A 53,449-nucleotide genomic window follows, 5' to 3' on the forward strand; every position below is an offset into this window, starting at 1 on the left:
GTCGATCCCGCACGTCTTCAGGCGATGGCCGAGGCGCGCGATTGCGAAGTCGAGGTGGTCGCCGCACCTGGCGCACTGGTGCGGCGCGGGGGCGTGCTGGCGCGCATCAGCCTGCCGACCTGCGACGACCGTGCGCAGGATGATTTTCGATCCGCCTTCACGATCGGAGATTCGCGCTCATACGATCAGGATCCCCGCTTCGGCCTGATCGTGCTGGGCGAGATCGCAGCCAAGGCCCTGTCGCCCGGCGTGAACGATCCTGGAACCGCGATTCAGGTCATATCCAGCGGCGTACGCCTTCTCGACATCTGGGCAGGCGATGCGGCGGTGGAAAAGCAGACGCCTGTTCGCGACCGGCTGTTCGTGCCGGGCATCGTCGACGCCGACCTTCTGGACGACGTGTTCGGCCCCGTAGCGCGCTACGGGGCGGGCGACCTGGCGGTTTCCATCAGACTGCAAAAAGGCCTCAGGGCGCTTGCAACGATACCGGCGCTGAGGCCGGCCATCGAAACCCTCACGCAGGAGGCGCTGGAAAGATGCCGCGCGGTCCTGCCGATCCCTGCCGATGTCTCACGGGTCGAGGCCGCGGCTGAAGGCCGCTGAATGGGTCGGCTATGGACGAGGTCGCACGCCGTGTGCGATTAAGGCCTTGCCTAGACGCCTTCGTCGCGTCATGCGGCGCCCCTTCGCCACAGCCTCCTAGCGAGTTCATGAGTTCATCCGCAGCCGCCGTCTCCCCCGGGCTCGTCCTGGCGCGCGACGTGTCGAAGACCTTCGGATCGCGAAAGGCGCTGGACGGCGTCTCGATTTCCGTGGCCTCCGGCGAAATGGTCGCCCTGATCGGTCCGTCCGGTTCGGGCAAGTCCACCCTGCTCCGCTCCATCACCGGCCTGCAGTCGATCGATGCGGGCAAGGGCACGATCCAGGTGTTCGGCGAGACGGTGCAGAAGGACGGCCGGGTCACCGGCTCCGTGCGCAAGGCGCGCGGCAAGCTGGGCATGATCTTCCAGCAGTTCAATCTGGTCGGCCGGCTCAGCCTGTTCTCCAACGTCATGCTGGGCGCGCTCGGGCGCCTGCCCGCGTGGAAGGGTCTGCTGGGGGCCTGGCCCCAGGCGGACAAGGACAAGGCCATGGCGGCCCTGCACCGCGTCGGGGTGTCCGACTACGCCGCCCAGCGCGCCAACACCCTTTCCGGCGGCCAGCAGCAACGCGGCGCCATCGCCCGCGCCATCGTGCAGGGCGCCAAGGCCATCTTGGCCGACGAACCCGTCGCCTCGCTGGACCCGGTGTCCGCGCGCAAGGTGATGGAACTGCTGGTCGAGCTGAACAAGCGCGACGGGATGGGCGTGATCGTCACCCTGCACCAGGTCGACTACGCCATCCGCTACTGCGACCGCGTCATCGCCCTGCAGGGCGGCAAGATCGTCTATGACGGTCCGTCAACGGCGCTGGACCAACAACGTCTGATCGAAATCTACGGTCCCGAATTCGAGGACGCGTTCTGGGAGACCAAGGCATGAGCCTGTCCCGTTTTTCCCCCACACGTCGTCTGATGGCGGCTGCCGGCGCGGCCGTCATGATCATGGGCCTGGCGGCCTGTGGCGGCGGTGACGACAAGAAGGCCGGCGGCGCGCCGACCGAGATCACCTTCTCGATCCTGTCGGCCGAGGGCCAGGCCTCGTCCGGCCCGATGTGGCAGCCGCTGCTGGACGACATGTCCAAGGCCATCGGCGTGCCGGTCAAACCCTATTTCGGCTCGAACTATACGGTTCTGGTCGAGGCCATGCGCGGCAACCACACCCAGGTCGGCTGGTTCTCGGCCAAGCCCGAGGTCGAGGCCATCGACCGCGCCAAGGCCGAGGTCATCGCCCGCACCGTCAACCGCGAAGGTCTGGACAGCTATCAGTCGACCCTGATCGTCAAGAAGGGCTCGGGCATCACGCTGGATAAGGTCATGGCGTGCGGCAAGCAGTACAACTTCGGCATCGGCGACGCCCAGTCGACGTCGGGCACCCTGGCCCCGCTGACCTTCCTGTTCAATCCGCGCGGCGTCGTCCCGGCCCAGTGCTTCAAAACCGTGCGCTCGGCCAACCACCAGGCCAACGCCTTTGGCGTCGCCACCGGCGTGATCGAAGTGGCCACGTCCAACAGCGTCAACACCGTCTTCATGCGCCGCGAGAACCCGCAACTGGCCGGCCAGATCGAGGAAATCTGGACCTCGCCCCCCATCCCCGAGAGCGGCATCGTCGTGCGCGAGGATTTGGACCCGGCGCTGAAGGAAAAAATCCGCAGCTTCTTCCTGACCTATGGCCAAGGCGAAGGCGCCGAGGCCGAGCGTCAGCGCAAGGTTCTGGCCGACTTGGAATATTCCCGCTTCGCCGCCGCCGACGACAGCTATCTGGACCCGATCCGCGAGATGATCGCCGACCAGAAGCTGGGCGATGCGCGCGCCAAGGGCGACACGACCGCCGCTGCCGCCGCCGAGCGCGAGCTTCAACGCCTGCGCAGCCTGCGTGAGGTCCGGCCTTGACCGCAGTCACGTCCCCCGCCCTCTCCATCCCTGAGGCGCCCAAGAAATCCACCCTGGCGTGGGCGGCCGACATCCTGGTGTGGGGCGGCGTGGCAGCCGTCCTGCTCTACAGCATCGACGCCGTCGATCTGCGCAACATCTCGCGCCTGTTCTCCGACAACGAGAGCACCCAGTTGTTCGTGCACGACCTGCTGCGGCCCGATTTCGGCGACTGGAAGATGTTCGTCGCCAAGATGTGGGAGACGGTGCAGATCGCCCTGTGGGGCACCTTCCTGGCCGTCTTCCTGGGCGTTCCGCTGGGTCTGGCCGCCGCGCGCAACATCGCACCCGTCTGGATCGTGACGCCGGTGCGCTGGGTGATGAACCTGCTGCGTTCGGTGCCCGATCTGGTCATCGGCCTGCTGTTCGTGACCGCCGTGGGCCTGGGGCCGCTGGCCGGCGTCCTGGCCATCACCCTGAACACGGCCGGCGTGCTGGCCAAGCTGTTTTCCGAAGCCGTCGAGTCGATCGACAAGGGCCCCGTCGAGGGCGTGCGCGCCACCGGCGCCGGCAAGCTGCACGAGATCGTATGGGGCGTGTTGCCTCAGGTCGCGCCGCTGTGGACTTCGTTCGCCCTGTATCGCTTCGAATCCAACAGCCGTTCAGCGACGGTGCTCGGCCTGATCGGCGCGGGCGGCATCGGTCAGGTGCTGTTCGACAGCATGAACGCCTTCGACTTCCGGGCCGTGTCAGCCATCGTGATCGTCGTGGTCGTCGCCGTGACCCTGATCGACACCCTGTCGCAGGTCATGCGTCGCCGCCTGCTGTAGCGGCGACAGTCCCGTTCGCGGGACTGTCATAATCCTCTGCTCTAAGCATCCCGAAATCGATGCTCAGGGAGAGCCCAGGATGATCCGCACACTGAAACTGGCGGCTTCGGCCGCCGCCCTTCTGGCCTTGGCCGCCTGCGGCGATAGCGGCGGCGGGTCGGCCTCCGGCACGCGCGCCGGGATCTGGGCGGCCGGCTCGTCCACCGTCTTCCCCTTCGCCACGCGCGTCGCCGAGACCTTCGCCCGCGCCTCCAACGGCGCGGCGCCCCGCGTCGAATCGCTGGGCACCGGCGGCGGCATTCAGGCCTTCTGCCAGGGCGTCGGCCCGACCACCCCGGACATCGCCAACGCTTCGCGTCAGATGAAGCAGTCCGAGTTCGATCTGTGCGCCAAGAACGGCGTCACCGACATCGTCGAGATCAAGATCGGCTTCGACGGCATCGTCATCGCCACGGCCCGCAATGGCAACGGCTTCAACTTCGAACTGAACGACCTGTACGAAGGCTTGGCCAAGGAAGTTCCGGGCCCGAACGGGACCTTCGTCGCCAACCCGGCCAAGATCTGGAACCAGGTCAACGCCGGCCTGCCGAACCAGCGCATCCAGGTCTATGGCCCGCCGCCCACCTCGGGCACGCGCGACGCCTTCCTGGAGCTGGGCATGACGCCGGGCGCCAAGCTGGTGCCGGCCGTCAAGGCGATCGAAGGCGACAAGGACCGGTTCGAGGGCATCGCCCACACCCTGCGCGAGGACGGCGCCTGGATCGACTCGGGCGAGAACGACAACGCCATCGTCCAGACCCTGACCCGCACGCCGGGCTCGCTGGGCGTGTTCGGCTATTCCTTCCTGGAACAGAACCTGGACACGGTGAAGGCCGAAACCATCGACGGCGTGTCGCCCACCGCCGACACCATCGCCAGCGGTGAATACCCGCTGTCGCGCAGCCTCTACATCTATGTGAAGAAGGCTCACATCGGCGTCATTCCGGGCCTGCAGCAGTTCGTGCAGGAGTTCCTGTCGGAAGGTTCGGCCGGCAAGGGCGGCTATCTGGCCGACCGCGGCCTGATCCCGCTGCCGGAAGATCAACTGCTGGCCCAGCGCGCGACCATCGCCGCCATGACCCCCATGACGCGCCCCGCCAAGTAAGGCGGAACCCGACGGCCGTCCCGCCCCTTCTTTCGCCGGTCCGCACCGGCTAGAAGGGGCGGGATAGCTGTCAGGAAATATTGATGACCACCACGCCCGCGCGCCTGCGCAAGGCCGTATTGCCCGTCGCGGGCCTCGGCACCCGCGTCCTCCCCGGCACCAAGACCACGCCCAAGGAACTGCTGAACGTCGTTGATCGACCGATCCTGTCCTACATCGTCGAAGAGGCGCGCGAAGCCGGGATCGAGCACATCGTCTTCGTCACCGGCCGCTCCAAGGGCGCCATCGAGGACTATTTCGATCACCAGATCGAGCTGGAAGCCCAGCTGCTGGCCAAGGGCAAGATCGAAATCCTCGAGATGATGAACGCCGAACTGGCGTCCGCCGGCGAGATGAGCTTCACCCGCCAGATGCAGCCCAAGGGCCTGGGCCACGCGGTCTGGTGCGCGCGCGACATTATCGGCCATGAGCCGTTCGCCGTCATCCTGCCCGACGTGATCGTGGATTCGCAGCCGGGCGCCCTGAAACAACTGGCCGAGGTCTATGCCGAGACCGGCGGCAACATCATCGGGGTTGAGTCCGTCCCCGAAGAACAAACCCACAAATACGGCATCGTCGATCCGGTAAGCCGCGACGGCTCGCGTATCGTCATGAAGGGAATGGTCGAAAAGCCCGTCGCCGGAACGGCGCCGTCCAACCTGTCGATCTCGGGACGCTACATCCTGCAGCCGGAAATCTTCGACCTGCTGGCGACGCAGGAAAGCGGCGCAGGCGGCGAGATTCAGCTGACAGACGCCATGGCGCGGTTGATGCAGCACCAGGCCTTCACCGCCGTCGAATATGTGGGCGTGACCCACGACTGCGGCGACAAGATCGGCCTGCTGAAGGCCAATGTCGCCCTGGCCCTGAAACGCCCCGACCTGGGCGAGGCCGCGCGCGCAGTGATCTCGGGCCTGCTGTAGACAAGATGGAGAGGCGTTGAGCGCGCCTCTTCACCCTGCTAACCCTCCGCCAAATCATCAGGAGACGAACCATGGCCACTTCCGAAGGCTGGGACATGCCGACAGGCGACCTCATGAAGGGCAAGAAGGGCCTGATCATGGGCGTGGCGAACTCCAGCTCCATCGCATGGGGCATCGCCTCGCAGCTGGCGGCCCAGGGCGCGGAACTGGCCTTCACCTATATGGGCGAGAGCCTGGAGCGCCGCGTGCGCCCCCTGGCCGAGAGCGTCGGCGCCAAGCTGTTGATCCCGGCCGACGTCACCGACGACGCCTCGATGGACGCCGCCTTCGCCGAGCTGGAAAAGACCTTCGGCACGATCGACTTCGTCGTCCATTCGGTGGCCTTCGCCAACAAGGACGAGTTGAAGGGCAGCTTTGTGGACAACACCACGCGCGACAGCTTCCTTCTGGCCATGAACATCTCGGCCTTCAGCTTCGTGGACGTGTCCAAGCGCGCGGCCAAGCTGATGCCGAACGGCGGCAGCCTGATCACCCTGACCTATCTGGGGTCCGAGCGGGTCATCCCGAACTACAACACCATGGGCGTGGCCAAGGCCGCGCTGGAGGCGGCGACCCGCTATATCGCGCGCGACCTGGGACCCAAGAACATCCGCGTCAACGCCATCTCGGCCGGGGCCATGCGCACCTTGTCGCTGGCCGGCATCTCGGGCGGGCGCGGCCTGCACTCCAAGTCGGCGCAGTTCTCGCTGATCAAGGAAGAGACCTCGATGGAGGGCGTCGCCGGCGCGGCCCTGTGGCTGTGCTCGGACCTCGGGCGTTCCACCACGGGCGAGGTCGTCCACGTCGACGCGGGCTTCCACGCCGTGGGCCTGCCGGACGACATGGAAGGTTGATCGGGGAGGCCTGATCAGGCCCTTCCAGCCTTCACGGTGACGGTTTAAGGCCGGGGCATGACTGCTCCGGCCTTTTCCATGCGCGCCCTGCCCGCTTCCGCCTTCTCGTCCGCCGCCGTGGCGACGGTGATCGGGTTCGGCGGCACGGTCGCCCTGGTCGTGCAGGCGGGACAGGCGTTGGGCGCGGACGCCGGTCAGATCGGGTCGATGGTGACGGCCCTGTGCCTGGGCATCGGCGTGCCGGGCGCCCTGCTGAGCTGGCGGTTGAGGATCCCCGTCGTCTTGGCCTGGTCGACGCCGGGGGCGGCCCTGCTGGCGGCCTCGACCCTGGGCCTGTTATGGCCGACAGCCATCGGCGCCTTCGTCTTCGCCGCCCTGCTGATGATCCTGACCGGCCTGATCCCGACGTTGGGGCGGCTGGCGGCGCGGATACCGGCGGCCATCGCCTCGGCCATGCTGGCGGGGGTGCTGCTGCCCTTCGTGCTGCGGCTGTTCAAGGTCGTGCCGGACGAGACGGTGCTGGTCGTCGGCCTGATCGCCCTGTTCCTGATCTTTCGGCGCCTGTGGCCGGTCTGGACCCTGCCGACCATATTGGCGGCGGCCTTTGCCGTGCTGGCGATGCGGGGACAGTTGGCCCTGCCCGCCGGGACGGGCCTGTTCGGCCATCTGGAGTCGGTGGTTCCCGTGTTCGACTGGAAGGCGGCCGTCAGCCTGGGCTTTCCGTTGTTTCTGGTAACGCTGGCGGCGCAGAACCTGCCGGGGCTGGTCGTGTTGCAGAGCGCGGGCTATCCACCTCCCGCCAACCGTCTGATCCTGTCCACCGGCGTCGCCAGCCTGTTGATCGCTCCGTTCGGCGGACATGGGGTCAATCTGGCGGCCATCACGGCGGCGATCTGCACCGGGCCTGACGCCCATCCCGATCCCGCGCGACGTTGGGTCGTTGGCGTGATCTATGGCGGCTTCTATCTGATCGTGGCCCTGTTCGCCGCGCCACTGGCCGGGCTGTTTATCGCCATGCCACCGGCCGTGCTGGCGGCTGTGACGGGCCTGGCTTTGGTCGCGCCGCTGACGGGCGCGCTGCAAGGGATGATGTCTGAGACGGCGTCACGAGACGCCGCCGTGCTGACGTTCGCCGCGACGGCTTCAGGTCTGGCAATGTTCGGAGTGGGGTCGGCCTTCTGGGGCCTAGTCGTCGGCTTTGCGGCCTTGGCCGCCGGACGCTGGATCAGACCGCAGGCCTGACCCAGCACCTCTCTTTTTAGCCTATCGCGCTTCGCGCTGCCTGAGGCGCGTTAGTCGCGCAGCGACGCCGGCACCTGACCGCCGTTTTCGGCCAGCTTCTTCCAGACCGCCTTGGACAAGGCGATGTTCTGTTCGGCGGAGCCGTGCTCGCCGGCATGGACGTTCAGCTCTTCCGCCAGTTCCTTGCGAGCCGCCAAGCTGGAATCCAGGTCCAGCAACTTCAACAGATCGACGATCGACGTGCGCCAGTTGCCGCCGCCGCCCTTGGATGCCGCCAGATCGCTGAGCACCGCCTCGACATCGACGGGCGGCAGGGCCGGAGCGGCGGTCGGGGCAGCAGTTGCGGGCGTCGGCGTGACACCAGCGGTCGGCGTAGGCGCCGGTGCGGGGGCCGCTTTCGGCTTGTGGCCCGTGATCTTGTTCCAAATCGAAGAGAAGATACCCATCGGTCGCGCTCCTGTTTGTGTCGTCAGATAATGCCCGCCGGGCACGACGGTTCAGTGACGCGCCGGAATCTCCAATCCGCTTTGAACGGCGGGACGCGCCAAACCCCGTTCCAGCCAGGCGGCGACGCGCGGGAAGTCCGCAAATCCAACGATCTCGCCCGCCTCGTAGAAGCCGATCAGGTTGCGGACCCAGCCCAGGGTGGCGACATCGGCGATGGAGTAGTCTCCGACAATCCAGTCCCGGTCTTCAAGCTGCGTCTCCAGCACGCCCAGCAGGCGGCGGCTTTCGGCGACGTAGCGGTCGCGCGGGCGCTTGTCCTCGTAATCCTTGCCGGCGAAGCGGTGGAAGAAGCCCAACTGACCGAACATCGGGCCGATGGCGCCCATCTGGAACATGACCCATTGGATCGTCTCGTAGCGGGTCGCCGGATCGGCCGAGAGCAGCTTGCCGGTCTTTTCCGCCAGATAGATCAGGATGGCGCCGGATTCGAACAGGGCCAGCGGCTGGCCGCCCGGACCGTTCGGGTCGAGGATGGCGGGGATCTTGCCGTTGGGGTTCAACGACAGATATTCCGGCCCCCAGGTCTCGTTGGCCATGATGTCGATCAGGTGCGGCTCATAGGCCAGGCCGATCTCCTCCAGCATGATCGAAACCTTCACCCCATTGGGCGTGGGCAGCGAATAGAGCTGGAGCCGGTCGGGATGCTGGGCCGGCCAGCGCTGGGTGATCGGGAAGGCGGACAGGTCGGTCATGCGTTCAGCCTCGACTTGGTGATGAACATCCATGTCGGGGTCGCGCGCGAGGTTCGCAACTGTCATCGGCACGATTTGATCGCGGGCTTGTGTCTGGAACCGTACCGCAGACGATGCCAGCTTGGCCGTGACCGATCACAGGTCGTAGGAATGGAGACGCCCGATGGCGCACAAGTTCGAAGTCTATCAGGACAAGGCTGGCGAATACCGGGTCCGCTTCAAATACAATTCCGAAATCATCTTTTCGACCGAAGGCTATTCCGACAAGTCGGGCGCCAAGCGCGCGATCGAGTCGATCAAGAAGCACGTCGGCGACGCCCCGGTCGAAGACGCCTAGTCGGGCTCGCGCTCGCCCACCTCGGTCGGCGGCACGGCCAGAAGCCAGCCGTCGGCCAGGTGCAGTTCGGGCGTCGCTTCCTTGGTGAAGGGCAGATACCAGGTCGGGCCGCCCGTCGCGGGGACGATTTCCAGCATGTCGTCGGCGCCGAAATTCTGGACCGACTTGACCGTGCCCAGGACGGCGCCTGCCGTGTCGCGGACCTCGACGCCCAACAGGTCGGCAAGATAGAATTCGTCCTCGTCCGGCTCAGGGAAGCGGTCGCGAGGGACGTGCAGCTTCAGGCCGCGTAGGGCGTCGGCCTGTTCCTTGGTCGTGATCTCCTTGGCCCGGCCGACGACGCCGGCCTTGTCGGGCCGCGTCGAGGTCAGGGTCAGGGCCACCGTGCCGTCGGCACGCAGCAGCGGGCCATAGGCGGTCAGGGCCAGGGGATCGGCGGTGAAGGCGGTCACCCGCACCTCGCCCCGCACGCCGAAAGCGCCGCCGATCTGGCCGACGAGGATCAATCTGCTGTCCGTGGTCATGGTCGTCCTTAGCGCATGAAAAAGGCGGCGTCGAAAGACGCCGCCTCGATCATCGTCAAACCGAAAGGCTTAGGCTTCGGTCTTTTCTTCGGTCGCTTCTTCAGCAGCCGGAGCCTCTTCGGCGGCGGCTTCAGCAGCAGGCGCTTCTTCAGCCGGAGCTTCTTCGACAGCCGGAGCAGCGGCAGCGGCGGCGGCTTCTTCCTTGGCGCGGGCGGCGGCTTCAGCGGCCTCGACCTTGGCGGCGGCTTCGGCTTCCAGGCGGTCGGCTTCGCGCTGGGCGCGTTCAGCGGCGCGCTCTTGCGCCTTCTTGCCGGGCTGGGCCTTGTTCGGGTTGTTCGACTGGGTCCACTTGACCTTCTGGCCCAGGGTCTCGTCCTGCGACAGGAAGCGCGCGACGCGGTCGGTCGGCTGGGCGCCCTTGCCGAGCCATTCGGCGATACGCTCGACCTTCAGGGCGACGCGCGGGGTGGCGCCGTCCTTGGGCAGCATCGGGTTGTAGCTGCCGACCTTCTCGATGAACTTGCCGTCGCGGGGCGAGTGCGAGTCGGCGACGACGATGTGATAGTAGGGGCGCTTCTTGGCGCCGCCGCGGGCCAGACGAATCTTCAGCATTTTCAGGTCTCTTTCTAGGAAGTCGTTATTTCTTGGGAGGGAAGCCCGGAAGGCCAGGCAGCCCCCCCGGAAGTTGTCCGCCACCCAATCCGGCGAGCCGGTCCTGGATGGCTTTCAGGTCGTCGGCGCTGGCTTCCGGCGTCTTGCCGCCGCCCAGGGCCTTCAATCGGTTCAGATCTGGGCCGCCGCCCCCCATTCCGGGGATGCCGCCGCCGCCGAGGCCGCCCAGCATGGCGGCCATCTGCTGCATCTTCTTGGGTCCGCCGCGCGCCATCGACTTGACCACATCGGCCATCTGACGGTGCTGCTTCAGAACCCGGTTCACGTCCTGGACGTCCACGCCGGCGCCGGCGGCGATACGCTTCTTGCGGCTGGCGTTCAGCAGGTCCGGCTTCTTGCGCTCGGCCTTGGTCATCGAGGAGATGATGGCTTCCTGGCGCAGAATCATGCGGTCGTCGATGCCGCTCTCGGCCATCTGACCCTTCATCTTGGCCACGCCGGGCAGCATGCCCATGATGCCCTGAAGACCGCCCATCCGCTTCATCTGCTGAAGCTGGCCGGCGAGGTCGTCCAGGTCGAACTGACCCTTGGCCAGTTTCCGGGCCATCTTCTCGGCCTTGGCCTGATCCAGGTCCTGGCTGGCCTTTTCGACCAGGGCGACGATATCGCCCTGGCCCAGGATGCGGCCGGCGACGCGGCGGGCGTCGAACACGTCCAGGGCGTCGACCTTTTCGCCGGCGCCCAGATATTTGATCGGCAAGCCGGTGACGGCCCGCATCGACAGCATGGCGCCGCCGCGACCGTCGCCGTCGGCGCGGGTCAGGACGAGGCCGGTCAGGGGCAGCCGCGCGTGGAAGGCGGCGGCGGTGCGCACCGCGTCCTGGCCGGTCAGGCTGTCGGCGACCAGCAGGGTTTCGATGGGCTGAGAGATCGCGGCGACCTCGGCCACCTCGTTCATCAGCCCTTCGTCCAGGGTGATGCGGCCGGCGGTGTCGAGGATCAGGACATCGAAGCCCTGAAGCTTGGCCGATTGCAGCGCCCGGCGCGTGATCTGGACCGCGCTCTCGCCCGCCACGATGGGCAGGACGGCGACGTCGATCTGTTTGCCCAGCTGGGCCAGCTGTTCCATCGCGGCCGGACGACGCGTGTCCAGCGAGGCCATCATGACCTTCTTGCGATCGAACTTGGTCAGACGCAGCGCCAACTTGGCCGAGGTCGTGGTCTTGCCCGAGCCCTGCAGGCCGGCCATCAGCACCACGGCGGGCGGACTGGCGTTGGTGTTCAGCGGGACCGGCTCTTCGCCGCCCAGCATCTCGATCAGGCCGTCATAGACGATCTTGACCACCTGATCGGCGGGGCGGACCGAACGGATGACCTCTTCGCCCGTCGCGCGCTCGGTGGCGAAGGCGATGAATTCCTTGACGACGGGCAGGGCGACGTCGGCCTCAAGCAGGGCCACGCGCACTTCGCGCATCGCCTCGGCGACGTCCTTTTCGGACAGGGCGCCGCGCCCGGTGATCCGGTCGAAGACGCCTGTCAGCCGCTCGTTCAGAGCCTCGAACATTCACTACCTCGTGGCGACGGGTGAAACGGCTCCATACGACAACGGCCCCCGGCGACGATCACGTCGGCGGAGGGTTCTCGCCCACCTCGTTCTCTCCTGCGAGAGCTGTCGTGTGGGTGGAGACGCAGGTTCACTTGCGTCGGAAGCGGCGGCTTATGGAGGAAAACAAGGTGGAAGGCAACCGGAGCGAGTCGGTCACGCTTTAATCCTGATCTTCGTCACGGCATTTAGCGGATTGTCATCATCGTGCTAAGAGCCCCGCCCTTTATAGGGGCGGCGATGTCGCCAAAGTTTTTGACTTCAGGAGAAGCACGCATGAGCAAGGTGCTGGTTATCGGCGCAGGCGGCGTCAGTTCGGTGGCCGTCCACAAGATGGCGATGAATGCGGACATCTTCTCGCATATCACCCTGGCGAGCCGCACCAAGTCCAAGTGTGACGCAATCGCCGCCTCCGTGAAGTCGCGCTTTGGCGTCACCATCGACACCGCCGCCATCGACGCCGACGACGTCGCGGCGACCACCGCCCTGATCAAACAGGTTCAGCCCGAACTGGTCGTCAACCTGGCCCTCCCCTACCAGGACCTGGCGATCATGGACGCCTGCCTGGCCGCCGGCGTGAACTATCTCGACACCGCCAACTACGAGCCGCGCGACGAGGCCAAGTTCGAATACAAGTGGCAGTGGGCCTATCAGGAGCGGTTCGAGAAAGCCGGTCTGATGGCGCTGCTGGGCTCGGGCTTCGATCCCGGCGTGACCTCGGTCTTCGCCACCTACACCAAGAAGCACCTGCTGGATTCCATCGAGACGCTGGACATCCTGGACTGCAACGGCGGCGACACGGGCCTGCCGTTCGCGACCAACTTCAACCCCGAGATCAACCTGCGCGAAGTGACCGCCCCGTCGCGTCACTGGGCCGACGGCCAGTGGGTCGAGGGCCCGGCGCTGAGCCACAAACAGGTCTTCGACTTCGAGGGCGTGGGTCAGAAGAACATGTACCTCATGTATCATGAGGAGCTGGAATCGCTGGCGAAATTCTACCCCGAGATCAAGTGCATCCGCTTCTGGATGACGTTCGGCGACAGCTATCTGAAGCACCTCGAAGTGCTGGAAAACATCGGCATGACCTCGATCGAGCCGATGATGTTCCAGGGCCGCGAGATCATCCCGATCGAGTTCCTGAAGGCCCTGCTGCCCGAACCGTCGTCGCTGGGTCCGATCACCAAGGGCAAGACCAATATCGGCACCATCGCCACGGGCGTGAAGGACGGGGTCAAGAAGACGGTCTACGTCAACAACATCTGCGATCACCAGGAAGCCTATGCCGAGACCGGCAACCAGGCCGTCAGCTACACCACCGGCGTGCCGGCCATGATCGGTGCGGCCCTGATGCTGACCGGCCAGTGGAAGGGCGCGGGCGTGTTCAACATGGAACAGCTGGATCCCGATCCCTTCATGGACATGCTGAACAAGCACGGCCTGCCGTGGAAGGTTCAGGACCTGGACGCCCCTCTCGACTTCTAAGGCTCAGACCATGGCTATGCAGACACAAGCCGGCGAACCGGGCGCCTTCGCCCGGTTCGATCTGAACCGCGTTCCGTCGCCCGCCTTCGTGGTCGACGAGGCGGCGGTGCGTCGTAACCTGTCGATCCTCAAGGACGTGGGCGCGCGTGGAAACGCGAGGGTTCTGCTGGCCCTGAAGGCCTTTTCCATGTGGTCGCTGGCCGATGTCGTCGGGGAATACCTCGACGGCGTCTGCGCCTCGGGCCTGTGGGAGGCGCGGCTGGCGCGGGAGTTCTACAGGGGGCACCTGACCACATATTCGCCGGCCTACAAGCCAGCGGACCTGCCAGAGATCCTGCGTCTGTCGGACACGGTGATCTTCAACGCCCCGGACCAGATCGCCCGGTTCGCCGACATGATCGCCACGGCGCGCGGCGAGGGCGAGACGTTCGACATCGGCCTGAGGCTGAACCCCGAGCATTCCGAGGCCGAGGTCGCCAAATACGATCCCTGCCAGTTCGGCTCGCGCCTGGGGTTTCCGGTGTCGCAGCTGAAACCGGAACATCTGGACAGCGTGGACGGCCTGCACATCCACGCCCTGTGCGAACAGGGGTTCGAGCCGCTGGAGCGGATCTGGGCGGCGGTAGAGCCGACGTTGGCGCCCCTGCTGGCCGATCTGAAGTGGATCAACTTGGGCGGCGGGCACCATGTCACGCGGGCCGATTACAGACGCGACGATCTGGCGGCCTTCCTGCGCCGGCTGGGCGAGACGCACGCGCTTGAGGTCTATATCGAGCCGGGCGAGGCCGAGGTGCCGAGGAAGATGGCACGGTCGATGCCTGCCTGCTCCATCAGCGCCAGCACGTCGCGCGCATACACATCCGGCATGTAGGTCATCGGATCGGGCGCACGATCCGATCGGCCGCGCCCCCGCACATCCACCGCCAGCACCCTCCGCCCGCTCTGGGCCAGCAGCGGCGCGATGGCTTCGAAATCGGCGCTGTTGCGGGTCAGGCCATGAATGGCGATGACCGGCGGACGCGCGACGCCGGGACCGGGCGCATAATCACGCGCGAACAGGCTGAGGCCATCCGGCGAGGTCCAGCGCCGTTCTACGAATGGATGTTGCGCGCTCATTGGCGATCTCCTCCGATTTTCGATCAGAGTAATTCACCAGGCGAGGAAATGCGACGGCCGGTTTTAGAGGCCGACCACGTCGCGCACGAAGGCGTCCAGATCGCCGCCCTCGAACAGGAACCCCGCCACGCCTGCCCGTTCGCCAGCCTGCAGATCGCGCTTCTGGTCGCCGATGATGAAGGACCGCGCCGGGTCCAGATCGTGCTCGGCGATCGCGCGCAGCAACATGCCGGGATTGGGCTTGCGGTCGGGATGATCGGGATGGCGATAACGCGCCTCGACCGCCTCGGGGTGGAAGGGGGCGGCATAGACGGCGTCGATGATCGCGCCGTTATCGGCCAACCGGGCGACCAGCAAGTCATTGAAGGCCTCCATCTGCGCTTCGCTGAACAGACCTCGCGCCACGCCCGACTGGTTGGTGACGATGACGGTGCGATAGCCGCCCTGGTTCATGCGTCGCACAGCCGCCGCCGCGCCGGGGATCAGCTTCAAATCCTCGGGCCGATGCGGATAGCCGCTGTCCTCGATCAGCACCCCATCGCGGTCCAGAAAGGCGGCAGGAACGCCCGTCATGACTTGCGCGCCAGTATTTCGGTGAAGGCCGTCATCAGGTGATAGAGGCTTGAGGCGGGCACAAACTCATCACGCGAAAGTCCGTCCGCATCGTAGCTGTCCACCCACAAACCAGGGACGGTGGTCGCCAAATGGGTGTCGAACGTCGCGTCGATCAGATCGACCGCGCCCGCGTCGTCGAACAGCAGGGCCGAACGGATCGCCTCGGTCTGGCACCACAGGCGCCGTCCTGCATCGATGGGGGCGCTTGAAGCATCCATCTCGCGGATCATGAAACCGCCCTTGATACCTTGGGCGACGGCGCGACGGTGCAGCCCTTCGGCCGCCTCGGCCGTATCCAGTCCCGCGACCTTGGCCTGGCTCAGCAGCCAGGCCCATTCCTCGAAATGACCCGGTTCTAGGATGTGGCCTGTGCCAGGATCCAGCGCCCAGTCCTGCGTGAAATACTCGTGGACGGCGCCATTGATCAGGAAACGGGTTCGGCACAGATCCAGCGACACACGAGCGGCCACCTCGAAAGCGGGATCGGGCGCGGTCGCCTGCCAGGCCAGCATGGCTTCTAGCAGATGCATATGCGGGTTCTGTCGGCGCGGCAGGCGCGGCGGCAAGGCCTCCTGCCAACCGCCGCGAGGGGCGGCCATCATCTCCTCGATCTTCGCCAGCGTCTCCAGCGCCAGCGGTCGCGCACGCGGATCGCCCAGCACCCGGTGCGCCGCGGCCAGCGAGAAGAGGACGAAGGCCATGTCATAGAGGTCGGGCGTTTCATCCAGCACCGCCCCCGTATCATCGGTGGCGGCGACCCAAAGGCCGTCCTCGCGACGGCACGTCGCGATCATGCCATCCAACCCGGCCTGCGCCACCGCGCGACCCCGTTCCCAGCCCAGGGCGGCGGCTTCGCAGAAGACATAGATCTGGCGCGCCTGCACTCGAGTTCGACGGCGCGCGCCCGTGACAGGCCACCCGTTGAAATCCATCTGCTCGAAGAAGCGACCCTGCGCGTCCACGCCCCGTTCGCCCCACAAAGGCAGGGCATGATCAAACAGCCAGCTTGAAACCTTGGTTTGGGCGGGGGCGAGCGTGGTCATGGCGTCGGCTTAAGGCGCAACCCGGCGGGCGCCAAGAGCATGAAGCGGTAGCAAAGGGCAACGCGATGTGACGCCGCGCGATTTGGCCCCCGCGCGCGATCTTGCTAGGACGACCCGACATTCGCGGCCCATCTCTATTTGGGCCGCCGCCCGATCCCCCGTGGAGAGCGTCCCTCATGATCCCCTTCATCGACCTTCAGGCCCAGCGCCTGCGTCTTGCCGGCAAGATCGAGGCCGCCGTTCAGGAGGCCGTCGTCGGCGGCGCCTGGGTCATGGGCCCGCAGGTCCTTCAGTTCGAAGCCGACCTCGCCGCCTTCGGCCAGGCCAAGCACGCCCTGGGCTGCGCCAACGGCACCGACGCCCTGGCCCTGCCGCTGATGGCCTGGGGCATCGGGCGCGGCGACGCGGTTTTCGTGCCCAGTTTCACCTTCGCCGCCACCGCCGAGGTCGTGCCGTGGTTCGACGCCGAGCCGGTTTTCGTCGACGTGGACGAGAACACCTACAATATCGACCCGGCCGCGCTGGAACGCGCCATTGAGGGGATCAAGGCCGAGGGCCGCCTGACGCCGCGCGTGGTCATCGCCGTCGATCTGTTCGGCCAGCCGGCCGACTATCCTGCGATCAAGACCATCTGCGACAAGCATGGGCTGAAGCTGATCTCGGATTCGGCGCAAGGGTTCGGCTGCACCATCGATGGCGAGCATCCGCTGAAATGGGCCGACATCACCACCACCAGCTTTTTCCCGGCCAAGCCGCTGGGCTGCTACGGCGACGGCGGGGCGGTGCTGACCAATGACGACGAGCTGGCCCAGCTGATCGATTCCGTCCGCGTCCACGGCAAGGCCGTGGCCGTGGACCTGAAGGACCGCACCTTCGACCACGACCCCAAATATCTGAACATGCGCATCGGCCTGAACAGCCGTCTGGACACCATCCAGGCCGCCGTTCTGATCGAGAAGCTGAAGGTCTTTGGCCAGGAGATCGAATGGCGCAACACAGCAGCCGCTCGCTACAACGAAGGCTTGCGTCCCCATGTCGCCAAGGTGCCGGACGTGCCGGCCGGAAACATCTCCAACTGGGCCCAATATACGATCGAGCACCCGGATCGCGACGGCCTGGCCGCCCATCTGAAGGCCAACGACGTGCCGACCGCCGTCTATTATCCCATCCCGCTACACCTGCAGCCGGCGTATGAGCATTTCCCGCGCGGGGTCGGCGGCCTGCCGGTCACCGAACGTCTGAAGGATGTAGTCATCAGCCTGCCGATGCACGCCGATTTGGACGCCGCGACGCAAGACCGCGTCATCGCCGCCGTCGCCAGCTACAAGGGTTGAACCTGATGCCGAACACTCCCGCCCTCAAGATCGGCGTCGCCGGCGTCGGCGTCATGGGCCGCAACCATGCACGCGTCGCCTCCGAGATGCGCGAGTTCGACCTGACCACCGTCTTCGACCCCGACGCGGTGACGGCCGAGGGCGTCGCGGCCGCCTATGAAGCGAACGCGGTCACGACGGCCCAGGCCTTCGTCGATGCCGGTCTGGACGCCGCCATCGTGGCCACGCCCAACCGCTTCCATGCCGAGATCGGCGTCGCCCTGCTGGAAAAGGGCGTCCACGTCCTGGTCGAGAAGCCCATCGCCGCCAGCGTCGCAGACGCCCAGCGCATGATCGACGCGGCCAAGGCCAATGATCGCGTCCTGATGGTCGGTCAGGTCGAACGCTTCAATCCGGCGGTCGAGACGGTCAAGCGCGCCGTCGCCGACGACGACATCATCTCCATCCAGATCACCCGCGTCGGCCCCTTCCCGCCGCGCATGGGCGAGGTCGGGGTGGTCATAGACCTGGCCGTCCACGACATCGACATTATCCGCCATTTGACCGGTTCGGAAATCACCGAGGTCCAGCCGCAACTGGCCCGCACCCGCGCCGACCGCGAGGACACGGCTCTTCTGCAGTTCCGTCTGGACAATGGGGTGATCGCCCACATCACCACCAACTGGGTCACGCCCTACAAGACCCGCACGCTTCAGGTCGCGACCAAGACCAAATTCATCGTCGCCGACCTGATCACTCGCCAGGTCACCGAATATTTCGGCCAGCAACCCGACGGCTCCTATTCCACCCGGATGCTGAACTCCTGGCCGGCCGAGCCTCTTCGCAAGGAACTGGAAGCCTTCGCTCATGCCATCACCACCGGCGAAACGCCGGCGGTCACGGGCGAGGACGGCCTGCGCAATCTTGAAGTCGCTCTCCGCTGTCTCGGCGAGCACTGATCGGGGCGAAGCCTAGTTCTCGCCGCAAAGCCTGACGAAGAGGGACGCATGCGCCGTTTCATCGCCTCCGCCCTCGCTCTCGCCGCTGTGGCTTCCGCCGCTGCGCCGGCTCAGGCCGACACCCGGTTCCTGTCCTACAATGCGTCGGACCGCATCACCCAGGCCCTGACCAAGGGCGTGACGCTGGAGATCCGGCGCGGCCTGTTCGGCGCGGTCCAGGTCGAAAGGCTTTATTCCACCTCGGCGCGCGGCACGGCCGGTTTCACTCGTGGCGGACCCGATGCGGCGCGGCGCGCCCTGCCACAGGGCGCGCAGGAGAACGACATCTATGGCGTGGATCAGGACGGCGATGGCCGTGGCCTGGCTCGCGCCCTCTGCCCTGGCTCAGACGAAGTCTGGCTGATCATGAGCCGGGTGCGGGCGCCGCGCCCCCTGACCATGCAGGCGGTCGGACGTTGGTCGGACGGCGCTTATCGCCATTGCGTCACCCTGACCTACGAATGGCGCGGCGAATGGGCGACGGCACCCGCATCTCGCGCCACACCCGACTGATCCGACCTCGGACTGTTTCATAATGGGCACGCACAAGCATCGATTATGACGATTTGACTTTTATATTCACGAGTGACACTTTGAGCACATGAACGGCGGCGGCCGTTCTACCGCCACGGAAAATCCCCCTCCCCGGCGGCGAGAGAGACGAACCTCCCATAGCCCGGCCCGTTGCGGCCGGGCTTTTTTTACGCGGCGCTCCTGCTAGACGACAGGCATGACCCTTCGCCTCGCCACCTGGAACATCAACTCCGTCCGCCTGCGCATCGACCAGGTCGCCCGCTTCGTCGAAGAGCGCGCGCCCGACGTCCTGATGCTGCAGGAGATCAAATGCACCACGGACCAGTTTCCGCGCGGCGCCTTCGAAGAGATGGGCATGCCCCATCTGCGCGTGGCGGGCCAGAAGGGCTGGCACGGCGTGGCCATCGCCAGCCGCCTGCCGCTGGAGGACAGCGACACCTTCCAGGTCTGCAAACTGGGCCACGCCCGCTGTGTCTCCGCCCGCGTTGCCGGGATCGACGTGCAGAACTTCTACATCCCGGCCGGCGGCGACGTTCCCGACCGCGCGCTGAACCCCAAGTTCGATCACAAGATGGACTTCTACGAACAGCTGACCGCCATTATCGCCAAGCAGGACAGGTCCCGCCCCTTGGTCATGGCTGGCGATTTCAACATCGCGCCGGGCGAGGGCGACGTGTGGAACCACCGCTACATGTCCAAGATCGTCAGCCATACGCCGCTAGAGGTCGAGACCCTGAACCGGCTTCAGGAAACGGGCGGCTTCGCCGACGTGCTGCGCGACCGTTTCCCAGAACCGCAGAAACTGGCCAGCTGGTGGAGCTATCGCGCCGCCGACTTCCGTAAATCCAATCGCGGCCTTCGACTGGACCACATCTGGACCTCGCCCGGCCTGACGCCCGCCGTGGTCAAGGACACCGCCCGCATCCACGACGATGTCCGCGAATGGGAACGGCCGTCCGACCACGCTCCTGTGACCGTCGATCTGGACGCCTGATCCCTAATAGACGGCGACCGGCCTGGTCGCCGTCACGGCCTTGCCGCCCCGGCCGACCTTCTTCGCCGCGCGAGCCAGGCGCGTCACCGCCTCGTCCAGGTCGGCCTCAGGCAGAGTATAGGGCAGGCGCAGCCGGCGTTCGAAAGCCCCGTCCACGCCGAATCGAGGGCCGGCGGCGAGGCGCAGACCTTCGACCTCGGCCTGGATCGTCAGAGCGGAACTGATCGGCGCGGGCAGTCGCGCCCACAACGACAGCCCCCCGGCCGGCCGCGGACAGACCCACTCCGGCAACCGCTCCGCCAGCCGCGCCCGCAGATGATCACGGCGCGCCCGCAACAAGGGCCGGCGCGCCGCTAGGGCCTTGCCGCCATCGTTCAACAGCTCGACCGCCGCCAACTGCTCCAGGATAGGAACCCCTAGGTCGAAACTGGCGCGGCTCTGGGCCAGGCGCTGGATCACAGCCCGGTCGGCGCGGATCCAGCCGATTCGCAGACCGCCCCAGACGCTCTTGGACATGGACCCCAGCCGGACGATGCGCGGGGCATCGACGGCGGAGGCGCTAAGCGCCGGCGGTCCGCTCAGGGTCAGCTCGACTAAGGTCTCGTCCAATACCAGCAGGGTTTCGGACCCCTTCAATCCCGCCAGCAACCGCGTCCGGTCCGACGCCCGCATCATCCGTCCCGTCGGATTGTTGTGGTCCAGCACCAGATAGGCCATCGCCGCCCCGCTGCTGCGGCAGGCCGAGACCAGTCCCTCGACATCCCAGCTCTCCTCGCCTTCGCCGTCGGGCAAGGCCACCGGCACGGCGCGACCGCCTGCCGCCAGGATGGCGTCGATGGCCTGGGGATAGGTGGGATGATCGAACACCACCGGGGCGCCGGGCCGCGTCGTCAGTCGAAGCAGATGGACCAGGCCGTTGTGGGCGCCATGGGTGATCAGGATCTGCCCCGGCGAGGTCGGCAGGCCGCGCCGTCGATAGCCCGCCGCTACCGCCTCTCGCAGTTCCTCAAGCCCCGCCGTCTCGTAGCCGTGTCCGGGCAGGTTCGCCGGCAATCGCTCCAGCGCCCGGACATAGGCGGCATGGACATTGGGATCGGCCGGTAGGACGGCGGCGGTCAGGTCAATCAGGCCCGACTTGGCGAACACCTCTGCGACCGTCTCACGGCCCGGTCCAGGCCCGGCCGGCAGGCTGGTGCGCGCCGCCGCCCCCTGCCCGCCCGTCAGAAAGCCATCATCCCGCAATCGTCCATAGGCGGCCGACACGGTCGTGCGACTCAAACCCAGCGCCTGCGCCAGCTCGCGCTCGCCTGGCAACCGCGCCGCCAACGGCAGTCGACCGTCCAGGATCAGCAGTCTTACCGCCCCCGCCAGTTGACGATAGGCCGCCCCTGCGCCCGGCGCGCGCCAGGCGCCGAGATGGCGGGTCAGAGAGATAAGACCGATCGAACGGAGCGACATAGGACCAGAATGGCATGACTGGCCCTTTTTAACATAGCCAGTTTGGCGCATTTATCTGGTTATGACCCGTCGCCTGATCCAGCTCTTCGCCGGCCTCGTCCTTTACGGCCTGTCCATCGCCCTGATCGTGCGTGCCGATCTGGGGCTGGATCCATGGGACGTGCTGAACCAGGGCGTGTTCGAGCGGTTCGCCGCTTCGGCCGGAATCAGCTTCGGTCTGGTGGTCAACCTGATCGGTATGGCCGTGCTGCTGCTGTGGATTCCCCTGCGTCAGAGGCCCGGTATCGGCACGGTCGCCAATGTCCTGATCATTGGCACGGTCGCCAACGTCGGCCTGGACTGGATCCCGTCGGACTTGGGCCTACCGCTGCGGGCAGGCCTGCTGACCTCCGGCATCGTCCTCAACGGTGTCGCCAGCGGCGCCTATATCGGCGCAGGTCTTGGCCCCGGCCCGCGCGACGGCCTGATGACCGGCATTGTCGCCCGCACCGGCTGGCCGGTCAAATGGGTTCGGACCAGTATCGAACTAACCGTCATCGCTGTCGGCTGGCTATTGGGCGGCTCGGTCGGACTGGGCACGGTGCTTTATGCCGTGACCATCGGCCCGCTGGTCCATGTCTTCCTGCCGATGTTCACGATCCGCCCTAAAGCGACCAACTGAGCCCTAAGGCTGCAGCCGGTATCCGCCCGCGTCGGTCAACAGCAGGCGTGCGTGGCCCGGCTCCGGCTCGATCTTCTGGCGCAGACGATAGATGTGGGTTTCCAGCGTGTGGGTCGTGACCCCGGCGTTATAGCCCCAGACTTCGGTCAGCAGTTCTTCGCGCGATACCGACTTGGCGCCGGCGCGGTAGAGGTATTTCAGGATATTGGTTTCCTTCTCGGTCAACCGCACCTTCTTGCCCTTGGCGTCCATCAGCACCTTGGCGGCGGGCCGGAACTCGTAAGGCCCGATCGAGAAGACCGCGTCCTCCGACTGCTCGTGGCTGCGCAGATGGGCGCGGATGCGGGCCAGAAGCACCGCGAACCGGAAGGGCTTGGTGACATAGTCGTTCGCGCCGGCGTCCAGGCCCAAGATGGCGTCGGCGTCGGCCGACTGGGCCGTCAGCATGATGACCGGGGTCGAGACCCCGTCCTTGCGCAACAGGCGACAGGCCTCGCGGCCGTCCATGTCGGGCAGGTCCACGTCCAGCAGGATCAGGTCGGCGCGGATCTCGCGCCCCATGCGCACTCCATCGGTCGCGGTGGCGGCCTGCTGGGTCTTGAACTCCTCGTGCAGATTCAACTGCTCGGCCAAGGCCTCGCGCAGGTCGTCGTCGTCGTCGATGATCAGAATGGTCTTTGGCGTGGGCATGAGCAGACAATGGCGAGGCTTGGCCCCCGCGCCAAGGCTTGGGGGTGCGAATTCACATCGGGTTACGGCTTAGAGGGGCTTTAAGGTCGATTTCGTTCCCCGAACAACGCGGTTCCGACCCGCACATGGGTCGCGCCGCACCGGATCGCGGTCTCGTAATCGCCGCTCATCCCCATCGACAGGACCGACAGACCGCTTCGTTCGGCCAAGCCGCGCAACATCTCGAAATGCGGCTCCGGGTCCTGATCCGCCGGGGGAATGCACATCAAGCCCTCGATGTTCAGTCCGTAGGTCTGGCGCGCCGCCGCGATCAGGGCGTCGGCCGCATCGGGCAGGACGCCGGCCTTCTGAGGCTCCGCGCCGGTGTTGACCTGGACCAGGACGCGCGGCGATCGGCCCCGCCGCTCGGCCGCCTGGGCCAGGGCGCGGGCCAGCTTCTCGCGATCCAGGGTTTCGATCACGTCGAACAGATCGACGGCGTCCTCGGCCTTGTTGGTTTGCAATGGCCCGATCAGCCGCAATTCCAGATCCGAGACCGCGCCGCGTCGCTCGGCCCACCGGCCCTGCGCCTCTTGCACCCGGTTCTCGCCGAAAATCCGTTGGCCTGTCCCCAGGATCGCGTCGATGGCCTCGGGCGGCTGGGTCTTTGACACGGCGGTCAGGGTCACCGCCGCTGGGTAACGGCCAGCCGAGCGGCAGGCGGCGTCGACGCGGGCGCGAACGGCGGCGACCCTTTCGGCGATGGACGACGGAGGTAAAGCGGGGGAAGAAGAGGTCATGATCCTGCCGGCCGGTTACAGCGACGATGCGCGCGCGCTCTGGGATGCGGCGACCGCTCTAAACCGCGCCGCCGCTGCTGTCAGCCCGCAGGTCGCCGGCCTGCCGCCGCTGCTGTTCTTCACAGATCCCGACCGCACGCCTCGCCCGTGGGAGACGGCGCGTCGCCTGCCGCCCGGATCGGCGGTGGTCTATCGCGCGTTCGGCGCGGCCGACGCGGTTGAAACCGGCCTGCGTCTGCGCACAGCGACGGCGGATCGTGGGGTGAAACTGCTGGTCGGGCTGGATGCCGATTTAGCAGAAGCGATTTCGGCCGACGGGCTTCACCTGCCCGAGCGTGAGGCGGCGCAGGCATTAGCCGTTCGTGCAGCCCGGCCCGACTGGATCCTGACGGCCGCCTGGCATGGGGCGCAAGACCCCTGGACCCAGGGCCTCGACGCCCTGATCCTGTCGCCGGTTTTCCCCGCAGGCGGAACCTCGGCCGACAAGCCATCGATCGGTCTCATTGAATTCAGACGCCGGTGCCTCAACGCCGGCCTCCCGATCTACGCCCTGGGTGGGATCGGACCGGACAACGCCGCATCACTGATCGGAACGGGCGCCTGCGGCTTAGCCGGCGTCGGCGCAATCAAGTCGGCGTTTCGCGCAGATGGCTAGAGTAGCTCTCGGGTCGAACCGGAGGGCTGAGACCTCAAAACTTGAAGATGGTTTCCAAACGCACGCGCGGCTGGGCGCGGCCGTTGGTTTCCGGTGCACGGGCCGGGTCGGCCTCAGGCGAGCCAACAGCCGCGGCTGCGCCGACGCGAAGACGGTCGTTCAGACGGTAATAGGCGCCGGCTTCGACATCGCCCCAGTCGGTCTCCCGACCGACGGGCTGGTTCAGGTTGAAGTCCAGACCCCAGCGGCCATTGTCATTCAGGCGCAGACCACGGCGTTGAGGAGCGGGGGCGTTGCGCTGGGCGGCCTGGGCCTCCGACAGCGACACGGTCGGCGACGCGCTCTGGGCAAGCGCCGACGTCGACACGGCAAGCGCCGCCGTCGTCATCACCACAGCCAGGAAACCACCGAACCGCATACCAAATCCTTCAAACCCCGCCGTGACGCGGCGTTTCAACCCTGAACCGACCTTATATGGTCGTGAGCCAGGCGATTAGACACCGGGTGTCCTCGCGGTCAACGGAATGAGCGCCCGATAACAAGGTTCCCCGTCATTGTTGTCGGCGCATGTGTCTCAAGCGTCACGGGATTTGGTCTGAATCCCGTCCGTTGACATGGTCCCGTCGCAAAACAGCGCGACGCCGGACGTGACCGGCGCAGACTTCGCCTTGTCATCGCCCCTTTTCACCGTGTTATAGAGCCACGCAGTCGGCATTCTTCCTTTGGCCGTGCGCGCGTGTGGGCGAGGGCTTGCACGTCCCTGAGTTTACGGAGACTTCTCTTGATGAGCCTCAACAAGGCCCTGGTTCGGAACGTCGCGGTCGTCCTGGTCTCGGGCGTGGCCCTTGGCGCGTCCCTGTCGGCCTGCTCGAGCATTCCCTTCGTCGGCGGCAAGAAGTCTGCGCCCAAGACGAACGTGCAACAGGGCATCGGCGTCAACGCCTTCCTGTGGCGCGCCTCGCTCGACACCCTCAGCTTCATGCCGCTGCTGACCGCCGATCCGTGGGGCGGCGTCATCAACTACGACTGGTACATCAATCCCCAGACGCCGAACGAGCGCTTCAAGGCGACCGTCTTCATCCTGGACACCCGTCTGCGCGCCGACGCGCTGAACGTCACGGTGACCAAGGAAGTGAAGGGCGCCGATGGGCAATGGACCGCCGCCCCGGTCGCCGCCCAGACCGAAGCCGATCTGGAAAACGCCATCCTGACCAAGGCGCGCCAGCTGAACCTGTCCAACGCACGCTAAGGCTGGCTGATCGCCATTCGCTTTTACTTTGGGTGCTAACGCCCTTCGGGCTACTTGAGCACCGGTTGGCTTAGCTTCAGTCGCCTTTCTTCGGACGGCTGAAACGCATTACTTCTTGGGCGCTGTCATCCTTCGGGCTAGTTCAGTCGGGAGGGCGTCAGCGCCCTTCTGATTTTCAGGACGACTGTGGCCCGTTACGAACCCAAGACCGCCGAACCTCGCCAACAGGCCCGCTGGGCAGAGGCGTCCGCCTTCGTGACGAAGGACACAGGCCGTCCTAAATATTATGTGCTCGAGATGTTCCCCTACCCGTCGGGCAACATCCACATGGGCCACGCCCGCAACTATGTGATGGGCGACGTGGTCGCGCGGTCAAAGCGCGCCCAGGGCTTCGACGTGCTGCACCCCATGGGCTGGGACGCTTTCGGCATGCCGGCCGAGAACGCGGCCATGGAACGCGGCATCCATCCCAAGGGCTGGACCTATTCCAACATCGCCACGATGCGCGAGCAGCTGAAGCTGCTGGGCCTGTCGCTGGACTGGTCGCGCGAGTTCGCCACCTGCGACCCCGAATACTACGGCAAGCAGCAGGCCTGGTTCCTTGAGCTGTATCGGCGCGGCCTGGTCTATCGCAAGGACGGGACGGTCAATTGGGATCCAGTCGACAACACCGTCCTGGCCAATGAACAGGTCATCGACGGCCGCGGCTGGCGTTCCGGCGCCCTAGTCGAGAAGCGCAAGCTGAACCAGTGGTTCCTGCGCATCACCGACTATGCCGACGACCTGATCGACGGCCTCAAGACCCTGGACCGCTGGCCCGAGAAGGTCCGGCTGATGCAGGAGAACTGGATCGGCAAGTCCAAGGGGGCGACCCTGTGGTGGGACGTCGCCGAGGCGCCGGCCTTCCTGTCCGCCTCGCCCAAGGGCGAGCCGAACCACGCCCGCGACCCCATCGAGGTTTATACCACCCGCCCTGACACCCTGTTCGGCGCCAGCTTCCTGGCCCTGGCCCCCGACCATCCGTTGACCAAGGCCATCGCCGAACATCGGCCGGACGTGGCGGACTTCATCAAAGCCTGCGCCCAGACCGGGACCAGCGAAGCCGACATCGAAAAGGCCGAGAAGCTCGGCGTCGATCTGGGCGTCCGCGTCCGCCATCCCTTCGATGCCGACAAGACCCTGCCCGTCTGGGCCGCCAACTTCGTCCTGTCCACCTATGGCTCGGGCGCCATCTTCGGCTGCCCCGCCCACGACCAGCGCGACCTCGACTTCGCCCGCAAATACGACCTGCCGGTTACGCCGGTGGTCAAGCCCGACGACGCCGAGACCATCGAGATTGGGACGGAGGCCTACGTCGGTTCCGGCCGGATCTTCAACTCCGACTTCCTGGACGGGCTGGACGTCGGGGCCGCCAAGGCCGCCGCCATCGCCAAGGTCGAGGCCGCCGGCCAGGGCCGCGCCGAGACCATCTATCGCCTGCGCGACTGGGGCGTGTCGCGCCAGCGCTACTGGGGTTGCCCGATCCCGATCATCCACTGCCCGTCCTGCGGCGTGGTCGAGGTTCCCGCCGACCAGCTGCCGGTCGTCCTGCCTGACGACGTGACCTTCGACGTGCCCGGCAATCCGCTGGATCGCCATGCGACCTGGAAACACGTCAAATGCCCGTCGTGCGGCGAAGACGCCACGCGCGAGACCGACACGCTCGACACCTTCGTCGATTCCAGCTGGTATTTCGCCCGCTTCACCGATCCGACGGCCGAGGCGCCGATCGACAAGGCCGCCGCCGACCGCTGGCTGGCGGTGGATCAGTATATCGGCGGCGTCGAACATGCGGTCCTGCACCTGCTCTACGCCCGCTTCATCACCCGCGCCCTGTCCGACGCCGGCATGTTGTCGGTGAAGGAGCCGTTCGCCGGCCTGTTCACGCAAGGGATGGTGGTCCACGAGACCTACCGCCGCGCCGACGGCGCCTGGGTCGAGCCGACCGACGTCGATCTGACCAACGACAATGGCGTCCGTTCAGCCCGACAGCTGTCGACCGGCGAGACCCTGATCATCGGCGACATCGAGAAGATGTCCAAGTCCAAGAAGAACGTCGTCGCCCCGGCCGAAATCCTGGAAAGCCACGGCGTGGACGCCGGTCGCCTGTTCGTCCTGTCCGACAGCCCGCCCGAGCGTGATGTGCAATGGACCCCCGGCGGCGTCGAGGGCGCCAGCCGCTTCGTCCAGCGCGCCTGGACCCTGTTCGACACCTACGATCCTGCCTTTGCCGGCGAGGACAAGGCCAACGCCGACCTGCTGCGCGAGACGCACAAGGCCATCAAGGCCGTGTCCGAAGGGGTCGAGGGTTTCCGCTTCAACTCGGCCATCGCCAAACTCTACGCCTTCGTCGCCACCATCCGCGACAACGCCCAGGCCGGCGGGGACGCCAAGCGGCAGGCCCTGTCGGCCCTAGCCCGCCTGATCGCCCCCTTCACCCCGCACCTTGCCGAGGAAGCCTGGACACGTCTGGGCGAAAGCGGGATGGTTCTGGACGCGTCGTGGCCCGTGTGGGACGCTGCGCTGGCGGCCGACGACGAGGTGGTCCTGCCCATCCAGATCAACGGCAAGCGTCGCGCGGAAATCCGCGTGCCGCGCGGCATGGAGCCCGCCGAGGTCGAGGCCATCGTCTTGGCCGACGAGACCGTGCAGGCGCGGCTGGAGGGTCTGAGCGTGAAGAAGATCGTCGTGGTCAAGGACCGCATCGTCAATCTGGTGGCCGGCTGATGCGTATCGCGACGGCCTTCGCGGTCCTGTCCGCCCTGGCGGTTTCCGCCTGCGGCTTCACCCCCATGTACGCCGAACCGGCCGTGGGCTCGTCCCTGCGGCGCATCGCCGTCACGACCCAAGACGACCGTCTGGGATATCGCCTGCGCGAACAGCTGGAGGACGCCCTGGCCTGGGATCGGTCCTCCACGCCCCTTTATCGCCTGACGACCCAGGTCGAGCAGAACCGCCGCTCACTGGGCCGCCGGATCGACGACACCGCCACCCGCTATGAACTGACGGTCAAGGCGACCTGGACCCTGACGCCTGCCGCCGGCGGAACACCCGTCAGTGGGACCGAGACGGTCACCACCACATACGCAGCCGCCGACCAGCCCTATGCCGCCATCGCCGCGCAGCAGGACGGCGAGGAGCGCGCCGCCTCCGAACTGGCCCGGCTGATCCGCCTCGACCTCATGCAGGCGCTGTCGAACCCGTGATCCTGGCCAAACGCCCCGAGATCGATCGCTTTCTGAAGGCGCCCGATCCGGCGATCCGGGCGGCGCTGATCCACGGCAAGGACCGGTCCGGCGTCGCCGAACGGGCTGAGGTTTTGTGTCGCACGGTAACGCCCGACCTGAACGACCCCTTCAACGTCACCGCACTGACCGACAGCGACATCGACGGCGATGAGACGAAGCTGGAAGAAGCCCTGACGGCCATGTCCCTGATGGGCGGCCGCCGTCTGGTGCGGATTCGTCTGTCGACGCTGAAGCCAGGCGTGGACAAGGCCGTCGCCGCCGCGCTCAAGATCCACGCCGAGGGCGGCTATAATCCCGACGCCATGATGGTGGTCGAGGCTGATCAGCTGGGTCGCGAGTCCGCCCTGCGAAAGGCCGCCGAAAAGGAAAACGGCGCGGTCGGCATCGTCTGCTACGAGGACGAGACCGGCGATGTCGCCCGCATGGTCCGCGAGGCCCTGGCCGCCGACAAGGTCGGTCTGACGTCCGACGCCCTGGACCGTTTCGTCGCCCGCCTGCCGCGCGAGCGGGGTTTGATGCGCCAGGAGATCGAGCGCCTGGCCCTGTTCATCGGCCCCGGCTCCGGCAAGACGCTGGATATGGACGCGCTGGAGCATCACCTGGGCGTCGAACCGGACGCCTCCCTGTCCGACGCCGCGCTTCAGGCCTTTGGCGCCCGGCCCGCCCCGGCGCAAGCGGGGCTCAGGCGCGCCTTCGCCGAGGGCGAATCCTCGGTTCTGGCCGTCCGTTCGGCCGCCATGCATCTGGGAAAACTACGCCGTATCAATATCTTGCAGGCAACCGGCGCAAACGCCAAGGAGGCCGCCAAGGCCGCCGGCGTCTTCTGGAAACAGGAGGCTGAAATGCTGCGTCAGGCGCGATCCTGGCGGCTCGAAGCGCTGGACGAGGTGCTGGACAGCATCAACACGGCCGACGTCGCCACCAAGACGACCGGAATGCCGGACCAATTGATCGCCGAACGCTTACTGCTGGAAATCGCCGGACGAGCGCGACGGCTCGGGCTTTAAGCCCAAGCCCTTCTGCTTACCCTGGCTTCGACGCCTTACGGAACGCCGGCTGCGCCATGGCGACGTTGCGCGCGGAGACGCTCTTCTCTTCGGCCTTGGCGCCGGCCTGGGCGTTGAAACCGTGGCCCGCCTTGGCCTTCTTGGCGGCGAGCGCCTGTTTCAGCTTTTCGGCGGCGGTAGGTGTGTTGTCTTCGGTCATGCGACCATCCTAGCACATCCGGCCGTTCAACCCCGCATCAAACGGCGGCACAGATCGTCCAGTTGCTCCAGCGAGCCATAACGGATGGTCAGGTCACCCTTGCCGCCCTTGTCCGCCAGTTGAACCTTCAGGCCCAGGGCGTCGGCCAGATCCTGCTGAAGCGCGACCACATCGGCCGCCCCCTCCCCGACCGAAGACGCAGACTTGGCCCTGACCGGCTTGGGGCCCTCAACCGCGCGACGGGCCAAGGCCTCGGTCTCGCGTACGCTCAAACCATCGACAAAGGCGATGTCCGCTAACTGGCCCGGATCCGGCGTATTGATCAGCGCCCGCGCATGGCCGGCCGACAGCTTGCCCTCTCGGACATAGAACAGCACCCGCTCGGGCAGTTGCAGCAGGCGCATGGTGTTGGCCACGTGGCTGCGGCTCTTGCCGACCACGCCCGCGACTGCGTCCTGAGTCCGGCCGAACCGCTCCATCAGGACGCGGTAAGCCTCCGCCTCCTCCAACGGGTTCAGGTCGGCGCGCTGCACGTTCTCGACGATGGCGACCTCGAACACCTCCACGTCGTCCATCTCGTGGATGACGATCGGCACCTCGATCAGGCGCGCGGCCTGGGAGGCGCGCCAGCGGCGTTCGCCGGCGATGATCTGCCAGACCCCGTCCTCGCCCGGATGGGTCCGCACCAGAATCGGCTGCAGCACGCCCTTGTCGCGGATTGAGGCGGTCAGTTCCTCCAGATCCTCCTGGCGGAAGGTCTTGCGCGGCTGATCGGGGTTGGGCTTCAGACTCTCGATCGGCACGCGTTGCACGCCGGTAGGAACGGGTGCGTCCGACGCCACCGGCGCCTCGGCGTCCTGCCCCATCAATGCCGACAGGCCGCGGCCCAAACCTCTTTGTCGTTCAGCCAAGATACTGTTCCGTTTCCAATAAAACTCAGGCGGCCAGCTTCAGGCGCTGACGTTCGCGCTTCACGACTTCCTTGGCCAGACGCAGATAGGCCTGGCTGCCGGCGCATTTCAGATCATAGATCAGAGCCGGCTTGCCGAAGGACGGCGCCTCGGCGACGCGGACGTTGCGGGGAATGACGCTCTCATAGACCTTGTCGCCGAAGTGGGCGCGCACGTCATTGGCCACCTGCCCCGACAGGGCGCTGCGGCGATCATACATGGTCAGAACCAGGCCCTGGATCTCCAGCGACGGATTGAGGCTGTGCTTGACCATGTCGATGGTTCGCATCAGCTGGCTCAAGCCCTCCAGGGCGAAGAACTCGCATTGAAGCGGCACCAGCACCGCATCCGCCGCCGCCATCGCATTCAGCGTCAGCAGGTTCAAGGACGGCGGGCAATCGATCAGGACGTAGTCATACGCGGTAGGGCCGTCGTCGTGTGCCCGCAACGCGTCGCGCAGTCGATAGGACCGACGATCGGCCTGGCTCAATTCGATTTCGACGCCCGACATGTCGGCGTCAGCCGGCACGATCCAAAGGCCGGGCACCGTCGTCTGGACCGCCGCGTCGTCGATGGACCGCTGATCCACCACCACATCATAGATGGTGACCCGGCGTGTTTCACGTGGAACACCCAGCCCCGTGGAGGCATTGCCCTGCGGATCCATATCCACGATCAGCACGCGCTCGCCGATAGCGGCCAAGGCGGTGCCCAGGTTGATGGCCGTCGTGGTCTTGCCCACCCCGCCCTTTTGGTTGGACACCGCCAGGACGCGGGCAGGTCTCTTTCTAGCGCTTTGTGCGGGCACGTCGGAGACTCCGGATTGTCACGATACGGCCGCGCGCGTCGCTTTGCGACGGGGCCAGTTCAGCTTCGAAATGCCAGGATTTCCGCGCTTCGATCAACTCGGATTCGGCCCTCTCCCCTTTGAGGAACAGACCTTGTGCACCCCTTTGGAAGTAGGGCTGTGCATAACCCAGCAGTTTCTCCATCGGTGCCACGGCCCGCGCAGTCACGATGTCGCATGTCACCTGCTGTTCCTCAGCGCGGCCGGTGATGACAGTCGCCGGCAGATCGAGCGCATCCACGATCTCCTGCAGGAACCGGCACCGCTTGCCCAGACTGTCGATCAGCCACACATGCGCCCCTTCCTGCCCCTTCATCAGGATTGCCAACACTACGCCCGGAAACCCGGCTCCGGCCCCCAGATCGGCCCATGTCCGCGCCTCGGGCGCATGCGTCAACAACTGCGCACTGTCCCAGACGTGTCGATTCCAGAAGTCCGGCAGGCTGTCGGGACCGACGAGGTTCATCACCGAATTGGCGTCGCCAAGACGATTACGAAAAGCCTCAAGATCGGCCATCTGCTGCGACGTCGCAGCGGTTTTGGCCTGAAAGGCGGCCTTCTCCGTATCGAGCATCAAGCGGCGACCGAGGCTTTGGGCGATTTCTTCGCATGGGCCAGCAGCGCCGTCAGGGCGCCGGGCGTCATACCCTCGATCCGCCCGGCCTGACCCAGGGTGCGAGGCTGGACGCGCGCCAGTTTCTCCTTCACCTCGTTCGACAGACCCCCAATGCCGGTATAGTCGAGATCGGCGGGCAGGATCATCCCCTCCTCCGTCCGCAAGGCTTCAGCGTCCAGCGCTTGCCGATCAAGGTAGTTGGCATATCCCGCGTCGATCTCGACCTGCTCGCGAACTTCAACGCTCCATTCTGCGATGGACGGGCAAGCGGCGACGAAGTGATTCAGCGTGACATCAGGGAAGGCGAGCAATTCCCGCATCGACCGACGGCGTCCATCCGCATTCACGGTGATCTCCAGGGCTCCCGCTTCGTTAGGTGTGAATAGTGTTTCACGTGAAACGGCGCTCGCCTTGGCCAGCTCAGCCGCCTTGGCTTCGAACCGCGTCCGACGCCTGTTGCCCACGATCCCCACCTCAATCGCCAGCGGCGTCAGACGCTGATCGGCATTGTCCGAACGCAGGGTCAGACGATACTCCGCCCGGCTGGTGAACATGCGATAGGGCTCGGTCACCCCCCGAGTCACCAGATCGTCGATCATCACGCCGATATAGGCCTGGTCGCGTCCTAGGACCACGGCATCCTGTCCCGCCGCAGCGCGGGCCGCGTTGAGCCCCGCCATCAGACCCTGGGCGGCAGCCTCCTCATATCCGGTCGTACCGTTGATCTGGCCGGCCAGATAGAGACCTGGCCGCTTCTTGACCTCCAGCGCGGGGCTCAGCTCGCGCGGATCAACATAGTCGTATTCGATGGCATAGCCGTAGCGGAACACCTCCACGGCTTCGAGCCCGGGGATGGTGCGCAGGAAGGCCAACTGGGTCGGTTCGGAGACCGATGTCGAAATCCCGTTAGGGTAGACGGTCGGATCATCCAGACCCTCGGGTTCGAGGAAGATCTGGTGACTGGTCTTGTCCGCGAACCGCACCACCTTGTCCTCGATCGAAGGGCAATAGCGCGGTCCCCTCCCCGACAGCTTGCCGCCATAAACGGCGCTCTCGCCGAGGTTTTCAGCGATGATCCGATGCGTTTCTTCCGTCGTGTGCGTCACCCCACAAGCGATCTGAGGCACCGTGATCTTGTCAGTCAGGAAAGAGAAGGCCGACGGGGTCTCGTCCGCCTGCTGCATCTCCAACCGATCCCAGGCGATGGTGCGCCCATTCAGGCGCGCGGGCGTGCCCGTCTTCAGCCGCCCCATCATCAGGTCGGCGGCATGCAGGTCGGCGGCCAGGCCGGTCGATGGATCCTCCCCATGGCGCCCGGCAGGGATCCGCTCGTCACCACGATGAATGACGCCGTTCAGGAAGGTGCCGGTCGTCAGGACAACGGCCCCGGCCCGCACCGTCTCGCCGGCTCCCGTCGTAACCCCGACCACGCGGTCGCCATCCAGGATCAAGCTTTCCGCCGTGCCGGCCATCAGAGTCAGGTTTGTTGTCGCCTTCAGTTCGGCCTGCATGGCCTCGCGATACAGGCGTCGGTCGATCTGGCTGCGAGGACCACGCACGGCGGCCCCTTTGGATCGATTTAGCAGTCGGAACTGAATACCCGACACGTCCGCCAGCCGTCCCATGATCCCGTCCAGGGCGTCGATCTCGCGCACCAGGTGTCCCTTGCCCAGGCCGCCGATGGCCGGGTTGCACGACATCTCGCCGATGGTTTCCAGCTTCTGGGTCAGCAGGACGGTGCGCGCGCCCGCACGCGCAGAGGCCGCCGCAGCCTCACACCCGGCGTGGCCGCCGCCGATGATGACGACGTCGAAGAGAAGATCGGTGGGAGAACTCATGCGGGGCACATAGTCTAATTGGCTCGACTTCGCCACCTTCAGCCTTGAACGGACCGCCGATGTTTCACGTGGAACACGGGTATTACTTTCCGATGCAGAAGGTCGAAAAAACCTGACCGAGTATGTCCTCGACCCCAATGGCGCCGGTTACGCGCGCCAAGGCATCGGCCGCTCGACGCAGATCGTCGCCCGCCATCTCTGGCGCGACATCCAAGGCTGTTCGCGCTGCACCCACCGCCGACATTGCCTCGGTCAACCGAAGTCGATGACGCTCACGCGTGATCGCTGGAAAATCCGCACCCGCGAGATCGGCGGACAGCCGCGCGGCGATCCAGTCGTGAAGCGCCGGCAAGCCCTGCCCGGTCGCGGTGCTGACCGACAAGACCTCCAAACCACTTGTCGCATCCACGTCGCCAAGATCAGACTTGTTGGCGACCATCAGGTCGCCAGGCCGAGCATAGTCAGCCGCCACCCCGTCGGGATCGCCGGGTGCGCGAACCCACAGACGAAGGTCAGCCTGTTCCGCCCGGAGACGCGCGCGGCGAACGCCTTCGGCCTCGACTGGATCGTCGCTTTCTCTCAGCCCTGCCGTGTCCGACAGGGTCACAGCGTAACCGCCGATCACCAGATCGGCGTCCAACACATCGCGAGTGGTGCCGGCGATTGGCGTCACGATGGCCGCCTCTCGGGCGACGAGGGCGTTGAACAGCGACGACTTGCCGGCATTCGTCTCGCCGATCAGGACGATGCGATAGCCGTCCCGGACCCGCTCGCCGCGTCGCCCGGTATCAACCGCTCGGCGCAGATCGTCAGCGAGACGATCAAGCACCGGCCCGGCGGTGCGCGCCAGATTGTCCGGGACCTCTTCGTCGGGAAAGTCGATCTCCGCCTCGACCAGAGCCAGGGCGTGAAGCAGGTCGCGGCGAAAACCGGCGTAGGTCTCGCTGAGTTTTCCGTCCAACTGCCCCAGGGCCTGCCTGGCCTGGGCGCTGGTCTCGGCGTCGATCAGATCAGCGACCGCCTCGGCCTGGGCCAGGTCCATGCGGCCGTTCTGGAAAGCGCGGCGGGTGAACTCGCCGGGTTCAGCCGGACGAACGCCGAGCGCGATCAGGGCGCGGCTGGCGGCCTCGACAACGGCGCGACCGCCGTGCAGATGCAATTCTGCGGAGTCCTCACCAGTGTAGGCGTTCGGAGCCACGAAGCGCAGGACAAGAGCCTGGTCGATGTGGTCGCCGGCATGGGCCAGGTCGCGAACCGCCGCCATTCGCGGCTTCAGCCCAATCGCGCCGAGGGCCTTCAGGGTCTGCTCGACCGCCGGTCCAGACAGACGGATGACGGCGATGGCTCCTCGGCCAGGCGGCGTCGCTAGGGCGAAGATGGTGTCGGTCATTGAGATACTCCCCCATCGGGGGAGGGGGACCCTGCGACGCATGGTGGAGGGGGTTTGACGCACCGCCGGTGTCTGGGGTTGGCCCCCTCCACCACTTCGTGGTCCCCCTCCCCCGATGGGGGAGGAGACGTAGGGGTCATGGCTTGACGGCCGCTTCCATCAGACGGCGGAACTGGTCCTGAGCCTGAAGACCGAAACTGGTCCAGGTCTTCATCAGCTCTTCGGGCTGCATGGCGGCGACATTGGTCTCCATCCGCTTCTGCATCTCGGCGACCATGGCGTCGTTGAGCGGCGTCACATCGGGCAGCCCCAGGAAAGCGCGCGCCTCGGCCGGTGTGCAATCGACTTCCACATTGACCTTCATCGAACCATCTCCTGTTTCACGTGAAACGTCCGAAGACGGATTACGTGTTCATCGACTGGAAGAAGTCCGAGTTGTTCTTCGATTGGCGCAGCTTGTCGAGCAGGAATTCGATCGCATCCTGCGGACCCATGGGATTCAGGATACGGCGCAGGACGTAGGTCTTGGCCAGCTGATCCTTCGGCGTGATCAAGTCTTCCTTGCGGGTGCCGGACTTCAGCACATCGATGGCCGGGAAGATGCGCTTGTCCGCGACCTTGCGGTCCAGCACGATTTCGGAGTTGCCGGTGCCCTTGAACTCTTCGAAGATCACTTCGTCCATGCGGCTGCCGGTGTCGATCAGGGCCGTGGCGATGATGGTCAGCGACCCGCCCTGCTCCACATTCCGCGCGGCGCCGAAGAAGCGTTTGGGCCGTTGCAGGGCGTTGGCGTCCACACCGCCGGTCAGGACCTTGCCCGACGAGGGGACGGTGGCGTTGTAGGCGCGGCCCAGGCGGGTGATGGAGTCCAGCAGGATCACCACGTCCTTCTTGTGCTCGACCAGGCGTTTGGCCTTTTCGATCACCATCTCGGCGACGGCGACGTGGCGGGTGGCGGGCTCGTCGAAGGTCGAGGCCACGACCTCGCCCTTTACCGTGCGCTGCATGTCGGTGACTTCTTCCGGCCGTTCGTCGATCAGCAGGACGATCAGGATGACTTCCGGGTGGTTCTTCTCGATCGACTTGGCGATGTTCTGCAACATCACCGTCTTGCCGACGCGCGGCGGCGCCACGATCAGGCAGCGCTGGCCCTTGCCCAGCGGCGCGACGATGTCGATGACCCGGCCCGAGCGATCCTTCAGCGTCGGATCCTGGATTTCCATGTGCAGCCGCTCTTCGGGATAGAGGGGCGTCAGGTTGTCGAACAGGACCTTGGTTTTGACCATCTCGGGGTCTTCGAGATTGATCGTGTCGACCTTGAGCAGGGCGAAGTAACGCTCGCCTTCACGCGGCGCCCGCACGGCGCCGTGGACCGTATCGCCCGAGCGCAGGCCGAAGCGACGGATCTGCGACGGGGACACATAGACGTCGTCCGGCCCGGGCAGGTAGTTGGCGTCCGAGCTGCGCAGGAAGCCGAACCCATCGGGCAGGATTTCCAGCACGCCGTCGGCGATGATCTCGACTTCCTCGTCGGCCAGGGCCTTCAGGATGGCGAACAGCAGGTCCTGTTTACGCAGGTTCGAGGCGTTCTCGACCTCCAGCTGTTCGGCGAAGGCGACCAGGTCGGCCGGCGTCTTCTCGTTCAGTTCCGCCAGGGTAATGCGGCCGTTGGCGACGACGGGTTCGCCGTCGTCATCGTCGTCGGCCGTGGTGTCCACGCCGGAGTCGGCGCCTGCGACTTCACCGGCCTCGTGCTCGGCGCCGTGATGGGTCGGGGCTTGCGCCTCCACCGCTTCGTTTTCGGGCGTATCGGGATTGGTGTCGCGGACGTCGGTCATGATGCAGGCTCGCGGGCGCACACGGCCAGAAGGCTGCGGCGCGGGTCTCTGAAAATGTCTGGCCGTAAGGCCGAAGGGAGGCGCGACGGGCTCCCGCTGGCTCAAGGCCTGCAGGCGTCACGAAAAGAGAGGGACCGCCGACTTAGATGCCGAACGGTTCACCGCCAGCGGAACCACAGCCGGCGGGTCAGGTCAAGCGTGGCCGCTTACCGGAACGTCCACTCCGTCGTCACCGACAGCACCATGACGATGGCCAGGACGAAGGGAACCTCGTTGGTCATGCGCCAGAACTTGCCGGAATATTTCGACGTGCCAGCCGCGATCTTCCTCCGCTGGGCGGCCAGGAAACCATGCCAGCCGCTGAGCAGGAAGACGCCGGACAGTTTGGCGATCATCCACGGCTCGGCCAGGAAGCCCGCGCCGCGAGCGGAGACATCGATGTGGATCAGCCACAACCCGAACATCCAAGACAGGATCATCGCCGGGTTCAGGATGATGCGCAGCAGGCGCGTCTGCCACAGACGCAGCAGGCCCTGCATCTCGCTTTTCAGCGGCTCGGACTTGGACTGCTGTTCGGCGTCATAGGCATAGAGGCGCGGCAGGAACAGCAGCCCCGCCATCCAGGCGATGACGGCCAGGATGTGCAGGCCACGCGCCAGGTCGTAGGTATTCATGCCGCCTGTCTCCCGTTGCGATACGGACAGGCTTTCCAGTCCGTCTTACACCCCTGGCCGAACGGCGCGACGCCGTTGCGGGACAGGGCGCTGACCGCCGCATCGGCCAAGGCGTCGATGAACAGGGGTCCGATCCCGACCGCCGGCGCCCTCAGATAGGGACTGGCCCCTTTTTCATGGGCCAGTTCGCCGTATTCGATATCCAGCTCGACCAGGGTCTCTATATGTTCGGAGACAAAGGCGATGGGGGTGACGACCACGCCGATACCGTCGCTGGCCGCCTGTTCGATGGCCTCCGGCGTCGAAGGACCGAGCCATTTCATCGGTCCCACCCGGCTCTGGTAGCAGATGGCGTGGTCGATGGGTCCACGCCGCGCCTCGATGGCGGCGACCACGGCGGCGACCGTCGTCTCGATCTGCTCCTGATAGGGATCGCCCTTGCCGGTCACCAGCTTCTCGGGGATGCCATGGGCGGAGAACAGCACGCGCACCGGCTGGCCTACGGCCTCGTCCAGCTTCTCGCCGATGGCCTGAGCCTGAGCCTCTACCCAGCCCGTTGCGGCCGGATAGCAGCAGACGGCGCGGCTGACGCCCGAGCCGCTGTAGGCGGCGTTCCAGGCCTTGAGCGAAGACTGCGTCGTCGTGGTCGAAAACTGCGGATAGAGCGGTAGAAGCACCACCTCGTCGGGTCCAAAGGCCGCGACCTCGGCGGCCGTCTCTTCGCTCAGCGGGTTCCAGTAACGCATGGCGACGAAGACCCGCACCGTGTCGCCCGAAAGCCGGCCGTTCAACACCGTCTCAAGCGCCTCGGCCTGACGGCGGGTTTCCGGCAGCAGAGGCGACCCCCCGCCCATCAGGGCGTAATTGGCCTGGGCGCTGGTCTCGCGTCGGCTGGAGATCAGCTTGGCCAGAGGCGTGCGCACGATGCCCGGCAGGCCGATGATGGCCGGATCGTTGAACAGGTTGAACAGGAACGGCTTGACCGAAGCCTGATCATCCGGCCCGCCCAGATTGAACAGCACCACCGCGATGCGACGGCCTTGGGTCGCTTCGGTCATTGGGCGCCGATCCGTTTCAGAACCTGTTCGACGTGATCGATCGGCACGTCCGGCAGGACGCCGTGGCCCAGGTTGAAGATCCACGGTCCCTGCCCCCAGGCCTCCATCAGCTGATCGACGCGGCGGTCCAGCAGGTCGCCGCCCGCGCGCAACAACAGCGGGTCCAGCGCGCCCTGGATCGGCTTGATCTGCTGCACCCGTTTGCCGACCTCCAATGGACAGGCGGTGTCCAGGGCGACGGCGTCGACCTCAACCTCCTGCGCATACCGCTCTGCAAGCGCCGCAGAGCCCCGTGGGAAGCCGACCAGGGGCACGGTGACACCCAGCTCCCGCGTGCGCCTGACAAGCGCCTGGTGGGGCTTCAGGACCAGTCTTTCGAACAGATCGTCGGGAAGTCCCTCGGCCCAGCTCTCGAAGATCTTCAACACCTGGGCGCCAGCGTCGGCCTGCATCTTCAGATACCGGGCCGTGGCCTCGACCAGCACCTCCAGCGTCTCGTCCACGCGCTTGGGATCGGCATAGGCATAGGTCCGGGCCTGGGCGCGTTCCCCCTTGCCGATGGTGCGGTGTTCGCCGTCCAGCATATAGGTCGCCACCGTCCAGGGCGCGCCAGCGAACCCGATCAAGGCGCGTTCAGGCTCGAGAGCCGCACGCACGATCGACAGGGTCTCCCCCACGGACGACAGGTACTCGCCCGCCCCCGCCGCCAGTTCCGCCATCCGACCGGGAATGGGCATCTCGCCGAGCCTTGGCCCCTCGCCCGTCTCGAACCAGACGTCCTGGCCCAGGGCGCGGGGGATCAGCAGAATGTCGGCGAAGACGATGGCCGCATCGAAGCCGAACCTTCGCATCGGCTGCAGGGTCGCCTCGGCCGCCATCTCGGGGTTCAGGCAGAAGGCGATGAAGTCGGGCGCCTCGGCCCGCAGGCGGCGATACTCCGGCAAGTAACGCCCCGCCTGACGCATGAACCAGACCGGCGGACGCTCCAACGTCTCTCCTCGGAGAGCCCGGATCATCATGGGCACATCTTGGGGCGTCTGATCGGCGTTCTGGGTCGGATCGGTCATGCCGGACGATTAAGGTCACAGCCCCCCGCTCTCAATCCCTAATCAGATTAAGAATTAAAAGATTCGAAGTGGCAGGTAGGGCAGTGGAATGGCGGGGATGACTTCAGGACGGCCGGCGGAACAAAAGCGGATATCCACGCCCCGCGGATCCTTAACGGGGACGCCGTGGGCGACAATCCTGCCGGTGGACAATCCCTAACGAAACCTTAACAAGCAAGGGTTTGCGGGGACTTGCGCCTGTGAGCACGGTTAAACGGCGTTAACCCTTCGTTAGGATTTTCCACAGCGATGGAGAAACCGGTTTTCCGCCTTGGGATGATCCGCCCTCGGATGGGGATCGCCATCCACCGTCATCCCCGCTCGCAGGCCGGGCGAGGAGCGGCTAAGGAAAACGGCGCCCCGACGGTCCAACGCCGTCCCCTAACTTTCAACAGGGAGACAGACAGTCCCATGAGCCCTGCGAGACCTTCGGGACCGGCCCGTCTGGCCACCTATTTCCATGTTCATCTGGTGTCGGATTCCACCGGCGAGACACTGAACGCCATGGCCAAGGCGGTGACGGCGCGCTTCGACGGCGTCATCCCCATCGAGCACATCTACGCCCTGGTTCGATCCGACAAGCAGATGGATCGGGTGCTTCAGGAGGTGGAGGCTGCGCCGGGCGTGGTTCTGCACACCCTGGTGGACCGTGAGCTGCGCGAACAGCTGGAAGAAGGCTGCCGCCGTCTGGACATGCCCCAGATCGGGGCGCTGGATCCCCTGGTGGGGGCCATGTCGCGCTATCTCGGCGCCGCCCTGTCCACGCGCGTCGGGGCCCAACACGCCTTGGACCACGACTATTTCAACCGGATCGCGGCGCTAGATTACGCCATGGCCTATGACGACGGCCAGGGCTCGCTGGACCAGCTGGAGGGCGCGGACGTGGTGCTGTGCGGGGTCAGCCGGACATCCAAGACCCCGACCTGCATCTATCTGGCCCATCGCGGCATCCGGGCCGCGAATGTGCCCCTGGTGCCAGGTCAGGAAGATGGTGAGCGGCTGACGAAGCTGAAGAAGCCGCTAGTGATCGGCCTGACGGTTTCGCCCGACCGGCTGGTGCAGATCCGTCGCAATCGGATCGACAATCTGAACGCCAACCAGTCGTCCAACTACACTGATCAGGACGCCGTCCGCGACGAGACCATCAAGGCGCGACGGGCCTTCGAACGGCGCGGCTGGCCGACCATCGACGTAACCCGCCGCTCGGTCGAGGAAACGGCGGCGGCGATCACCAACCTGCTCAGCGAGCATCGCAACCACAAGATCGGGACGACCTGGTAGATGAATGAGACCCTCATTCTCGCGTCCAAGAGCGCCGCCCGTCGCGCCATGCTGGAAAACGCTGGCGTCGCCTTCGAGGTGCGGGTCGCCAATGTGGACGAAGACGCGATCAAGGCCGTGTCCGGCGATCTGGATGCGGCGGCCCTGGCGGTGCGCTTGGCGGAGGCCAAAGCCTTGGCCGTGTCGCGCGATGACGAAACCGCCTGGGTGCTGGGCTCGGACCAGACCCTGGCCTTCGATGGCGGCCTGGTGTCCAAGGCGAAATCGCTAGATGCGGCGCGCGAGCGGCTGAAAGCCATGCGCGGCAAGTCGCACCAGCTGCATTCCGGCGCCGCCCTGGCGACCAAGGGTCAGATCGTCTGGTCCGGCGTCGATACGGTCGAGATGCGAATGCGGGATTTCTCGGACGCCTTCCTCGACGCCTATCTGGCGGCGGAAGGCGAGGACCTGCTGTCCTGCGTCGGCTCCTACCGGCTGGAGGGCCTGGGGTCTCAGCTGTTCGAGGCCGTGGACGGCGACTATTTCACCGTCCTGGGCCTGCCCCTGTGGCCTGTGCTGGCCGAACTGCGGCGGGCGGGAGTGATCGCGGCATGAGCGTCCATCGCATTACCGGCGCCGCAATAGTCGCCGGGATCGCCGGCAATCCGGTGGCCCATTCGCTCAGTCCGGTGATCCACAATGCCTGGCTGGCGGCGGGCGACATCGACGGCGCCTATGTCCCCTTCGCCCCCGCCAATGCAGCCGGGTTCGAGGCCTTGGTCGCGGCCGGGCGCGCCGGGCTGATCTCTGGACTGAACGTCACCGCCCCATTCAAGGAACAGGCCTTCGCCTTGGCCGACGCGGCGACAGCGGCGGCGCGGCTGACATCCTCGGCCAACATCCTGACGTTCGACGACGGTCGCGTATCCGCCGACAGCTCCGACGGCGTCGGACTGATGCGGGGTCTGAAGGAACAGGCGCCGGAACTAAACGTCGCCGGGCGGCCGGTGGTCATGCTGGGCGCCGGCGGTGCGGCCCGCGCCGGGTCGGGCGCCCTGGTCGAGGCCGGGGCCGAGGTTCGTATCGTCAATCGGTCGCCGGAACGGGCCCAGGCTCTCGCCGCCGATCTCGGGCCATCTGTGCGGGTCATGGCGGCGGCGGACGCTTTTGATGGCGCGGTCCTGGTCATCAATGCGCTCAGCGTTCCGCCGCAGATCGATTTCGACCGGATCGCGCCGGGCACGGTGGTGATGGACATGACCTACAAGCCGCTGGCCACCCCGTTCCTGACGGCGGCGCGGGCGCGCGGATTGCCGACGGTGGATGGTCTGGCCATGCTGATCGGCCAGGCAGCGCCCTCGTTCGAGGCCCTGTTCCGCCGCCCCCCGCCGCCGTTGGACCTGCGCGCCTTGCTAATGAGCCATCTGGGCGAGACGGCATGATCCTGCTTGGTCTCACCGGCTCCATCGGCATGGGCAAGTCCACGACGACGGCCATGTTCGCCGATCTAGGGGCCGTCGTCTGGAACGCCGACGACGCGGTGCATCGCCTCTATGCCCTTGGCGGCGCAGCGGTCGAGCCAGTGGGTGAGGCGTTTCCCGGCGTGGTGGAGGACGGCGCCGTGAACCGCACGCGGCTGGCCGAGGCCCTGGGTCGCGACGAGACTGGCTTTCGCCGGCTGGAAGCCATCGTCCATCCTCTGGTCGCCCAGGGGCGGGCGGCGGATCTTGAGGCGGCGCGCGCTGCGGGAACCCGGTTGGCGGTCCTCGACATCCCCCTGCTGTTCGAGACCGGGGGTGACAAGGCCGTCGACGCCGTGGTCGTCGTCACAGCCGACGCCGCGATCCAGGCCGAGCGCGTCCTGGCCCGTCCCGGCATGACGCGCGAACGGTTCGACGCCATCCTCGCGCGCCAGATGCCGGACGCCGAAAAGCGTGCGCGAGCGGATTTCGTGATCGACACCGGCCGGGGCCTCGATGCCGCGCGGGCGGATGTGGAGGTGATTGTAACCACCGTCCTGGACCCGTCGTGGATATCTCCCCGGCGCGGCGCGGCGGGCCTTTCGCACTGAGGCGAATGCCGCCATTAAGGAGACATGGCGCGCGAAATCGTTCTGGATACCGAGACCACCGGCTTCGACCCCAAGACGGGCGATCGGCTGATCGAGGTCGGCTGTATCGAGATTCAGGATCTGCTGCCGACCGGCCGCACCTTCCACCGCTTCGTCAATCCCGAGCGGCTGATCCCGCCCGACGCGATCCGGGTTCACGGCATCACCGACGACAAGGTCAAGGATGCGCCGAAGTTCGCCGAGATCGCCGACGACCTGATCGAATTCATCGGCGACGCGCAGATGATCGCGCACAATGCCGCCTTCGACCGCAACTTCATCGACCATGAGTACAAGCTGTGCGGCCGGCCGATCACGGGCGAGGCGCGCTGGATCGACACGCTGAAACTGGCCCAGACCCGGTTTCCGGGCATGCCCAACTCGCTGGACGCCCTATGCAAACGCTACAAGGTGTCGCTGGTGGAGCGGACGCTGCACGGCGCCCTGATCGACGCCCGTCTGCTGGCCGAGGTCTATCTGGAGCTTCGCGGCGGCAAGGAGCGGGTGCTGGACCTGTCGTCCGGCCCGGTCGGTCGTGGTCCCGGCGGCGTCGTGGAAACCGCCGCCTATGGCCAGCGTCCGCGCCCGTTGGCGCTGCGCTCCACACCCGAGGAACAGGCCGCGCACGTCGCCTTCCTGGCCAAGGCGCTGAAGGACCGCTCGCTATGGGAGGCCTATGGCCTGCCGGCGCAGGACGACGCGGCCTAGTCGCTAGAACACCAAGCTCAGAGCGCTCAAGTCGAGAGCGACCGCAGAGCCTGTCCTCGGGCCGATCAAAGATCGGACCCGGGCGGAACGTAGCGCGGCGCGTCAGCGCCTAGGCATCAAGCCTGACGGAAGCCCAACACATCCTGCATGTCGTAGAGGCCGGTCTTGCGCGTGCGTACCCAGGCGGCGGCGGCGACGGCGCCGCGTGCGAACAGCGAACGGTCGATGGCCGAGTGGCTTAGGGTCAGGACCTCGTCCTCGGAGGCGAACAGGACCGTATGTTCGCCGATGATGCCGCCAGCGCGGATCGAAGAGAAGCCGATCTTGCCGCTCTCGCGCTCGCCTTGCACGCCGTCATAGGGTTTGGATTGAAGGTCCGCCAGGTCCGCGAAACGACCCTCGGCGGCGGCTTCGCCCAGCATCAGGGCGGTGCCGGAAGGCGAGTCGACCTTGCGGCGGTGGTGGGCCTCGGTGATCTCGATGTCCCAGTCCTGAGCGTCCAGACGCTGGGCCGCGTGTTGCACAAGGCCGATCAGGATGTTCACGCCCAGCGAGAAGTTGCCGCTCTTGACGATGGCGATCTTCTCGGCGGCCTTCATCAGCTCGGCCTCCTGCTCGGCCGTAAAGCCTGTGGAGCCGATGACCAGGGCCGGGCCGCCGCGTTCCGCAGCACTTTGAGCCAGCGACACCGAGGCGTCGGGCGTCGAGAAGTCGATGATCACGTCGCACAGCGACAGATCGGCGGTTTCGCCCCAATCGAAGCGGGCGGCGACCACCACGTCCTCGCGGGCGTCCAGCACTTGGGAAACCGCACGACCCATCCGGCCGCGATAGCCGGAAATGCCGGCGTGGAAGATTGCGCTCAAGCCGCCGTCTCTTTCGATCCGTCCGCGTCCTGATTGCCCAGGATGTCGGCCCAGAAGCGCTTCGCCTTTCCGGCGAAGCTGGAGTTGCGAGGGTTCTGCCCCTCGCCGAACGACAGGGCAAGCTCTTCCAGCAACTCCCGCTGGCGCGCGGTCAGATCAGTGGGCGTCTCGACGAACAGCTCGACCACCAGGTCGCCCCGGTTGCGGCCGTTCAGATGGGGCATGCCCTTGCCCTTGATGCGGACGGTCTTGCCGGTCTGGGCGCCGGCCGGCACCGTGACGGCGGCCCTGCACTTGCCGTCGCAGGCGGCCGACACCAGGCAAGGCGCATCGATCTCGCCGCCCAGGGCCGCCACCGTCATCGGCACGGGCACGGTGACCAGCAGGTCCAGGTTGTCGCGCTCGAACAGATCGTGCGGCGTCACCGAGAGGAAGACATACAGGTCGCCGCGCGGTCCGCCGCGCTGGCCCGCATCGCCTTCGCCCGACAGTCGGATGCGCGAGCCGTCGTCCACGCCGGCCGGGATCTTCAGGTTCAGGGTGCGGTTTTTGCGAACCTGGCCGTGACCGTGGCAGGTCGTGCACGGATCGGCGATCATCTGGCCCTGGCCGTGGCAGCGGGGGCAGGTGCGTTCGACCTGGAAGAAGCCGTTGGCCTGGCGCACGCGACCGGCGCCCTGGCAGGTGGTGCAGGTGACGGGCTTGGTGCCCGGCTTGGCGCCCGATCCCTCGCAGGTGTCGCAGGTCATGGTCGAGGGGATGTCGATCTCGACGTCCTCGCCCTTGTAGGCCTGCTCCAGGGTTATCTCCAGATCGTAGCGCAGGTCCGAGCCGCGACGCGGTCCGCCCTGTTGGCCCCGACCCTGCTGGCGACCACCGAAAGCGTCTCCGAACGCATCGCCGAACACCTGGGAGAAGATGTCGTTGATGTCCGAAAAGCCCTGCTGGCCCTGTCCGAAGGGATTGCCGCCGCCGCCGCCGTTCACGCCCGCATGGCCGAACCGGTCATAGGCCGCGCGCTTGTTCTCGTCCGACAGGACCGTATAGGCCTCGGACACTTCCTTGAACTGCGCCATCGACTCTTCCGAGCCGCCGTTGCGGTCCGGGTGATGGATCATGGCCAGCTTGCGATAGGCGGCCTTCAGACCGGGCGCGTCGATCGTGCGTTCGACGCCCAGAACCTCGTAATAATCACGCGCCATCGGGCGTCCGTCCTCATACTTCCCCTGCCGTTCGCCTCAGATCTCTGCGGACCCTGGAGGAAAACGGTGTCCCGGCTGACATGGGGGCCGGGACGAACGATGCAAGTTTCAGAAAAAGGCCCCGCCTATCGCAAGACAAGCGGGGCCGTATCATTTCAGCGCACTGTGGCGGATCAGGCGCTCTTCTTGTCGTCGCCGTCCGTGTCCGAGACTTCCTCGAACTCGGCGTCCACCACGCCGTCGTCGGCCGGGGCGGCGTCACCTTCGCCCGCGCCCTGTTGCTGGGCGTACATGGCTTCACCCAACTTCATCGAGGCCTGGACCAGAGTGTTGGTCTTGGCGCGGATGTCTTCGGCGTCCGTGCCTTCGCGCGCGGTCTTCAGCTCGGCCAGGCCGGTCTCGATGGCTGTCTTCTCGTCCGCGCCGACCTTGTCGCCGTGTTCGGCCAAAGCCTTCTCGGTCGAGTTGATCAGGCTGTCGGCGGCGTTCTGGGCCTCGACCAAGTCTTTGCGGACCTTGTCGGAGGCGGCATTGGCCTCGGCTTCCTTGACCATCTTGTCGATGTCAGCGTCCGAAAGGCCGCCGTTCGCCTGGATGCGGATCGACTGTTCCTTGTTGGTGGCCTTGTCCTTGGCCGAGACGTTTACGATGCCGTTGGCGTCGATGTCGAAGGCGACCTCGATCTGCGGCATGCCGCGCGGCGAAGGCGGGATGCCCATCAGGTCGAACTGACCCAGCATCTTGTTGTCCGACGCCATCGGACGCTCGCCCTGGAAGACCCGAATCGTCACGGCCGACTGGTTGTCGTCGGCGGTCGAGAAGGTCTGGCTCTTCTTGGTCGGGATCGTCGTGTTGCGTTCGATCAGCGGGGTGAAGACGCCGCCCAGGGTCTCGATGCCCAGGGTCAGCGGGGTCACGTCCAGCAGCAGCACGTCCTTGACGTCGCCTTGCAGAACGCCGGCCTGAACGGCGGCGCCCAGGGCCACGACTTCATCAGGGTTCACGCCCTTGTGCGGCTCCTTGCCGAAGAAGGCCTTCACAGCTTCGACGACCTTGGGCATGCGGGTCATGCCGCCGACCAGCACGACTTCGTCGATGTCCGAGGCCTTCAGGCCGGCGTCGGCCAGAGCCTTCTTGCACGGCTCGATCGTGCGCTGGACCAGGTCGTCGACCAGGGATTCGAGCTTGGCGCGCGTCAGCTTGATGTTCAGGTGCAGCGGACCCGACGCGTTCATGGTGATGAACGGCAGGTTGACCTCGTACTGGGTCGTGGTCGACAGCTCCTTCTTGGCCTTTTCGGCCTCTTCCTTCAGGCGCTGCAGGGCCAGCTTGTCTTGGCGCAGATCGACGCTTTGTTCTTTCTTGAACTCGTCGGCCAGATAATCGACCAGGCGCAGGTCGAAGTCCTCGCCGCCCAGGAAGGTGTCGCCGTTGGTCGACTTCACTTCGAAGACGCCGTCGCCGATTTCCAGGACCGAGACGTCGAAGGTGCCGCCGCCCAGGTCATAGACGGCGATCTTCTGGCCTTCGTTCTTTTCCAGGCCATAGGCGAGCGCAGCCGCAGTCGGCTCGTTGATGATGCGCAGCACTTCCAGGCCGGCGATCTTGCCGGCGTCCTTGGTGGCCTGACGCTGGCTGTCGTTGAAATAGGCCGGCACGGTGATGACGGCTTGCGTCACCTTGTCGCCCAGGAAGGCCTCGGCCGATTCCTTCATCTTCTGCAGGATGAAGGCCGAGATCTGCTGGGGAGAATAGTCCTTGCCGAAGGCGCGCACCCAGGCGTCGCCGTTCGGGCCTTTGACGATCTCATAGGGCACCATGCCCTTGTCCTTGGCCACCACCGGATCATCGAAGCTGCGGCCGATCAGGCGCTTGATGGCGAAGAAGGTGTTGGACGGGTTGGTGACTGCCTGGCGCTTGGCGGGCTGGCCCACCAGCACTTCTGCGCCGTCCTGGATCGCCACGACCGACGGAGTGGTGCGGTTGCCTTCGGCGTTCTCGATGACCTTGGGGGTCTTGCCGTCCATGGCGGCCACGCAGGAGTTGGTGGTGCCGAGGTCGATGCCGATAATCTTGGCCATGTGTTCTTCAGTCTCTCTCGTTCAGCGGGCGATGCGGCGGCCTTCGAAGAAGCGCCGCGCGTGACCGCCCCCGGTTGGGTTGGCGTGGATCAGGCTGGATAGCCCCAAGTTTCGCGGGGTTTCTCCGAAGCTGGCCCCGATATGGGAAAATCCCCTAGGCCTGCAAGGGCGTTCTTCGATTCGGAGGTCCGTCACGGGCTGATTCCGGCGAGGATCAGAGAATGTCCACGATTTCAGAGGTCACAACTAGGGTGGCGGGCTTTCGGCTGTGGCCGGGGGCGCTCGATGCGGCGGCGCAGGCCAATCTGGTCGCCGAGGTGTTCGCGCGGCTGGATCAGGCTCCGCTCTATCGACCCATTACGCCGGGTGGCCGGCCGTTCTCGGTGATGATGAGCAATTTCGGACCGCTGGGCTGGGTCTCGGATCGAAGCGGTTATCGCTATCAGGCGACCCATCCCGAGACGGCCCGGCCTTGGCCCGCGATCCCGCAGGTTTTGCTAGACCTGTGGAACGCCACGGTCGGTTGGCCAGCGCCGCCGGACGCCTGTCTGGTCAATCTGTATCGCGAGAGCGCGAAGATGGGCCTGCATCAGGATAAGGACGAGGCCGATCTGGGCGCGCCGGTGCTGTCTGTGTCGCTGGGCGACGCGGCCATGTTCCGCATCGGCGCGGCCGAAGGCGGGCGCACCACGACGCTGAAGTTGGAAAGCGGCGATGTCTGCGCCCTGACTGGCTCGGCGCGACTGGCCCGGCACGGGATCGACCGCGTGCTGGAGGGCTCGTCGCGCCTGATCCCCGGCGGCGGGCGGCTGAACCTGACGCTGCGTTGCGCGGGCTGAACGTCAGTCCTCAATGACGTCGTGGGCGCCGACGCCGCCCAGGCGCCAGTAGCCGGCGGCCTTCATGGACTTGGGCGAGAAGCCCCGGTCGAGCACCCGCGCCCGCAACGTCTTGGCCACGGCGGACTCGGCGGCGATCCAGACATAGGCGTCGGTCGGGTCGATCCCAGCCAAGGCTTTGTCGATTTCGCCCAGCAGGCTTTCAGATTGGCCCCGCGAGGCGCCGTTGCGGACGGCCCAAGTCACAGTGACGTCGGCGGCGCTGTCGAACTGCAAAGTAGAGCCCGCGTCGGCGACCTCGACCACCACATGGGCGCGGACGCCGCCGGGTAGTTCCTCCAACCGTCGGGCGATGGCCGGCAGGGCGGTCTCGTCGCCGATCAGCACATGATCGGCGAAATCGGCCGGCACGATAAACGAGCCGCGCGGACCGCCGACCCCCAGGATCGAGCCGACCTTCACCGCCATGGCCCATGCGGTCGCCGGACCGCTGTGGCCGACGACGAAGTCGATCGTCAGCGTGCGGCTTCCCTCGTCGTAGGCGCGAGGGGTGTAGTCACGGGCGACGGAACGCGGCTCGGGAAAGACCGGGCCGTCCGGCCCGAGGGTAGGCAGGATCGGCGCTTCGCCCTCGGCGACCGGGAAGATCTTCATATGGTCGTCGAACCCCAGGGAGACGAAGCCGTCCAGGTCGTCCCCGGTCAGGACCACGCGGCGATAAGCCGGGGTCAGGTCCTGAACCGAGGCCACGGTCAGGGTGCGGAACTTCAGGTCGTGTCGGACGCGGCGAGTTTCGCGGGCGCTCATGCCTGGTCCACCTTGTCGGCGGCCTCGGCCAGGATGGCGGCGATGGCCTGGACCTGGGCCTCGGTCAGGGCGGTCTCGCCCGTCAGACGGCCGTGGATCGTGTGGCGCAGGCGACCGATGGCGTCCTGGATGGCGGTCGGACGCAGGGCGCGGGCGGCGAACTTGTCCATGGTCGCCTCGGCGGCGCGTAGGATGTCTTCGTTCTCGGCCAACAGGGCGCGGCCGGGGCTGGTGATGGAATACAGTTTCTTGCCGCCCTGCGCCTCGGATTCCAGCGCGCCCATTTCCTCCAGCAGGGTCAAGCTGGGGTAGATGACGCCGGGGCTGGGCGAATAGGCGCCGCCCAGTTTCGTCTCGACGGCCTTGATCAGTTCGTAGCCGTGGCTGGGTTTTTCGGCGATCAGCGACAGCAGCACCCAGCGCAATGTGCCGTGGTCGAACAGGCGGCCGCCGCCTCGCCGGCCATGGCCGTGACCGCGTCCACGCGCCTCGCCGCCTTCCCAGCCGGGACCGAAATCGGCGCCGCGCCCGCCGCGCATGTCTCTGCCGAAAGCATGGCCGAACCCGCCATGACGACCGTGTTTTTCGCCGCATCCGTCGCGGCGTCCTTGAAAGATCCCCTTGGACCTCATGATCGATTCCTTTTCGATATATCTATTCACGGGGGTTAGATATATCTGAATGACGAAATCCGCAAGAGGGGCTGGTGTTCGGGCGCAAGCTGCGGCGTAAATCGGGAATGGACGACCTGAAGAGCCGTTGGGCCCGCCTCGAACCGCACATGACCGTCGTGGGCCCTGACGACGACAAGCCTCGGCCGGCTGTGCTGCTGTTTCACGGCTGCGGCGGCCTGCGCGACCACCTGCCCCGCTACGCCGCGGCGGCCAAGGCGGCGGGATGGCGGGCCTTCATCATCGATTCTTACGGCCCGCGCGGCTGGGGACGCGCCTTCACCCTGACGGCGGTCTGCACCGGCCTGTCCTTCCGGGGTTACGAGCGGGCTGGCGACGTGCTGGCGGCGATCCAGGGGATTTCGGCCCGGCCGGACGTGGACGAAACGCAAGTGACCCTCGGCGGCTGGAGCCACGGCGGCTGGTCGATCATGGAGATGATGAGCGCAGAGCCGCTGCCCAACACCATGGGCGTCACGAACCCCGCCGACGCCGACCTGTCGGGCGTCCGCGCCGTCTGGCTGATGTATCCCTATATCGGCCCGTTTGCCTTCAACCGGATGAAGCCCTGGCGGCATTGCCCCAAGGTGTTGGCCGTGACCTGCAAGCGCGATCACCTGACGACCGAGCGCAACGCCGAACAGGTCAACGCCATGATCCGCAACTGCGGCGCCGAGGTCGAAAGCTGGGTCGCCGTCGGCACCCACGCCTTCGACGAGCCGACCAACAACGGCCCGATGCGCCACGATCCGGAACTGACCGAAGAGGCCCTGCGCCGCTTCCGCGCCTTCCTGACCGACGTCGCCCCTCACGTCTGAAAAGAATCTCGCCGGCCCGTCTTGACGCGCGCCGCATCACGTAACAATTCAAGTTACATGAAAAGAGATTCTCGCCTCTCCAACATCCTGCACGCCCTGCTGCACATGGCCGAGCATGAGGCGCGAACCGGCGCGCCCATGACCTCGGACCAATTGGCCGTCTGCCTGTCGACCAATCCGGTCGTCGTGCGCCGGACCATGGCTGGCCTGCGCGAACAGGGACTGGTGGCCTCTGAAAAGGGGCATGGCGGCGGCTGGCGGCTGGCCCGGCCGCTGGACCAGGTGACCCTGGGCCAGGTGAACACCGCCTTGGGCGAGCCGGGCCTGATCCCCGAAACCCCGCCGGTCGAGGCCGAGGGTTGTCTGGTCGAGGCTGCGGTCAACGACGCGCTGGGCGAGACCTACGCCGCCGCCCGCGCCCTGCTGGTCGCGCGGCTGAACGACATCACCCTGGCCGATCTGGCGGCGGACTTCTCGCGCCGGCTGGCCGAACACCCGAAGAGAGACCTGTTCCATGCCCATCGCCACGAAGCTTGAGTCCCGAGAGTCCGAAACCATGCCGCACGACGCCCTGATCATCGGCGGCTCCTACGCCGGCCTGTCCGCCGCCATGCAGCTGGTCCGCGCCCGTCGTCGGGTTCTGGTCATCGATGATGGGCGGCCGCGCAACCGTTTCGCCGCCCGCGCCCACGGCGTCCTGACCAATGACGGCAAGCCCGGCGCCGAGATCGCCGCCGCCGCCCGCGCCCAGGTCGCCGCCTATCCCACCGCCGCCTTCCGCATGGCCGAGGCCGTCGGGATCGAGCGGATCGACGGCGGCTTCTCGGTCACCTTCGCCGACGGCACGCGCACCAGCGGTCGTCGCCTTTTACTGTCGCACGGCGTCGAGGACGTGCTGGCCGATATTCCGGGCGTGAAGGAGCGCTGGGGCCGCACCGCCCTGCACTGCCCCTGGTGCCACGGCTACGAGATCGGCGGCGGCCCCATCGGGGTTCTGGGGCGCGGCGACCATGCGGTCCAGTATGCCGCAACTGTCGCCGAATGGGGGCAGGTGACCCTGTTCATGGGGCTGGAGGTCGGTCTGTCGCCGGAAGACGCCCATCTCCTGTACCGGCGCGGCGTGACCATCGAGACCACGCCCATCGCCCGGCTGGAGGGCGAGGCCCCGACCCTGACCGGAGCACGTCTGACCGACGGGCGGTTCGTGGATCTGAAGGCCATCTTCGTCGGCGCCAACGTCCGCGTCGCCAGCCCCTTCGCCGAGCGGCTGGGTTGCGAGATGACCGACACGCCGATGGGCCGCGTGATCAAGGTGGACGCAATGCAGCAGACGACCCAGCCAGGCGTCTTCGCCGCCGGCGACCTGGCGCGGGCCGCCTCCAACATCACCCTGGCCACCTCGGACGGGATGATCGCCGCCCACGCCCTGTTCCGGTCCCTGGTCGAGGAGGAGACGGCGATCGCCGCCTAGCCGACGGTCGCCTCGATCGTGATGGTCGCCCGCACCGAATGGGCCATTTCGCAATGGTCGTGGGCCTGGTGGTGCAGGGCGTCGATCTCGACCTGATCCGGCTCGCGGCCGGTGAAGCTGGTGAAGGGGCGCAGCGTCACCTCGGCGAGGTAGCGTTTGTCCTTCTCGTCCTTGCCCATCTTGCCCGACGCCTCGTCCACATAGGTGTCGACCACCAGGCCGGCGTTTGCGGCGAAGGCCAGGAACCACAGCATGTGGCAACTGGACAGAGAGGCGATCATCGCCTCCTCCGGATCGACCGCCGAGGCGTCCGACATCGGCAAGGGCACGCTGGACGGCGCCGACGAGCCCGGCACGACCGCGC

Annotated in this window: 59 protein-coding genes (2 of these 59 only partly in view); 30 read left to right on the forward strand and 29 right to left on the reverse strand. The window is 66.3% G+C overall.

The features are described from left to right. The 8 genes from CHRYSEO8AT_RS04685 to CHRYSEO8AT_RS04720 all read left to right on the forward strand — a co-directional run. Positions 1-603 carry the end of a DUF2254 domain-containing protein gene (locus CHRYSEO8AT_RS04685; RefSeq protein ID WP_159846946.1) on the forward strand. It extends 627 nt beyond the left edge of the window, so only the last 603 of its 1,230 coding nucleotides appear in the window; its start codon lies off the left edge, out of view; its stop codon occupies positions 601-603. A gap of 107 nt (positions 604-710) precedes the next feature. Further along, positions 711-1,520 carry a phosphonate ABC transporter ATP-binding protein gene (gene phnC / locus CHRYSEO8AT_RS04690; RefSeq protein ID WP_159846950.1) on the forward strand — a complete coding sequence of 270 codons (810 nt, stop codon included), beginning with the start codon at positions 711-713 and terminating at the stop codon, positions 1,518-1,520. Next, positions 1,517-2,530, forward strand: a complete 1,014-nt coding sequence (gene phnD, locus CHRYSEO8AT_RS04695; protein WP_159846953.1) for a phosphate/phosphite/phosphonate ABC transporter substrate-binding protein — start codon at positions 1,517-1,519, stop codon at positions 2,528-2,530. The genes phnC and phnD overlap by 4 nt, the downstream gene beginning before the upstream one ends. Then, positions 2,527-3,339 (forward strand): phosphonate ABC transporter, permease protein PhnE, encoded by an 813-nt coding sequence (gene phnE, locus CHRYSEO8AT_RS04700; RefSeq protein WP_159846956.1) that lies wholly within the window; start codon positions 2,527-2,529, stop codon positions 3,337-3,339. The genes phnD and phnE overlap by 4 nt, the downstream gene beginning before the upstream one ends. A 79-nt stretch (positions 3,340-3,418) precedes the next feature. After that, entirely contained in the window at positions 3,419-4,483 is a 1,065-nt protein-coding gene (locus CHRYSEO8AT_RS04705; protein ID WP_159846959.1) for a substrate-binding domain-containing protein, read from the forward strand. Positions 4,484-4,566: 83 nt separating this feature from the next. Next, entirely contained in the window at positions 4,567-5,445 is an 879-nt protein-coding gene (gene galU, locus CHRYSEO8AT_RS04710; RefSeq protein WP_159846962.1) for a UTP--glucose-1-phosphate uridylyltransferase GalU, read from the forward strand. Positions 5,446-5,540: 95 nt separating this feature from the next. After that, positions 5,541-6,338 carry an enoyl-ACP reductase gene (locus tag CHRYSEO8AT_RS04715; RefSeq protein WP_201304488.1) on the forward strand — a complete coding sequence of 266 codons (798 nt, stop codon included), beginning with the start codon at positions 5,541-5,543 and terminating at the stop codon, positions 6,336-6,338. A gap of 57 nt (positions 6,339-6,395) precedes the next feature. Continuing rightward, the gene (locus CHRYSEO8AT_RS04720) at positions 6,396-7,580 is read left to right on the forward strand and encodes a benzoate/H(+) symporter BenE family transporter (protein ID WP_236547423.1); all 1,185 of its coding nucleotides are present in this window, start codon (positions 6,396-6,398) and stop codon (positions 7,578-7,580) included. A 50-nt stretch (positions 7,581-7,630) separates the two neighbouring features. Here CHRYSEO8AT_RS04720 and CHRYSEO8AT_RS04725 read toward each other — a convergent pair whose 3' ends face one another. Beyond that, positions 7,631-8,026, reverse strand: coding sequence for a DUF3597 family protein (locus CHRYSEO8AT_RS04725; RefSeq protein WP_159846968.1), 396 nt, complete (start codon positions 8,024-8,026; stop codon positions 7,631-7,633). 51 nt (positions 8,027-8,077) lie between these two features. Beyond that, a complete protein-coding gene (locus tag CHRYSEO8AT_RS04730; RefSeq protein ID WP_159846971.1) occupies positions 8,078-8,779 on the reverse strand; it encodes a glutathione S-transferase N-terminal domain-containing protein in 702 nt (233 codons plus the stop codon). A gap of 163 nt (positions 8,780-8,942) precedes the next feature. Here CHRYSEO8AT_RS04730 and CHRYSEO8AT_RS04735 point away from each other — a divergent pair, with 163 nt between their 5' ends. Continuing rightward, positions 8,943-9,116 carry a DUF1508 domain-containing protein gene (locus tag CHRYSEO8AT_RS04735; protein ID WP_087120843.1) on the forward strand — a complete coding sequence of 58 codons (174 nt, stop codon included), beginning with the start codon at positions 8,943-8,945 and terminating at the stop codon, positions 9,114-9,116. Here the strand turns inward: CHRYSEO8AT_RS04735 and rimM are convergent. The 3 genes from rimM to ffh all read right to left on the reverse strand — a co-directional run bounded on the left by rimM (position 9,113) and on the right by ffh (position 11,816). After that, a complete protein-coding gene (gene rimM, locus CHRYSEO8AT_RS04740; protein WP_159846974.1) occupies positions 9,113-9,640 on the reverse strand; it encodes a ribosome maturation factor RimM in 528 nt (175 codons plus the stop codon). The genes CHRYSEO8AT_RS04735 and rimM overlap by 4 nt on opposite strands. A 69-nt stretch (positions 9,641-9,709) precedes the next feature. Next, positions 9,710-10,252, reverse strand: coding sequence for a 30S ribosomal protein S16 (rpsP, locus tag CHRYSEO8AT_RS04745; protein ID WP_159846977.1), 543 nt, complete (start codon positions 10,250-10,252; stop codon positions 9,710-9,712). A gap of 25 nt (positions 10,253-10,277) precedes the next feature. Next, positions 10,278-11,816: a signal recognition particle protein gene (gene ffh / locus CHRYSEO8AT_RS04750; protein WP_159846980.1), complete on the reverse strand. Its 1,539-nt coding sequence runs from the start codon at positions 11,814-11,816 to the stop codon at positions 10,278-10,280. A gap of 315 nt (positions 11,817-12,131) precedes the next feature. Between ffh and CHRYSEO8AT_RS04755 the strand changes: the two genes are divergently transcribed. Beyond that, positions 12,132-13,337, forward strand: coding sequence for a saccharopine dehydrogenase family protein (locus CHRYSEO8AT_RS04755; protein WP_159846983.1), 1,206 nt, complete (start codon positions 12,132-12,134; stop codon positions 13,335-13,337). A 10-nt stretch (positions 13,338-13,347) separates the two neighbouring features. Continuing rightward, the gene (locus tag CHRYSEO8AT_RS04760; protein WP_236547424.1) at positions 13,348-14,208 is read left to right on the forward strand and encodes a hypothetical protein; all 861 of its coding nucleotides are present in this window, start codon (positions 13,348-13,350) and stop codon (positions 14,206-14,208) included. Here the strand turns inward: CHRYSEO8AT_RS04760 and CHRYSEO8AT_RS04765 are convergent. From CHRYSEO8AT_RS04765 to CHRYSEO8AT_RS04775, 3 genes are all read right to left on the reverse strand, one after another. Then, complete coding sequence (locus CHRYSEO8AT_RS04765) at positions 14,103-14,453, reverse strand: alpha/beta fold hydrolase (protein ID WP_201304360.1); 351 nt, start codon at positions 14,451-14,453, stop codon at positions 14,103-14,105. The two genes, CHRYSEO8AT_RS04760 and CHRYSEO8AT_RS04765, sit on opposite strands and share 106 nt — an antisense overlap. A 63-nt stretch (positions 14,454-14,516) precedes the next feature. Continuing rightward, a complete protein-coding gene (locus CHRYSEO8AT_RS04770; protein ID WP_159846986.1) occupies positions 14,517-15,026 on the reverse strand; it encodes an HAD-IIIA family hydrolase in 510 nt (169 codons plus the stop codon). Beyond that, positions 15,023-16,111: an AGE family epimerase/isomerase gene (locus tag CHRYSEO8AT_RS04775; protein ID WP_159846989.1), complete on the reverse strand. Its 1,089-nt coding sequence runs from the start codon at positions 16,109-16,111 to the stop codon at positions 15,023-15,025. Before CHRYSEO8AT_RS04775 ends, CHRYSEO8AT_RS04770 begins: the two co-directional genes overlap by 4 nt. 176 nt (positions 16,112-16,287) lie before the next feature. On the opposite strand from CHRYSEO8AT_RS04775, the gene CHRYSEO8AT_RS04780 reads away from it, so the two are divergent. The 4 genes from CHRYSEO8AT_RS04780 (at position 16,288) to xth (ending at position 19,950) form a co-directional block, all read left to right on the forward strand. Continuing rightward, positions 16,288-17,445, forward strand: a complete 1,158-nt coding sequence (locus CHRYSEO8AT_RS04780) for a DegT/DnrJ/EryC1/StrS aminotransferase family protein (RefSeq protein ID WP_159846992.1) — start codon at positions 16,288-16,290, stop codon at positions 17,443-17,445. A gap of 5 nt (positions 17,446-17,450) precedes the next feature. Next, the gene (locus CHRYSEO8AT_RS04785; protein WP_159846995.1) at positions 17,451-18,383 is read left to right on the forward strand and encodes a Gfo/Idh/MocA family protein; all 933 of its coding nucleotides are present in this window, start codon (positions 17,451-17,453) and stop codon (positions 18,381-18,383) included. A gap of 48 nt (positions 18,384-18,431) precedes the next feature. Continuing rightward, entirely contained in the window at positions 18,432-18,935 is a 504-nt protein-coding gene (locus CHRYSEO8AT_RS04790) for a hypothetical protein (protein WP_159846998.1), read from the forward strand. 217 nt (positions 18,936-19,152) lie between these two features. Further along, positions 19,153-19,950: an exodeoxyribonuclease III gene (xth, locus tag CHRYSEO8AT_RS04795; protein WP_159847001.1), complete on the forward strand. Its 798-nt coding sequence runs from the start codon at positions 19,153-19,155 to the stop codon at positions 19,948-19,950. Between the two features lie 3 nt (positions 19,951-19,953). Here xth and CHRYSEO8AT_RS04800 read toward each other — a convergent pair whose 3' ends face one another. Further along, a complete protein-coding gene (locus tag CHRYSEO8AT_RS04800) occupies positions 19,954-21,408 on the reverse strand; it encodes a PLP-dependent aminotransferase family protein (protein WP_159847004.1) in 1,455 nt (484 codons plus the stop codon). A 61-nt stretch (positions 21,409-21,469) separates the two neighbouring features. On the opposite strand from CHRYSEO8AT_RS04800, the gene CHRYSEO8AT_RS04805 reads away from it, so the two are divergent. Next, positions 21,470-22,069 (forward strand): YitT family protein, encoded by a 600-nt coding sequence (locus CHRYSEO8AT_RS04805; protein ID WP_201304361.1) that lies wholly within the window; start codon positions 21,470-21,472, stop codon positions 22,067-22,069. A gap of 3 nt (positions 22,070-22,072) precedes the next feature. On the opposite strand, the gene CHRYSEO8AT_RS04810 is transcribed toward CHRYSEO8AT_RS04805, so the two are convergent. After that, positions 22,073-22,759, reverse strand: coding sequence for a response regulator transcription factor (locus tag CHRYSEO8AT_RS04810; protein WP_159847007.1), 687 nt, complete (start codon positions 22,757-22,759; stop codon positions 22,073-22,075). A gap of 80 nt (positions 22,760-22,839) precedes the next feature. Continuing rightward, complete coding sequence (locus CHRYSEO8AT_RS04815; protein ID WP_159847010.1) at positions 22,840-23,538, reverse strand: YggS family pyridoxal phosphate-dependent enzyme; 699 nt, start codon at positions 23,536-23,538, stop codon at positions 22,840-22,842. Here CHRYSEO8AT_RS04815 and CHRYSEO8AT_RS04820 point away from each other — a divergent pair. Then, positions 23,537-24,193, forward strand: a complete 657-nt coding sequence (locus CHRYSEO8AT_RS04820; RefSeq protein WP_159847013.1) for a thiamine phosphate synthase — start codon at positions 23,537-23,539, stop codon at positions 24,191-24,193. The two genes, CHRYSEO8AT_RS04815 and CHRYSEO8AT_RS04820, sit on opposite strands and share 2 nt — an antisense overlap. A gap of 34 nt (positions 24,194-24,227) precedes the next feature. Here CHRYSEO8AT_RS04820 and CHRYSEO8AT_RS04825 read toward each other — a convergent pair whose 3' ends face one another. Beyond that, positions 24,228-24,611 carry an NtrZ family periplasmic regulatory protein gene (locus CHRYSEO8AT_RS04825; RefSeq protein ID WP_159847016.1) on the reverse strand — a complete coding sequence of 128 codons (384 nt, stop codon included), beginning with the start codon at positions 24,609-24,611 and terminating at the stop codon, positions 24,228-24,230. A 366-nt stretch (positions 24,612-24,977) separates the two neighbouring features. Here CHRYSEO8AT_RS04825 and CHRYSEO8AT_RS04830 point away from each other — a divergent pair, with 366 nt between their 5' ends. The 4 genes from CHRYSEO8AT_RS04830 (at position 24,978) to holA (ending at position 29,736) form a co-directional block, all read left to right on the forward strand. Next, positions 24,978-25,442, forward strand: coding sequence for a DUF3576 domain-containing protein (locus tag CHRYSEO8AT_RS04830; RefSeq protein WP_159847019.1), 465 nt, complete (start codon positions 24,978-24,980; stop codon positions 25,440-25,442). 186 nt (positions 25,443-25,628) lie between these two features. After that, a complete protein-coding gene (gene leuS / locus CHRYSEO8AT_RS04835; RefSeq protein ID WP_159847022.1) occupies positions 25,629-28,208 on the forward strand; it encodes a leucine--tRNA ligase in 2,580 nt (859 codons plus the stop codon). Continuing rightward, positions 28,208-28,687 carry an LPS assembly lipoprotein LptE gene (gene lptE, locus CHRYSEO8AT_RS04840; protein ID WP_201304362.1) on the forward strand — a complete coding sequence of 160 codons (480 nt, stop codon included), beginning with the start codon at positions 28,208-28,210 and terminating at the stop codon, positions 28,685-28,687. The genes leuS and lptE overlap by 1 nt, the downstream gene beginning before the upstream one ends. Then, positions 28,684-29,736, forward strand: a complete 1,053-nt coding sequence (holA, locus tag CHRYSEO8AT_RS04845) for a DNA polymerase III subunit delta (RefSeq protein WP_159847025.1) — start codon at positions 28,684-28,686, stop codon at positions 29,734-29,736. The genes lptE and holA overlap by 4 nt, the downstream gene beginning before the upstream one ends. A 16-nt stretch (positions 29,737-29,752) precedes the next feature. On the opposite strand, the gene CHRYSEO8AT_RS04850 is transcribed toward holA, so the two are convergent. The 11 genes from CHRYSEO8AT_RS04850 to hemE all read right to left on the reverse strand — a co-directional run bounded on the left by CHRYSEO8AT_RS04850 (position 29,753) and on the right by hemE (position 40,213). Continuing rightward, a complete protein-coding gene (locus CHRYSEO8AT_RS04850) occupies positions 29,753-29,935 on the reverse strand; it encodes a hypothetical protein (protein ID WP_159847028.1) in 183 nt (60 codons plus the stop codon). Between the two features lie 26 nt (positions 29,936-29,961). Then, a complete protein-coding gene (locus CHRYSEO8AT_RS04855; protein ID WP_159847032.1) occupies positions 29,962-30,846 on the reverse strand; it encodes a ParB/RepB/Spo0J family partition protein in 885 nt (294 codons plus the stop codon). Positions 30,847-30,871: 25 nt separating this feature from the next. Then, complete coding sequence (locus tag CHRYSEO8AT_RS04860) at positions 30,872-31,693, reverse strand: ParA family protein (protein WP_159847035.1); 822 nt, start codon at positions 31,691-31,693, stop codon at positions 30,872-30,874. Further along, the gene (gene rsmG, locus CHRYSEO8AT_RS04865; protein WP_159851620.1) at positions 31,674-32,306 is read right to left on the reverse strand and encodes a 16S rRNA (guanine(527)-N(7))-methyltransferase RsmG; all 633 of its coding nucleotides are present in this window, start codon (positions 32,304-32,306) and stop codon (positions 31,674-31,676) included. Before rsmG ends, CHRYSEO8AT_RS04860 begins: the two co-directional genes overlap by 20 nt. Continuing rightward, a complete protein-coding gene (gene mnmG / locus CHRYSEO8AT_RS04870) occupies positions 32,306-34,186 on the reverse strand; it encodes a tRNA uridine-5-carboxymethylaminomethyl(34) synthesis enzyme MnmG (protein WP_159847038.1) in 1,881 nt (626 codons plus the stop codon). Before mnmG ends, rsmG begins: the two co-directional genes overlap by 1 nt. An 82-nt stretch (positions 34,187-34,268) precedes the next feature. Further along, entirely contained in the window at positions 34,269-35,576 is a 1,308-nt protein-coding gene (gene mnmE, locus CHRYSEO8AT_RS04875) for a tRNA uridine-5-carboxymethylaminomethyl(34) synthesis GTPase MnmE (protein WP_159847042.1), read from the reverse strand. A 136-nt stretch (positions 35,577-35,712) separates the two neighbouring features. Then, complete coding sequence (locus tag CHRYSEO8AT_RS04880; RefSeq protein WP_159847045.1) at positions 35,713-35,940, reverse strand: DUF6489 family protein; 228 nt, start codon at positions 35,938-35,940, stop codon at positions 35,713-35,715. Between the two features lie 40 nt (positions 35,941-35,980). Then, positions 35,981-37,414 carry a transcription termination factor Rho gene (rho, locus tag CHRYSEO8AT_RS04885; RefSeq protein WP_159847048.1) on the reverse strand — a complete coding sequence of 478 codons (1,434 nt, stop codon included), beginning with the start codon at positions 37,412-37,414 and terminating at the stop codon, positions 35,981-35,983. Between the two features lie 206 nt (positions 37,415-37,620). Continuing rightward, positions 37,621-38,088 (reverse strand): CopD family protein, encoded by a 468-nt coding sequence (locus tag CHRYSEO8AT_RS04890; protein ID WP_159847051.1) that lies wholly within the window; start codon positions 38,086-38,088, stop codon positions 37,621-37,623. Next, complete coding sequence (gene hemH / locus CHRYSEO8AT_RS04895; protein WP_159847054.1) at positions 38,085-39,146, reverse strand: ferrochelatase; 1,062 nt, start codon at positions 39,144-39,146, stop codon at positions 38,085-38,087. Before hemH ends, CHRYSEO8AT_RS04890 begins: the two co-directional genes overlap by 4 nt. Beyond that, the gene (hemE, locus tag CHRYSEO8AT_RS04900; protein WP_159847057.1) at positions 39,143-40,213 is read right to left on the reverse strand and encodes a uroporphyrinogen decarboxylase; all 1,071 of its coding nucleotides are present in this window, start codon (positions 40,211-40,213) and stop codon (positions 39,143-39,145) included. Before hemE ends, hemH begins: the two co-directional genes overlap by 4 nt. A gap of 450 nt (positions 40,214-40,663) precedes the next feature. Between hemE and CHRYSEO8AT_RS04905 the strand changes: the two genes are divergently transcribed. Genes CHRYSEO8AT_RS04905 through dnaQ form a run of 5 tightly spaced genes read left to right on the forward strand, consistent with a single transcriptional unit; the run spans position 40,664 to position 44,330 of the window. After that, entirely contained in the window at positions 40,664-41,533 is an 870-nt protein-coding gene (locus CHRYSEO8AT_RS04905) for a pyruvate, water dikinase regulatory protein (RefSeq protein WP_159847060.1), read from the forward strand. Further along, positions 41,534-42,127, forward strand: coding sequence for a nucleoside triphosphate pyrophosphatase (locus CHRYSEO8AT_RS04910; protein ID WP_055755079.1), 594 nt, complete (start codon positions 41,534-41,536; stop codon positions 42,125-42,127). It abuts the gene before it with no gap. Beyond that, positions 42,124-42,954 (forward strand): shikimate dehydrogenase, encoded by an 831-nt coding sequence (locus CHRYSEO8AT_RS04915; protein WP_159847063.1) that lies wholly within the window; start codon positions 42,124-42,126, stop codon positions 42,952-42,954. Before CHRYSEO8AT_RS04910 ends, CHRYSEO8AT_RS04915 begins: the two co-directional genes overlap by 4 nt. Beyond that, on the forward strand, positions 42,951-43,583 hold the full coding sequence (gene coaE / locus CHRYSEO8AT_RS04920) for a dephospho-CoA kinase (protein WP_159847066.1): 633 nt from the start codon (positions 42,951-42,953) through the stop codon (positions 43,581-43,583). Before CHRYSEO8AT_RS04915 ends, coaE begins: the two co-directional genes overlap by 4 nt. Before the next feature lie 24 nt (positions 43,584-43,607). Continuing rightward, on the forward strand, positions 43,608-44,330 hold the full coding sequence (dnaQ, locus tag CHRYSEO8AT_RS04925) for a DNA polymerase III subunit epsilon (RefSeq protein ID WP_159847069.1): 723 nt from the start codon (positions 43,608-43,610) through the stop codon (positions 44,328-44,330). Between the two features lie 116 nt (positions 44,331-44,446). Here dnaQ and dapB read toward each other — a convergent pair whose 3' ends face one another. From dapB to dnaK, 3 genes are all read right to left on the reverse strand, one after another. Further along, on the reverse strand, positions 44,447-45,196 hold the full coding sequence (gene dapB, locus CHRYSEO8AT_RS04930) for a 4-hydroxy-tetrahydrodipicolinate reductase (protein WP_159847072.1): 750 nt from the start codon (positions 45,194-45,196) through the stop codon (positions 44,447-44,449). Then, positions 45,193-46,398, reverse strand: coding sequence for a molecular chaperone DnaJ (gene dnaJ, locus CHRYSEO8AT_RS04935; protein ID WP_159847075.1), 1,206 nt, complete (start codon positions 46,396-46,398; stop codon positions 45,193-45,195). The genes dapB and dnaJ overlap by 4 nt, the downstream gene beginning before the upstream one ends. A 173-nt stretch (positions 46,399-46,571) precedes the next feature. Next, a complete protein-coding gene (gene dnaK, locus CHRYSEO8AT_RS04940; protein WP_159847078.1) occupies positions 46,572-48,479 on the reverse strand; it encodes a molecular chaperone DnaK in 1,908 nt (635 codons plus the stop codon). Between the two features lie 221 nt (positions 48,480-48,700). On the opposite strand from dnaK, the gene CHRYSEO8AT_RS04945 reads away from it, so the two are divergent. Further along, entirely contained in the window at positions 48,701-49,318 is a 618-nt protein-coding gene (locus tag CHRYSEO8AT_RS04945; RefSeq protein ID WP_159847081.1) for an alpha-ketoglutarate-dependent dioxygenase AlkB, read from the forward strand. 3 nt (positions 49,319-49,321) lie between these two features. On the opposite strand, the gene CHRYSEO8AT_RS04950 is transcribed toward CHRYSEO8AT_RS04945, so the two are convergent. Both CHRYSEO8AT_RS04950 and CHRYSEO8AT_RS04955 read right to left on the reverse strand, forming a co-directional pair. After that, positions 49,322-50,125 carry a siderophore-interacting protein gene (locus tag CHRYSEO8AT_RS04950; protein ID WP_159847084.1) on the reverse strand — a complete coding sequence of 268 codons (804 nt, stop codon included), beginning with the start codon at positions 50,123-50,125 and terminating at the stop codon, positions 49,322-49,324. After that, complete coding sequence (locus CHRYSEO8AT_RS04955) at positions 50,122-50,757, reverse strand: PadR family transcriptional regulator (protein WP_159847087.1); 636 nt, start codon at positions 50,755-50,757, stop codon at positions 50,122-50,124. The genes CHRYSEO8AT_RS04950 and CHRYSEO8AT_RS04955 overlap by 4 nt, the downstream gene beginning before the upstream one ends. Positions 50,758-50,906: 149 nt before the next feature. Here CHRYSEO8AT_RS04955 and CHRYSEO8AT_RS04960 point away from each other — a divergent pair, with 149 nt between their 5' ends. The 3 genes from CHRYSEO8AT_RS04960 to CHRYSEO8AT_RS04970 are packed head-to-tail and all read left to right on the forward strand — an operon-like array spanning position 50,907 to position 53,085. Then, positions 50,907-51,614 (forward strand): dienelactone hydrolase family protein, encoded by a 708-nt coding sequence (locus CHRYSEO8AT_RS04960; RefSeq protein WP_236547425.1) that lies wholly within the window; start codon positions 50,907-50,909, stop codon positions 51,612-51,614. Between the two features lie 57 nt (positions 51,615-51,671). Further along, positions 51,672-52,151, forward strand: coding sequence for an Rrf2 family transcriptional regulator (locus CHRYSEO8AT_RS04965; RefSeq protein ID WP_159847090.1), 480 nt, complete (start codon positions 51,672-51,674; stop codon positions 52,149-52,151). Next, positions 52,129-53,085 carry an NAD(P)/FAD-dependent oxidoreductase gene (locus CHRYSEO8AT_RS04970; RefSeq protein WP_236547426.1) on the forward strand — a complete coding sequence of 319 codons (957 nt, stop codon included), beginning with the start codon at positions 52,129-52,131 and terminating at the stop codon, positions 53,083-53,085. The genes CHRYSEO8AT_RS04965 and CHRYSEO8AT_RS04970 overlap by 23 nt, the downstream gene beginning before the upstream one ends. Here CHRYSEO8AT_RS04970 and CHRYSEO8AT_RS04975 read toward each other — a convergent pair. After that, a protein-coding gene (locus tag CHRYSEO8AT_RS04975) for an OsmC family protein (RefSeq protein WP_159847093.1) crosses the window boundary here: on the reverse strand, positions 53,082-53,449 show its 3' portion. It continues 97 nt past the right edge of the window; only the last 368 of its 465 coding nucleotides appear in the window; its start codon lies beyond the right edge, outside the window — the gene reads right to left on this strand; its stop codon occupies positions 53,082-53,084. The genes CHRYSEO8AT_RS04970 and CHRYSEO8AT_RS04975 overlap by 4 nt on opposite strands.

The sequence above is a fragment of the Brevundimonas sp. G8 genome (assembly GCF_902506205.1).
Classification (GTDB): domain Bacteria; phylum Pseudomonadota; class Alphaproteobacteria; order Caulobacterales; family Caulobacteraceae; genus Brevundimonas.

What these genes read in the sequence shown, in the direction of transcription:
- rsmG (WP_159851620.1), bottom strand. Translation starts at nt 32,306, where the DNA reads ATGCTCGATACGGAGAAGGCCGCCTTTCAGGCCAAAACCGCTGCGACG.
- rimM (WP_159846974.1), bottom strand. Translation starts at nt 9,640, where the DNA reads ATGACCACGGACAGCAGATTGATCCTCGTCGGCCAGATCGGCGGCGCT.
- dnaK (WP_159847078.1), bottom strand. Translation starts at nt 48,479, where the DNA reads ATGGCCAAGATTATCGGCATCGACCTCGGCACCACCAACTCCTGCGTG.
- CHRYSEO8AT_RS04905 (WP_159847060.1), top strand. Translation starts at nt 40,664, where the DNA reads ATGAGCCCTGCGAGACCTTCGGGACCGGCCCGTCTGGCCACCTATTTC.
- CHRYSEO8AT_RS04720 (WP_236547423.1), top strand. Translation starts at nt 6,396, where the DNA reads ATGACTGCTCCGGCCTTTTCCATGCGCGCCCTGCCCGCTTCCGCCTTC.
- CHRYSEO8AT_RS04915 (WP_159847063.1), top strand. Translation starts at nt 42,124, where the DNA reads ATGAGCGTCCATCGCATTACCGGCGCCGCAATAGTCGCCGGGATCGCC.
- CHRYSEO8AT_RS04815 (WP_159847010.1), bottom strand. Translation starts at nt 23,538, where the DNA reads ATGACCTCTTCTTCCCCCGCTTTACCTCCGTCGTCCATCGCCGAAAGG.
- CHRYSEO8AT_RS04760 (WP_236547424.1), top strand. Translation starts at nt 13,348, where the DNA reads ATGGCTATGCAGACACAAGCCGGCGAACCGGGCGCCTTCGCCCGGTTC.
- rho (WP_159847048.1), bottom strand. Translation starts at nt 37,414, where the DNA reads ATGACCGACGTCCGCGACACCAATCCCGATACGCCCGAAAACGAAGCG.
- CHRYSEO8AT_RS04715 (WP_201304488.1), top strand. Translation starts at nt 5,541, where the DNA reads ATGCCGACAGGCGACCTCATGAAGGGCAAGAAGGGCCTGATCATGGGC.
- CHRYSEO8AT_RS04730 (WP_159846971.1), bottom strand. Translation starts at nt 8,779, where the DNA reads ATGACCGACCTGTCCGCCTTCCCGATCACCCAGCGCTGGCCGGCCCAG.
- CHRYSEO8AT_RS04785 (WP_159846995.1), top strand. Translation starts at nt 17,451, where the DNA reads ATGCCGAACACTCCCGCCCTCAAGATCGGCGTCGCCGGCGTCGGCGTC.
- rpsP (WP_159846977.1), bottom strand. Translation starts at nt 10,252, where the DNA reads ATGCTGAAGATTCGTCTGGCCCGCGGCGGCGCCAAGAAGCGCCCCTAC.
- ffh (WP_159846980.1), bottom strand. Translation starts at nt 11,816, where the DNA reads ATGTTCGAGGCTCTGAACGAGCGGCTGACAGGCGTCTTCGACCGGATC.
- CHRYSEO8AT_RS04910 (WP_055755079.1), top strand. Translation starts at nt 41,534, where the DNA reads ATGAATGAGACCCTCATTCTCGCGTCCAAGAGCGCCGCCCGTCGCGCC.
- CHRYSEO8AT_RS04830 (WP_159847019.1), top strand. Translation starts at nt 24,978, where the DNA reads ATGAGCCTCAACAAGGCCCTGGTTCGGAACGTCGCGGTCGTCCTGGTC.
- CHRYSEO8AT_RS04955 (WP_159847087.1), bottom strand. Translation starts at nt 50,757, where the DNA reads ATGAGGTCCAAGGGGATCTTTCAAGGACGCCGCGACGGATGCGGCGAA.
- phnD (WP_159846953.1), top strand. Translation starts at nt 1,517, where the DNA reads ATGAGCCTGTCCCGTTTTTCCCCCACACGTCGTCTGATGGCGGCTGCC.
- CHRYSEO8AT_RS04725 (WP_159846968.1), bottom strand. Translation starts at nt 8,026, where the DNA reads ATGGGTATCTTCTCTTCGATTTGGAACAAGATCACGGGCCACAAGCCG.
- lptE (WP_201304362.1), top strand. Translation starts at nt 28,208, where the DNA reads ATGCGTATCGCGACGGCCTTCGCGGTCCTGTCCGCCCTGGCGGTTTCC.
- CHRYSEO8AT_RS04850 (WP_159847028.1), bottom strand. Translation starts at nt 29,935, where the DNA reads ATGACCGAAGACAACACACCTACCGCCGCCGAAAAGCTGAAACAGGCG.
- CHRYSEO8AT_RS04810 (WP_159847007.1), bottom strand. Translation starts at nt 22,759, where the DNA reads ATGCCCACGCCAAAGACCATTCTGATCATCGACGACGACGACGACCTG.
- hemH (WP_159847054.1), bottom strand. Translation starts at nt 39,146, where the DNA reads ATGACCGAAGCGACCCAAGGCCGTCGCATCGCGGTGGTGCTGTTCAAT.
- dnaQ (WP_159847069.1), top strand. Translation starts at nt 43,608, where the DNA reads ATGGCGCGCGAAATCGTTCTGGATACCGAGACCACCGGCTTCGACCCC.
- CHRYSEO8AT_RS04960 (WP_236547425.1), top strand. Translation starts at nt 50,907, where the DNA reads ATGACCGTCGTGGGCCCTGACGACGACAAGCCTCGGCCGGCTGTGCTG.
- CHRYSEO8AT_RS04890 (WP_159847051.1), bottom strand. Translation starts at nt 38,088, where the DNA reads ATGAATACCTACGACCTGGCGCGTGGCCTGCACATCCTGGCCGTCATC.
- phnC (WP_159846950.1), top strand. Translation starts at nt 711, where the DNA reads ATGAGTTCATCCGCAGCCGCCGTCTCCCCCGGGCTCGTCCTGGCGCGC.
- CHRYSEO8AT_RS04790 (WP_159846998.1), top strand. Translation starts at nt 18,432, where the DNA reads ATGCGCCGTTTCATCGCCTCCGCCCTCGCTCTCGCCGCTGTGGCTTCC.
- coaE (WP_159847066.1), top strand. Translation starts at nt 42,951, where the DNA reads ATGATCCTGCTTGGTCTCACCGGCTCCATCGGCATGGGCAAGTCCACG.
- CHRYSEO8AT_RS04880 (WP_159847045.1), bottom strand. Translation starts at nt 35,940, where the DNA reads ATGAAGGTCAATGTGGAAGTCGATTGCACACCGGCCGAGGCGCGCGCT.
- mnmE (WP_159847042.1), bottom strand. Translation starts at nt 35,576, where the DNA reads ATGACCGACACCATCTTCGCCCTAGCGACGCCGCCTGGCCGAGGAGCC.
- CHRYSEO8AT_RS04805 (WP_201304361.1), top strand. Translation starts at nt 21,470, where the DNA reads ATGACCCGTCGCCTGATCCAGCTCTTCGCCGGCCTCGTCCTTTACGGC.
- CHRYSEO8AT_RS04965 (WP_159847090.1), top strand. Translation starts at nt 51,672, where the DNA reads ATGAAAAGAGATTCTCGCCTCTCCAACATCCTGCACGCCCTGCTGCAC.
- dnaJ (WP_159847075.1), bottom strand. Translation starts at nt 46,398, where the DNA reads ATGGCGCGTGATTATTACGAGGTTCTGGGCGTCGAACGCACGATCGAC.
- CHRYSEO8AT_RS04755 (WP_159846983.1), top strand. Translation starts at nt 12,132, where the DNA reads ATGAGCAAGGTGCTGGTTATCGGCGCAGGCGGCGTCAGTTCGGTGGCC.
- CHRYSEO8AT_RS04800 (WP_159847004.1), bottom strand. Translation starts at nt 21,408, where the DNA reads ATGTCGCTCCGTTCGATCGGTCTTATCTCTCTGACCCGCCATCTCGGC.
- CHRYSEO8AT_RS04775 (WP_159846989.1), bottom strand. Translation starts at nt 16,111, where the DNA reads ATGACCACGCTCGCCCCCGCCCAAACCAAGGTTTCAAGCTGGCTGTTT.
- xth (WP_159847001.1), top strand. Translation starts at nt 19,153, where the DNA reads ATGACCCTTCGCCTCGCCACCTGGAACATCAACTCCGTCCGCCTGCGC.
- CHRYSEO8AT_RS04780 (WP_159846992.1), top strand. Translation starts at nt 16,288, where the DNA reads ATGATCCCCTTCATCGACCTTCAGGCCCAGCGCCTGCGTCTTGCCGGC.
- mnmG (WP_159847038.1), bottom strand. Translation starts at nt 34,186, where the DNA reads ATGAGTTCTCCCACCGATCTTCTCTTCGACGTCGTCATCATCGGCGGC.
- CHRYSEO8AT_RS04970 (WP_236547426.1), top strand. Translation starts at nt 52,129, where the DNA reads ATGCCCATCGCCACGAAGCTTGAGTCCCGAGAGTCCGAAACCATGCCG.
- CHRYSEO8AT_RS04945 (WP_159847081.1), top strand. Translation starts at nt 48,701, where the DNA reads ATGTCCACGATTTCAGAGGTCACAACTAGGGTGGCGGGCTTTCGGCTG.
- CHRYSEO8AT_RS04770 (WP_159846986.1), bottom strand. Translation starts at nt 15,026, where the DNA reads ATGACGGGCGTTCCTGCCGCCTTTCTGGACCGCGATGGGGTGCTGATC.
- CHRYSEO8AT_RS04705 (WP_159846959.1), top strand. Translation starts at nt 3,419, where the DNA reads ATGATCCGCACACTGAAACTGGCGGCTTCGGCCGCCGCCCTTCTGGCC.
- CHRYSEO8AT_RS04820 (WP_159847013.1), top strand. Translation starts at nt 23,537, where the DNA reads ATGATCCTGCCGGCCGGTTACAGCGACGATGCGCGCGCGCTCTGGGAT.
- galU (WP_159846962.1), top strand. Translation starts at nt 4,567, where the DNA reads ATGACCACCACGCCCGCGCGCCTGCGCAAGGCCGTATTGCCCGTCGCG.
- CHRYSEO8AT_RS04765 (WP_201304360.1), bottom strand. Translation starts at nt 14,453, where the DNA reads ATGAGCGCGCAACATCCATTCGTAGAACGGCGCTGGACCTCGCCGGAT.
- CHRYSEO8AT_RS04950 (WP_159847084.1), bottom strand. Translation starts at nt 50,125, where the DNA reads ATGAGCGCCCGCGAAACTCGCCGCGTCCGACACGACCTGAAGTTCCGC.
- CHRYSEO8AT_RS04825 (WP_159847016.1), bottom strand. Translation starts at nt 24,611, where the DNA reads ATGCGGTTCGGTGGTTTCCTGGCTGTGGTGATGACGACGGCGGCGCTT.
- CHRYSEO8AT_RS04735 (WP_087120843.1), top strand. Translation starts at nt 8,943, where the DNA reads ATGGCGCACAAGTTCGAAGTCTATCAGGACAAGGCTGGCGAATACCGG.
- hemE (WP_159847057.1), bottom strand. Translation starts at nt 40,213, where the DNA reads ATGACCGATCCGACCCAGAACGCCGATCAGACGCCCCAAGATGTGCCC.